The organism is Pseudomonas sp. P7779 (assembly GCF_013386315.1).
GTDB lineage: Bacteria > Pseudomonadota > Gammaproteobacteria > Pseudomonadales > Pseudomonadaceae > Aquipseudomonas.
In genome coordinates this window covers 1-57671 of sequence record NZ_JACARZ010000015.1, presented here as the reverse complement: position 1 = coordinate 57671, position 57671 = coordinate 1, and the positions used below count along the sequence as shown (strand labels likewise).

The 57671-nt window shown below is 61.1% G+C and carries 50 protein-coding genes, 1 tRNA gene and 1 pseudogene (1 of these 52 running past the window's edge); 23 read left to right on the top strand and 29 right to left on the bottom strand.

Annotation, left to right across the window (positions count from 1 at the left end; all coding sequences use genetic code 11):
- Window positions 1-390, top strand: partial view of a YkgJ family cysteine cluster protein gene (locus HX869_RS04970; protein WP_003217996.1) — the 3' portion only. It extends 45 nt beyond the left edge of the window; 390 of the gene's 435 nt are visible here — the last part of the coding sequence; the start codon falls outside the window, past its left edge; the stop codon is at window positions 388-390.
- A gap of 204 nt (window positions 391-594) precedes the next feature.
- Here the strand turns inward: HX869_RS04970 and typA are convergent, their stop codons facing one another.
- Together typA and thiI are read right to left on the bottom strand one after the other, a co-directional pair.
- On the bottom strand, window positions 595-2415 hold the full coding sequence (gene typA, locus HX869_RS04965) for a translational GTPase TypA (protein ID WP_003217997.1): 1821 nt from the start codon (window positions 2413-2415) through the stop codon (window positions 595-597).
- Window positions 2416-2554: 139 nt separating this feature from the next.
- The gene (gene thiI / locus HX869_RS04960) at window positions 2555-4009 is read right to left on the bottom strand and encodes a tRNA uracil 4-sulfurtransferase ThiI (protein WP_023659343.1); all 1455 of its coding nucleotides are present in this window, start codon (window positions 4007-4009) and stop codon (window positions 2555-2557) included.
- A gap of 333 nt (window positions 4010-4342) precedes the next feature.
- Here thiI and glnA point away from each other — a divergent pair, with 333 nt between their 5' ends.
- The 4 genes from glnA (at window position 4343) to ntrC (ending at window position 9386) form a co-directional block, all read left to right on the top strand.
- Window positions 4343-5749, top strand: a complete 1407-nt coding sequence (gene glnA / locus HX869_RS04955; RefSeq protein ID WP_003217999.1) for a glutamate--ammonia ligase — start codon at window positions 4343-4345, stop codon at window positions 5747-5749.
- 189 nt (window positions 5750-5938) lie between these two features.
- Window positions 5939-6475 (top strand): chorismate mutase, encoded by a 537-nt coding sequence (locus tag HX869_RS04950; RefSeq protein WP_178902819.1) that lies wholly within the window; start codon window positions 5939-5941, stop codon window positions 6473-6475.
- A gap of 392 nt (window positions 6476-6867) precedes the next feature.
- Window positions 6868-7953 carry a nitrogen regulation protein NR(II) gene (glnL, locus tag HX869_RS04945; RefSeq protein ID WP_003218001.1) on the top strand — a complete coding sequence of 362 codons (1086 nt, stop codon included), beginning with the start codon at window positions 6868-6870 and terminating at the stop codon, window positions 7951-7953.
- Window positions 7950-9386, top strand: a complete 1437-nt coding sequence (ntrC, locus tag HX869_RS04940; RefSeq protein ID WP_003218003.1) for a nitrogen regulation protein NR(I) — start codon at window positions 7950-7952, stop codon at window positions 9384-9386. The genes glnL and ntrC overlap by 4 nt, the downstream gene beginning before the upstream one ends.
- A 624-nt stretch (window positions 9387-10010) precedes the next feature.
- On the opposite strand, the gene HX869_RS04935 is transcribed toward ntrC, so the two are convergent.
- Window positions 10011-10451, bottom strand: coding sequence for a hypothetical protein (locus HX869_RS04935; RefSeq protein WP_003218005.1), 441 nt, complete (start codon window positions 10449-10451; stop codon window positions 10011-10013).
- Between HX869_RS04935 and HX869_RS04930 the strand changes: the two genes are divergently transcribed.
- Window positions 10450-10905 carry a tRNA (cytidine(34)-2'-O)-methyltransferase gene (locus HX869_RS04930; RefSeq protein WP_003218007.1) on the top strand — a complete coding sequence of 152 codons (456 nt, stop codon included), beginning with the start codon at window positions 10450-10452 and terminating at the stop codon, window positions 10903-10905. The two genes, HX869_RS04935 and HX869_RS04930, sit on opposite strands and share 2 nt — an antisense overlap.
- A gap of 132 nt (window positions 10906-11037) precedes the next feature.
- Here HX869_RS04930 and secB read toward each other — a convergent pair whose 3' ends face one another.
- From secB to HX869_RS04915, 3 genes are read right to left on the bottom strand one after another with little or no spacing between them, the layout of a single operon-like run.
- On the bottom strand, window positions 11038-11523 hold the full coding sequence (gene secB / locus HX869_RS04925) for a protein-export chaperone SecB (protein WP_003218009.1): 486 nt from the start codon (window positions 11521-11523) through the stop codon (window positions 11038-11040).
- A gap of 42 nt (window positions 11524-11565) precedes the next feature.
- A complete protein-coding gene (gene grxC, locus HX869_RS04920; RefSeq protein WP_177028519.1) occupies window positions 11566-11820 on the bottom strand; it encodes a glutaredoxin 3 in 255 nt (84 codons plus the stop codon).
- 1 nt (window position 11821) lies between these two features.
- Window positions 11822-12235: a rhodanese-like domain-containing protein gene (locus HX869_RS04915; protein ID WP_003218014.1), complete on the bottom strand. Its 414-nt coding sequence runs from the start codon at window positions 12233-12235 to the stop codon at window positions 11822-11824.
- A 151-nt stretch (window positions 12236-12386) separates the two neighbouring features.
- Between HX869_RS04915 and gpmI the strand changes: the two genes are divergently transcribed.
- A complete protein-coding gene (gene gpmI / locus HX869_RS04910) occupies window positions 12387-13913 on the top strand; it encodes a 2,3-bisphosphoglycerate-independent phosphoglycerate mutase (protein WP_003218015.1) in 1527 nt (508 codons plus the stop codon).
- Between the two features lie 216 nt (window positions 13914-14129).
- On the opposite strand, the gene HX869_RS04905 is transcribed toward gpmI, so the two are convergent.
- Window positions 14130-14561: a PBECR2 nuclease fold domain-containing protein gene (locus tag HX869_RS04905; protein WP_256736749.1), complete on the bottom strand. Its 432-nt coding sequence runs from the start codon at window positions 14559-14561 to the stop codon at window positions 14130-14132.
- Between the two features lie 377 nt (window positions 14562-14938).
- Here HX869_RS04905 and HX869_RS04900 point away from each other — a divergent pair, with 377 nt between their 5' ends.
- From HX869_RS04900 to HX869_RS04885, 4 genes are all read left to right on the top strand, one after another.
- On the top strand, window positions 14939-16243 hold the full coding sequence (locus HX869_RS04900; RefSeq protein WP_003218021.1) for a murein hydrolase activator EnvC: 1305 nt from the start codon (window positions 14939-14941) through the stop codon (window positions 16241-16243).
- A 31-nt stretch (window positions 16244-16274) separates the two neighbouring features.
- Window positions 16275-17582: a S41 family peptidase gene (locus HX869_RS04895; RefSeq protein WP_003218023.1), complete on the top strand. Its 1308-nt coding sequence runs from the start codon at window positions 16275-16277 to the stop codon at window positions 17580-17582.
- Window position 17583: 1 nt separating this feature from the next.
- Window positions 17584-18366, top strand: coding sequence for a divergent polysaccharide deacetylase family protein (locus HX869_RS04890; RefSeq protein ID WP_008435686.1), 783 nt, complete (start codon window positions 17584-17586; stop codon window positions 18364-18366).
- Between the two features lie 74 nt (window positions 18367-18440).
- A complete protein-coding gene (locus tag HX869_RS04885) occupies window positions 18441-19745 on the top strand; it encodes a Vps62-related protein (RefSeq protein WP_178902817.1) in 1305 nt (434 codons plus the stop codon).
- On the opposite strand, the gene HX869_RS04880 is transcribed toward HX869_RS04885, so the two are convergent.
- From HX869_RS04880 to HX869_RS04850, 7 genes are all read right to left on the bottom strand, one after another.
- Window positions 19698-20456 carry an ABC transporter substrate-binding protein gene (locus tag HX869_RS04880; RefSeq protein ID WP_003218028.1) on the bottom strand — a complete coding sequence of 253 codons (759 nt, stop codon included), beginning with the start codon at window positions 20454-20456 and terminating at the stop codon, window positions 19698-19700. The two genes, HX869_RS04885 and HX869_RS04880, sit on opposite strands and share 48 nt — an antisense overlap.
- Before the next feature lie 66 nt (window positions 20457-20522).
- Window positions 20523-21293, bottom strand: a complete 771-nt coding sequence (hisF, locus tag HX869_RS04875) for an imidazole glycerol phosphate synthase subunit HisF (RefSeq protein ID WP_003218030.1) — start codon at window positions 21291-21293, stop codon at window positions 20523-20525.
- A gap of 9 nt (window positions 21294-21302) precedes the next feature.
- Window positions 21303-22040 (bottom strand): 1-(5-phosphoribosyl)-5-[(5-phosphoribosylamino)methylideneamino]imidazole-4-carboxamide isomerase, encoded by a 738-nt coding sequence (gene hisA / locus HX869_RS04870; RefSeq protein WP_008435688.1) that lies wholly within the window; start codon window positions 22038-22040, stop codon window positions 21303-21305.
- A 39-nt stretch (window positions 22041-22079) separates the two neighbouring features.
- A complete protein-coding gene (locus tag HX869_RS04865) occupies window positions 22080-22337 on the bottom strand; it encodes a DUF2164 domain-containing protein (protein ID WP_003218033.1) in 258 nt (85 codons plus the stop codon).
- Window positions 22337-22975, bottom strand: a complete 639-nt coding sequence (gene hisH / locus HX869_RS04860) for an imidazole glycerol phosphate synthase subunit HisH (RefSeq protein WP_003218034.1) — start codon at window positions 22973-22975, stop codon at window positions 22337-22339. The genes HX869_RS04865 and hisH overlap by 1 nt, the downstream gene beginning before the upstream one ends.
- Entirely contained in the window at window positions 22975-23568 is a 594-nt protein-coding gene (hisB, locus tag HX869_RS04855; RefSeq protein WP_003218037.1) for an imidazoleglycerol-phosphate dehydratase HisB, read from the bottom strand. Before hisB ends, hisH begins: the two co-directional genes overlap by 1 nt.
- A gap of 256 nt (window positions 23569-23824) precedes the next feature.
- The gene (locus tag HX869_RS04850; RefSeq protein WP_178902816.1) at window positions 23825-25486 is read right to left on the bottom strand and encodes an OFA family MFS transporter; all 1662 of its coding nucleotides are present in this window, start codon (window positions 25484-25486) and stop codon (window positions 23825-23827) included.
- A 295-nt stretch (window positions 25487-25781) separates the two neighbouring features.
- Here HX869_RS04850 and HX869_RS04845 point away from each other — a divergent pair, with 295 nt between their 5' ends.
- From HX869_RS04845 to HX869_RS04830, 4 genes are all read left to right on the top strand, one after another.
- Window positions 25782-27998, top strand: coding sequence for an AsmA family protein (locus HX869_RS04845; protein ID WP_178902815.1), 2217 nt, complete (start codon window positions 25782-25784; stop codon window positions 27996-27998).
- Window positions 27995-29062 (top strand): A/G-specific adenine glycosylase, encoded by a 1068-nt coding sequence (mutY, locus tag HX869_RS04840; protein ID WP_087693328.1) that lies wholly within the window; start codon window positions 27995-27997, stop codon window positions 29060-29062. The genes HX869_RS04845 and mutY overlap by 4 nt, the downstream gene beginning before the upstream one ends.
- Window positions 29059-29331, top strand: a complete 273-nt coding sequence (locus HX869_RS04835; protein ID WP_087693327.1) for an oxidative damage protection protein — start codon at window positions 29059-29061, stop codon at window positions 29329-29331. The genes mutY and HX869_RS04835 overlap by 4 nt, the downstream gene beginning before the upstream one ends.
- Window positions 29332-29434: 103 nt before the next feature.
- Window positions 29435-29510: transfer RNA gene (locus HX869_RS04830), tRNA-Phe, on the top strand.
- 91 nt (window positions 29511-29601) lie between these two features.
- Here HX869_RS04830 and HX869_RS04825 read toward each other — a convergent pair.
- The 3 genes from HX869_RS04825 to HX869_RS04815 all read right to left on the bottom strand — a co-directional run bounded on the left by HX869_RS04825 (window position 29602) and on the right by HX869_RS04815 (window position 32823).
- Window positions 29602-29877 carry a hypothetical protein gene (locus HX869_RS04825; protein WP_008435692.1) on the bottom strand — a complete coding sequence of 92 codons (276 nt, stop codon included), beginning with the start codon at window positions 29875-29877 and terminating at the stop codon, window positions 29602-29604.
- A gap of 252 nt (window positions 29878-30129) precedes the next feature.
- Window positions 30130-31770 carry a glycosyltransferase family 39 protein gene (locus HX869_RS04820; RefSeq protein WP_177069300.1) on the bottom strand — a complete coding sequence of 547 codons (1641 nt, stop codon included), beginning with the start codon at window positions 31768-31770 and terminating at the stop codon, window positions 30130-30132.
- 87 nt (window positions 31771-31857) lie between these two features.
- Window positions 31858-32823, bottom strand: coding sequence for an arsenic resistance protein (locus HX869_RS04815; RefSeq protein ID WP_178902814.1), 966 nt, complete (start codon window positions 32821-32823; stop codon window positions 31858-31860).
- Window positions 32824-32995: 172 nt separating this feature from the next.
- Here HX869_RS04815 and HX869_RS04810 point away from each other — a divergent pair, with 172 nt between their 5' ends.
- Together HX869_RS04810 and HX869_RS04805 are read left to right on the top strand one after the other, a co-directional pair.
- Window positions 32996-33916 (top strand): alpha/beta fold hydrolase, encoded by a 921-nt coding sequence (locus tag HX869_RS04810; protein ID WP_178902813.1) that lies wholly within the window; start codon window positions 32996-32998, stop codon window positions 33914-33916.
- A gap of 73 nt (window positions 33917-33989) precedes the next feature.
- Window positions 33990-34403, top strand: coding sequence for a hypothetical protein (locus HX869_RS04805; protein WP_134325579.1), 414 nt, complete (start codon window positions 33990-33992; stop codon window positions 34401-34403).
- A gap of 135 nt (window positions 34404-34538) precedes the next feature.
- On the opposite strand, the gene gabP is transcribed toward HX869_RS04805, so the two are convergent.
- Window positions 34539-35930, bottom strand: coding sequence for a GABA permease (gene gabP, locus HX869_RS04800; protein ID WP_003218057.1), 1392 nt, complete (start codon window positions 35928-35930; stop codon window positions 34539-34541).
- 554 nt (window positions 35931-36484) lie between these two features.
- Here gabP and HX869_RS04795 point away from each other — a divergent pair.
- The 5 genes from HX869_RS04795 to HX869_RS04775 all read left to right on the top strand — a co-directional run bounded on the left by HX869_RS04795 (window position 36485) and on the right by HX869_RS04775 (window position 40716).
- On the top strand, window positions 36485-37258 hold the full coding sequence (locus tag HX869_RS04795) for an ABC transporter ATP-binding protein (RefSeq protein ID WP_003218059.1): 774 nt from the start codon (window positions 36485-36487) through the stop codon (window positions 37256-37258).
- 13 nt (window positions 37259-37271) lie between these two features.
- On the top strand, window positions 37272-38024 hold the full coding sequence (locus HX869_RS04790; RefSeq protein ID WP_178902812.1) for an ABC transporter substrate-binding protein: 753 nt from the start codon (window positions 37272-37274) through the stop codon (window positions 38022-38024).
- A 73-nt stretch (window positions 38025-38097) separates the two neighbouring features.
- Window positions 38098-38793, top strand: a complete 696-nt coding sequence (locus HX869_RS04785; protein WP_003218063.1) for an ABC transporter permease — start codon at window positions 38098-38100, stop codon at window positions 38791-38793.
- Window positions 38794-38831: 38 nt separating this feature from the next.
- On the top strand, window positions 38832-39521 hold the full coding sequence (locus HX869_RS04780; RefSeq protein WP_032899447.1) for an ABC transporter permease: 690 nt from the start codon (window positions 38832-38834) through the stop codon (window positions 39519-39521).
- On the top strand, window positions 39502-40716 hold the full coding sequence (locus tag HX869_RS04775; RefSeq protein ID WP_178902811.1) for a methyltransferase: 1215 nt from the start codon (window positions 39502-39504) through the stop codon (window positions 40714-40716). Before HX869_RS04780 ends, HX869_RS04775 begins: the two co-directional genes overlap by 20 nt.
- Window positions 40717-40958: 242 nt before the next feature.
- Here the strand turns inward: HX869_RS04775 and bcsQ (HX869_RS04770) are convergent, their stop codons facing one another.
- From bcsQ (HX869_RS04770) to bcsQ (HX869_RS04725), 10 genes are all read right to left on the bottom strand, one after another.
- Entirely contained in the window at window positions 40959-41900 is a 942-nt protein-coding gene (gene bcsQ / locus HX869_RS04770; protein ID WP_177122634.1) for a cellulose biosynthesis protein BcsQ, read from the bottom strand.
- 173 nt (window positions 41901-42073) lie between these two features.
- Window positions 42074-43201 (bottom strand): cell division protein FtsQ, encoded by a 1128-nt coding sequence (locus HX869_RS04765; RefSeq protein ID WP_178902810.1) that lies wholly within the window; start codon window positions 43199-43201, stop codon window positions 42074-42076.
- 12 nt (window positions 43202-43213) lie between these two features.
- A complete protein-coding gene (locus HX869_RS04760) occupies window positions 43214-44629 on the bottom strand; it encodes an MBOAT family protein (protein WP_003218070.1) in 1416 nt (471 codons plus the stop codon).
- A 17-nt stretch (window positions 44630-44646) separates the two neighbouring features.
- The gene (locus tag HX869_RS04755) at window positions 44647-45312 is read right to left on the bottom strand and encodes an alginate O-acetyltransferase AlgF (RefSeq protein WP_008435711.1); all 666 of its coding nucleotides are present in this window, start codon (window positions 45310-45312) and stop codon (window positions 44647-44649) included.
- On the bottom strand, window positions 45312-45983 hold the full coding sequence (locus HX869_RS04750) for an SGNH/GDSL hydrolase family protein (RefSeq protein WP_003218072.1): 672 nt from the start codon (window positions 45981-45983) through the stop codon (window positions 45312-45314). Before HX869_RS04750 ends, HX869_RS04755 begins: the two co-directional genes overlap by 1 nt.
- Window positions 45984-46000: 17 nt before the next feature.
- Window positions 46001-49852 carry a cellulose biosynthesis protein BcsC gene (locus tag HX869_RS04745; protein WP_178902809.1) on the bottom strand — a complete coding sequence of 1284 codons (3852 nt, stop codon included), beginning with the start codon at window positions 49850-49852 and terminating at the stop codon, window positions 46001-46003.
- Window positions 49834-51030, bottom strand: coding sequence for a cellulose synthase complex periplasmic endoglucanase BcsZ (bcsZ, locus tag HX869_RS04740; RefSeq protein ID WP_177009278.1), 1197 nt, complete (start codon window positions 51028-51030; stop codon window positions 49834-49836). The genes HX869_RS04745 and bcsZ overlap by 19 nt, the downstream gene beginning before the upstream one ends.
- Window positions 51027-53285 (bottom strand): cellulose biosynthesis cyclic di-GMP-binding regulatory protein BcsB, encoded by a 2259-nt coding sequence (gene bcsB, locus HX869_RS04735; protein ID WP_008435714.1) that lies wholly within the window; start codon window positions 53283-53285, stop codon window positions 51027-51029. Before bcsB ends, bcsZ begins: the two co-directional genes overlap by 4 nt.
- Window positions 53282-55501: a UDP-forming cellulose synthase catalytic subunit gene (bcsA, locus tag HX869_RS04730; protein WP_003218076.1), complete on the bottom strand. Its 2220-nt coding sequence runs from the start codon at window positions 55499-55501 to the stop codon at window positions 53282-53284. The genes bcsB and bcsA overlap by 4 nt, the downstream gene beginning before the upstream one ends.
- The gene (gene bcsQ, locus HX869_RS04725) at window positions 55498-56481 is read right to left on the bottom strand and encodes a cellulose biosynthesis protein BcsQ (protein WP_177067120.1); all 984 of its coding nucleotides are present in this window, start codon (window positions 56479-56481) and stop codon (window positions 55498-55500) included. Before bcsQ (HX869_RS04725) ends, bcsA begins: the two co-directional genes overlap by 4 nt.
- A 691-nt stretch (window positions 56482-57172) precedes the next feature.
- Here bcsQ (HX869_RS04725) and HX869_RS04720 point away from each other — a divergent pair.
- A complete protein-coding gene (locus HX869_RS04720; RefSeq protein ID WP_177036551.1) occupies window positions 57173-57403 on the top strand; it encodes a DUF2790 domain-containing protein in 231 nt (76 codons plus the stop codon).
- A gap of 123 nt (window positions 57404-57526) precedes the next feature.
- Here the strand turns inward: HX869_RS04720 and HX869_RS04715 are convergent.
- Window positions 57527-57671, bottom strand: a pseudogene (locus tag HX869_RS04715) (tRNA-specific adenosine deaminase); the annotation flags it as partial.

The following is a 57671-nucleotide window of genomic DNA, read 5'->3' as shown; positions in this document are numbered from 1 at the left end:
ACCTGGCAGAAATACTCAAGCCATATGTGTGGCGGCTGTGTGTCGAGCTGCTGCACCCTGCCGGTTGAGGTGAAGATCAAGGACCTGATCCGCATCGGCATCGTCGATGAGTTCGAGCGTGGCGACCCGCCGAAGAACATCGCCAAGCGCTTGCAGAAGGAAGGCATCGTCGAGCGCTTCAACGCCAAATCCGAGATCTTCACCCTGCAGCGCATGAGCAACAACGATTGCCTGTACCTGGATCGTAAGAGCCGCTTCTGCACTATTTATGACAAGCGCCCGGATACTTGCCGCAATCACCCGAAAATCGGGCCGCGCCCGGGGTATTGCGCGTACAAGCCGAAGGAAGTGGTGCGCGAGACCAGGTTCAAGACCCTCGACAAGTTCTGATCCAGATTCTTTATTGCTTGAACTACCGCTTTCGCGAGCAAGCCCGCTCCCACACTTGACCTCATTCATCCTGAAAAAACGCGGTCGAATGTGGGAGCGGGCTTGCTCGCGAAGGGGCCCGCACAGTCACTACAGATATTGCAGGCATAAAAAAACGCCCCCGGCCTTTCGACCGGGGGCGTTTTTCATTCAGCCTGAGTTAACTCAGTTCTTGGCTTTCTTGGCAGCGCGGGTACGCTCGCCTTCGTCCAGGATCTTCTTACGCAGGCGGATCGACTTAGGCGTAACTTCGCACAGCTCGTCGTCCTGGATGAATTCCAGAGCCTGTTCCAGGGTGAAGCGAACAGGTGGAACCAGAGCGATGGTTTCGTCTTTACCCGAAGCACGCATGTTGTCGAGCTTCTTGCCTTTGGTTGGGTTGACGCCCATGTCGTTGTCACGGCTGTTCAGGCCAACGATCTGACCGTTGTAGATCTCTTGACCGTGTTCAACGAACAGCTTGCCACGCGCCTGGAGGGTTTCCAGGGAGTAGGTCAGCGCCTTGCCGGTTTCTACCGATACCAGAACACCGTTCTGACGACCGGACATGTCGCCGGACTTCATGGTGTCGTAGCGATCGAAGATCGAGGTCAGGATGCCAGCACCGTTGGTCAGGGTCAGGAACTGGTTACGGAAACCGATCAGACCACGAGCAGGGATGTTGTATTCCAGACGCACACGGCCTTTGCCATCCGGCACCATGTTGGTCAGGTCGCCCTTACGCAGGCCCATCTCTTCCATGACCTTGCCCTGGGATTCTTCAGGGGTGTCGATGGTGACGTTTTCAAACGGTTCCTGCTTCACGCCGTCAACCTGACGGATGATCACTTCAGGACGACCAACGCCCATTTCGAAGCCTTCGCGACGCATGGTTTCGATCAGTACCGAGAGGTGCAGCTCACCACGGCCGGAAACCTTGAACTTGTCAGCCGAGTCGCCTTCTTCAACGCGCAGAGCAACGTTGTACAGCAGCTCTTTGTCCAGACGTTCCTTGATGTTACGGGAAGTCACGAACTTGCCTTCTTTACCGCAGAAAGGCGAGTCGTTTACCTGGAAGGTCATGGAAACGGTTGGCTCGTCAACGGTCAGAGGCTTCATCGCCTCGACGTTGTCCGGCTGGCACAGGGTGTCGGAGATGAACAGCGAGTCCATACCGCTCACACACACGATGTCACCGGCAAACGCTTCTTCAACGTCGATGCGGTGCAGGCCGTGGTGACCCATCAGCTTCAGGATACGACCGTTGCGCTTCTTGCCGTCGGCGCCGATGGCGACCACCGGAGTGTTCGGCTTGACGCTACCACGAGCGATACGGCCAACACCGATAACACCCAGGAAGCTGTTGTAGTCCAGTGCCGAGATTTGCATCTGGAACGGGCCTTCACGGTCAACTTTCGGAGCCGGTACGTTGTCGACGATCGACTGGTACAGCGGGGTCATGTCTTCAGCCATGTCGGTGTGTTCCAGACCGGCAATGCCGTTCAGGGCCGAGGCGTAAACGACTTTGAAGTCCAGCTGTTCTTCGGTGGCACCCAGGTTGTCGAACAGGTCGAAGATCTGGTCCAGAACCCAGTCCGGACGCGCGCCTGGACGGTCAACCTTGTTGATGCACACGATCGGACGCAGGCCGGCTTCGAAAGCCTTCTTGGTCACGAAACGGGTTTGCGGCATAGGGCCGTCTTGAGCGTCAACCAGCAGCAGAACGGAGTCAACCATCGACATTACGCGTTCAACTTCGCCGCCGAAGTCGGCGTGGCCCGGGGTATCCACGATGTTGATGTGGTAGCCGTTCCAGTTGATGGCGGTGTTTTTCGCCAGAATGGTAATACCGCGCTCTTTCTCCTGGTCGTTGGAGTCCATCACGCGCTCGTCGTTGAGCTCGTTGCGCTCCAGGGTGCCGGATTGACGCAAGAGTTTGTCTACCAGGGTGGTCTTACCATGGTCAACGTGAGCAATGATGGCGATGTTGCGTAGATTTTCGATCACTTGTGTATCTCGATCAGAGGATTCGGTGTGCTGACAGGTCGTGGCAGCGATTAACAGTAGAGTCAGGCCTTGCCGTTACAGCTTGACGGCAGAGTCGGGGGGCCGGTGACGCAGGCCACAGGCAAACAGCCCCGGGCTCTTAGCTCGGTCGATAAACGCGCACATTGGCATGCCCCTCACTGAGCAAATGGTGGGCATGCAGGCGACTCATCACGCCTTTGTCGCAATACAACAGGTACTGACGGCTGTCATCCAGTTCCTTGAAACGCGCATTCAATGCATAGAACGGCAGCGTTTGTACGTCGATGCCAGCAATTTCCAGCGGCTCGTCTTCAGCGGCATCCGGGTGACGGATGTCGATGATGATCTGACCGGCCAGAGCCTCGCTGACTTCTTCGATCTGCAAATCCTGGCCCAATTCGTCGATAACCCGATCGATCGGCACCAGCTTGGCGTTCTCAAGCGCACGCTCGAGCACCGCCATATCGAACTGTTGTTCTTCGTACTCCACGCGGTTGCGCTTGGCGTGGGTCTTGGGGTTCACCGAGATGACCCCGCAATATTCCGGCATGTGCTTGGCGAAATCCGCCGTGCCGATCTGGGTCGCCAGGTCGATGATGTCTTGCTTGTGACTGGCGATCAGCGGGCGCAGTACCAGCTTCTCGGTCACAGAGTCGATCAACGACAGGTTCGGCAGGGTCTGGCTGGACACCTGGGAAATCGCTTCACCGGTGACCAGTGCGTCGATTTCCAGCCGATCCGCGATTCGGGACGCAGCGCGTAACATCATACGCTTCAATACTACGCCCATATGACTGTTATCGACTTTCCCGAGAATTTCTCCCAGGACTTCCTCGAACGGTACGCTGACAAACAGCACCCGTTGCGAGCTGCCGTACTTCTTCCAGATGTAATGCGCGACTTCCATCACGCCCAATTCGTGTGCACGCCCGCCCAGGTTGAAGAAGCAGAAGTGGCTCATCAGCCCGCGGCGCATGATCTGGTAGGCCGCGACAGTGGAATCGAAACCGCCGGACATCAATACCAGGGTCTGTTCCAGGGCACCCAGCGGGTAGCCGCCGATGCTGTCGTGCTGGCTGTGGATCACAAACAACCGTTGGTCGCGAATTTCCATCCGCACTTCAATTTGCGGCTCTTTCAGGGAAATTCCGGCAGCGCCGCACTCGCGACGCAGCTTGCTGCCCACGTATTTCTCGACATCCATGGAGCTGAACGGGTGCTTGCCGGCGCGTTTGCAACGCACTGAAAACACCTTGCCTGCCAGCACATCGCCGTAGTGCTGCTTGCACTTTTCGGTGATGTCGTCGAAGTCGCCCAGCGGGTACTCGTCGACCTGCAGGAAATGCGCGATGCCTGGCACGCAGCTCAGGCGCTCGGTCATGTCCTTCAGGGCCTTGGGGTCTGTGAGGCGGGTTTCCAGCTCGAGATTGTCCCACACACCATTCACCACCACAGCCGGGTCCAGATCGCGGAGCACGGCACGGATGTTCTTGGCCAATTGACGGATGAAACGCATCCGTACCGGTCGGCTCTTGATGGTGATCTCGGGGAAGACTTTAACGATTAATTTCATGAAAACAGCGCGCGCAGGCCCAGCCGAAAAAGGGGGGCGCGGATTATAGCGGAAATCGCTCAAGGTTTAACCAGTTAATATGCAACTGACCTTTCGCGCACCAAAACGGGTCATAAACCAAAATAAGCGCTACATTGCGGTGCGCAATTTCTTCCGTTTCAGCGGATTGCACCTTTATAGGGGCGTTTTTGTGGCAAAAAACCCATGTCGGGGCACTGGCATGCAATTTGCTCTCTTGTGAGGCAGGTTGCCTTGGTCGAGTATTCGCGCCGGCATCACCCACATTCTAAGGGCTACTCCACTACCCCAGCCCGAAGCCACCCGGAGGACACTATGTCGAAGTCGGTTCAACTCATCAAAGATCATGACGTCAAATGGATTGATCTGCGCTTCACGGACACCAAAGGCACTCAGCACCACGTGACCATGCCGGCTCGCGACGCGCTGGATGACGCCTTCTTCGAAGAAGGTAAAATGTTCGACGGCTCCTCCATTGCCGGCTGGAAAGGCATCGAAGCTTCCGACATGATCCTGATGCCGGACGACAGCACTGCCGTACTCGACCCGTTCACCGAAGACCCAACCTTGATCATCGTCTGCGACGTGATCGAGCCTTCGACCATGCAGGGCTACGACCGTGACCCACGTGCGATCGCCAAGCGTGCCGAGGAATACCTGAAGTCGACCGGTATCGGCGACACCGTATTCGTAGGTCCAGAACCAGAATTCTTCATCTTTGATTCGGTCAAGTTCAAGTCCGACATCTCTGGCTCCATGTTCAAGATCTTCTCCGAACAAGGTTCGTGGATGTCCGACCAGGACGTGGAAGGCGGCAACAAAGGCCACCGTCCAGGTATCAAAGGCGGCTACTTCCCGGTTCCTCCGTTCGACCACGACCACGAAATCCGTACCTCCATGTGCAACGCCATGGAAGAGATGGGCCTGGTCATCGAAGTTCACCACCACGAAGTGGCGACTGCCGGCCAGAACGAAATCGGCGTGAAGTTCAACACCCTGGTTGCCAAGGCTGACGAAGTTCAGACCCTGAAGTACTGCGTACACAACGTGGCTGATGCCTACGGCCGTACCGCTACCTTCATGCCTAAGCCTCTGTACGGCGATAACGGCTCGGGTATGCACGTTCACCTGTCCATCGCCAAAGAAGGCAAGAACACCTTCGCTGGCGAAGGTTATGCCGGCCTGTCCGACACTGCCCTGTACTTCATCGGCGGTATCATCAAGCACGGTAAGGCCCTGAACGGCTTCACCAACCCATCGACCAACTCCTACAAGCGTCTGGTCCCAGGTTTCGAAGCTCCGGTAATGCTCGCCTACTCGGCTCGCAACCGTTCCGCTTCGATCCGTATTCCTTACGTGTCCAGCCCTCGCGCTCGCCGTATCGAAGCCCGTTTCCCGGATCCGGCAGCCAACCCGTACCTGGCCTTCGCTGCCCTGGTAATGGCCGGCCTGGACGGTATCCAGAACAAGATCCACCCTGGCGATGCCGCCGACAAAAACTTGTACGACCTGCCGCCTGAAGAGGCCAAAGAGATCCCACAAGTATGCGGCAGCCTGAAAGAAGCCCTGGAAGAGCTGGACAAGGGCCGTGCGTTCCTGACCAAAGGCGGCGTGTTCAGCGACGACTTTATCGATGCCTACATCGCCCTGAAAAGCGAAGAAGAAATCAAGGTCCGCACCTTCGTACACCCACTGGAATACGAGCTGTACTACAGCTGCTGATCCGGTAGCGCTGCTTAACGTGGCGTGATGAAAAAGGCCTCCTTCGGGAGGTCTTTTTTTTGCCCGCAAAACCCTGTGGGAGCCGGCTTGCCCGCGAAAAATTCAAAGGCGCCGCATTTCTTCAATACTTACGCGTTATCGTTAACGACCTTCGCGAGCAAGCTCGCGCCTACAGAAGAGGGTTCTGCCTTGAAACTCAAAACTGGGTTCATCTTGCTGGCCATCAGCGCCAATGTATTCGCAGCACCACCCACTCTCGCCCCGCTGCTCGACAGCATTGCCGAACGCCTGGCGATTGCCGACCAGGTGGCCCTGAGCAAATGGGACAGCCACAAGCCCGTCGAAGACCGCCCACGGGAGCAGGACGTGATCGCCAGCGTCGTCGCCCAGGCGCCGAGCTACAAACTGGCACCGGCACAGGCCGAGCAGTTTTTCTCGGCCCAGATCGAGGCGAACAAACTGGTGCAGTACGCCCACCTTTCCGACTGGCAGCTGCAAGGCAAGGCGCCGAATGACCCACGCCCGGATCTGGTCGGCCAGATCCGCCCTAAACTGGACCTGCTGCAAAAACGCCTGCTGCAACAGCTGGCGGACTTCACCCCGGAGCGCACCAACCCGCAATGCCCGCAATGGCTGGCCCAGGCCAATCGCGCACCCGCCAAAGACGCGCTGCACCAGCTGGCAATGATCCGCGCCACCGCCGAGCTGTGCCTCTATAAAATCTAAAATTGCGAACGCCATCAAAAATGTGGGAGCGGGCTTGCTCGCGAAGGCGGTGTGTCAGTTGATATATGCATGACTGACACGCAGCCTTCGCGAGCAAGCCCGCTCCCACAATTTAGATCCGACCCATTCAGCCAATCAGTCGCTGCCACCAGCTTCCTGAACAGACTTTTCAAAACCGCACTATATTGGTGCGATACGCTGCACCCTTCCCACTTACGCAACCCATTTTGGTTCGAAACTTCCCGTCCAAGCTGGCAGAACGCCACAGTTTCGCGCCTTAAGCCCCCATTTCAGGGCTTTAACGCTTCTTTTCGGAGCTTTGGTTTGGTTTTTGCATTTTCCTTGTATCAGCGTGTGCCTCAAGCCCGCGCCTTGCTCCAAAAGAGGTCCTAATGACCATCAGCGACGCACTGCACCGCCTGTTACTCGACAACCTGACCACCGCGACCATTCTGCTCAATGACGAACTGCGCCTTGAGTACATGAACCCGGCGGCGGAGATGCTGCTGGCCATCAGCGGGCAGCGCAGCCATGGGCAATTCATCAGTGAGCTGTTCACTGAGTCGGCCGAGGCCTTGAGCTCGTTGCGCCAGGCCGTGGAGCAGGCGCACCCGTTCACCAAGCGCGAAGCGATGCTCACCGCCCTCACCGGCCAGACCCTCACCGTCGACTACGCGGTAACACCGATCCTCAGCCACGGCGCCACCTTGTTGCTGCTGGAGGTGCATCCCCGCGATCGCCTGCTGCGCATCACCAAGGAAGAGGCGCAGCTGTCCAAGCAGGAAACCAGCAAGATGCTGGTGCGCGGCCTGGCCCATGAGATCAAGAACCCCCTGGGCGGGATTCGCGGTGCCGCACAGCTGCTGGCCCGCGAGCTGCCGGACGAAAACCTCAAGGACTACACCAACGTCATCATCGAGGAAGCCGACCGCCTGCGTAACCTGGTAGACCGCATGCTCGGCTCCAACAAGCTGCCGTCGCTGGCAATGACCAACGTGCACGAAGTGCTGGAGCGGGTTTGCCAGTTGGTAGAGGCCGAAAGCCAGGGCTGCATCACCTTGGTGCGCGACTACGACCCGAGCATTCCCGACGTATTGATCGACCGCGAGCAGATGATCCAGGCGGTGCTCAATATCGTGCGCAACGCCATGCAGGCCATCAGCAGCCAGAACGAGCTGCGCCTGGGCCGCATCAGCCTGCGCACCCGTGCCCTGCGCCAGTTCACCATTGGCCACGTGCGCCATCGCCTGGTGACCAAGGTCGAGATCATCGACAACGGCCCCGGCATCCCTGCAGAACTGCAGGAAACCATCTTTTTCCCAATGGTCAGCGGCCGCCCGGACGGTACCGGGCTCGGCCTGGCCATTACCCAGAACATCATCAGCCAGCACCAGGGTTTGATCGAATGTGAGAGCCATCCCGGTCACACCACCTTCTCGATCTTTCTGCCACTGGAACAAGGAGCCCCATCGACATGAGCCGTAGTGAAACTGTCTGGATCGTCGATGACGACCGTTCTATCCGCTGGGTCCTGGAGAAAGCCTTGCAACAGGAAGGCATGACCACCCAGAGCTTCGACAGCGCCGACGGGGTGATGAGCCGCCTGGCTCGCCAGCAGCCCGATGTGATCATCTCCGACATCCGCATGCCCGGCGCCAGTGGCCTGGACTTGCTGGCGCGGATTCGCGAGCAGCACCCGCGCCTGCCGGTGATCATCATGACCGCGCACTCGGACCTGGACAGCGCTGTCGCGTCCTATCAGGGCGGCGCCTTTGAATACCTGCCAAAACCGTTCGACGTGGACGAAGCGGTGGCGCTGGTAAAACGCGCCAACCAGCACGCCCAGGAACAGCAGAACCAGGAAGCCCCGCCGGCCCTGACCCGTACCCCGGAAATCATCGGCGAAGCGCCGGCGATGCAGGAAGTGTTTCGCGCCATCGGGCGCTTGAGCCACTCCAACATCACCGTGCTGATCAATGGCGAGTCGGGTACCGGTAAAGAGCTGGTGGCCCACGCCCTGCACCGTCACAGCCCACGGGCGGCGTCGCCGTTCATTGCGCTGAACATGGCGGCGATCCCGAAAGACTTGATGGAGTCGGAACTGTTCGGCCATGAAAAAGGCGCGTTCACCGGTGCGGCCAACCTGCGCCGTGGCCGTTTTGAACAGGCCGACGGCGGCACGCTGTTCCTCGATGAAATCGGCGACATGCCGGCCGACACCCAGACGCGCTTGCTGCGGGTCCTGGCCGACGGCGAGTTTTATCGGGTAGGCGGGCACACCCCGGTCAAGGTCGACGTACGTATCATCGCGGCGACGCACCAGAACCTGGAAACCCTGGTGCACGCCGGGAAATTCCGTGAAGACTTGTTCCACCGCCTGAACGTGATCCGCATCCACATCCCACGGATGTCGGACCGTCGCGAGGACATCCCGACCCTGGCCCGTCACTTCCTCAGCCGCGCCGCCCAGGAGCTGGCCGTCGAGCCGAAGCTGCTGAAAAGCGAGACCGAGGAATACCTGAAGAACCTGCCATGGCCGGGCAACGTGCGTCAGCTGGAGAACACCTGCCGCTGGATCACGGTGATGGCTTCGGGGCGCGAAGTGCATATCAGCGACCTGCCGCCTGAGCTGCTGAGCCTGCCGCAGGATTCGGCACCGGTGACCAACTGGGAGCAGGCGCTGCGCCAGTGGGCCGACCAGGCCCTGGCACGTGGCCAGTCGAACCTGCTGGACAGCGCTGTGCCGGCTTTCGAGCGGATCATGATCGAAACCGCCCTCAAGCATACCGCTGGACGTCGTCGCGACGCCGCCGTGCTGCTGGGCTGGGGCCGCAATACGCTGACACGCAAGATCAAGGAGCTGGGGATGAAGGTTGACGGTGGGGATGATGATGAGGGCGATGAAGGCTGATTGATCCCTCAAGTACACCGAAGATCCAGTGTGGGAGCGGGCTCGCTCGCGAAGGCGATGGTTCAGTCAACATACGTATCGACTGACGCGCCGCCTTCGCGAGCAAGCCCGCTCCCACATTTGGATCTCCACAAGGTTTCAGCACTGTGCACCGCTTCAATGCACCACGAACCGGCATCGCGCACTTATCCAACGCCTGAAACCCATGCCTTGTTAAGAAAATATTAAAACCCAAAAAAGCCAAAGCCCCGTATTCCGGGGCTTTGCGCTTTCTGAAGAAATTTTTTGGCGCCACTTCGCAATTCTGGCACGCGCCCTGCAATAACCCTGTCACTACCCAGTTTCGGGGACCTTGGTACAGGCAGGCCGAGAATCCCCTCTTTAACACCCGGGGTGCTTGATGCGGATTGCGTCGCGCCCCACACCCGTTTCGGGAACCTCGGTACAGGCAGGCCGGGGATTCCCTCTTTAACACCGAAGCCTTTGGCTTCACCCCGTTTTGGGAGCCCTGGTACAGGCAGGCCGGGAACTCCCTTCTTTACACCCGGGGCTTATGAGGCAACGCGCCCATAGCCCCAGCCCGTTTTGGGAACCTTGGTACAGGCAGGCCGGGGATTCCCTCTTTTATTGCTCCTGGAGATGGATCTCCACCCGCCAGCGTCCATCGGCCTTCTCTCCCGACCACTCCCCGCGCAACGGCCGAGCCGCCACCAGGTTCAGCAGCAAGCCGCCATCGGTCTTGCGTACGCGCCAGTTCACATCCTTGTCATTGACCTTCAATTGGCCGCCCTGGGCCTTGCCAAGCGCATCGAACAGCAGCGCCACGGTGCCGTCGATATGCTCGCCGTGCAGCTTGGGTTCGCTGTTGAACCACACCACCAGGCCATCGGCGGCGGGCTCTACCTGCTGCAGCTCAACCGGGTCTGGCGTGGTCAGCCGGCCGATCATCAGGCCTACCATCAAGCCGACAATCGCCAACGAGCCTAAAACCCGTGGCAATAGCTTCGGCCTGGGGTCTTCTTCAGGGGTAGAATGCAGCGCATCTTTGCCTTCGGAGCCGTGCATGTTTCACGTCATCCTTTTTCAACCAGAAATTCCGCCGAATACCGGCAACGTTATCAGGCTGTGCGCCAACAGTGGCTGCCACCTGCATTTGATCGAGCCCCTGGGTTTCGACATGGACGACAAGCGCCTGCGCCGCGCCGGGCTGGACTACCACGAGTACGCCACCCTGCAACGCCATGCCGACCTTGCCAGCTGCCTGGAAAGCCTGAACCACCCACGGTTGTTCGCGTTTACCACCAAGGGTTCGCGGCCGTTCCATGATGCCAGCTTTGCCGAAGGCGACGCCTTCCTGTTCGGCCCGGAAAGCCGCGGCCTGCCGGCAGACGTGCTGGACGCCCTGCCCGACGGCCACCGCCTGCGCCTGCCGATGCGCGAAGGCTGCCGCAGCCTGAACCTGTCCAACACCGTGGCCGTCGCGGTTTACGAAGGTTGGCGGCAACTGGGGTTCAAGTAACACTGCATAACGAATGTGGGAGCGGGCTTGCTCGCGAAAGCGGAGTGCCAGTCAACGAAGATATCGACTGAAGTACCGCATTCGCGAGCAAGCCCGCTCCCACATTGGATCGGCGTCGTTGCTCAGAACAGCTTACTGAACCGTTGGCGAGCCTTCCTGTTGCATGCGCTGCAGCTCTTGCGCATACAGGGCATCGAAGTTCACCGGGGCCAGCATCAGCGCCGGGAACGAGCCACGGGTGACCAGGCTGTCCAGGGTCTCACGGGCATACGGGAACAGGATGTTCGGGCAGAACGCGCCCAGGGTGTGGCTCATGGACGCTTCGTCCAGGCCCTGGATCAGGAAGATACCGGCCTGTTGCACTTCAGCGATGAAGGCCACTTCTTCGCCGTTCTTGACGGTGACCGACAGGGTCAGCACGACCTCGTGGAAGTCACCTTCCAGGGCCTTCTGACGGGTGTTCAGGTCCAGCGCAACGCTCGGGGTCCATTCCTGACGGAAGATGGCCGGGCTTTTCGGCGCTTCGAACGACAAGTCACGCACGTAAATACGCTGCAGGGAAAATTGTGGGCCTTGAGCTTCTTCTGCTGCCGCTTCGGTGTTCTGTTGGTCAGTCATCGCAGATCCTTCGTGATCTTGGGGTCTTTTAGGGGTTAGGAGTCAGACGTGAAGCAGCGCATCCAGTTTACCGGCGCGCTCGAGTGCGAACAGGTCATCGCAACCACCGACATGCTTGTCACCGATCCAGATCTGCGGCACGGACGTGCGTCCCGCTTTCTTGGTCATCTCGGCGCGCACCTGGGGCTTGCCATCAACCTTGATCTCTTCGAAGGCAATGCCCTTTTTCACAAGCAGGGCCTTGGCCCGCATGCAATAAGGGCAATAATCGCTGGAATAAACGACAACCTGGCTCATATCACTTCACCAGCGGCAGGTTATCGCCACGCCAGCTGGAAATACCACCCGACAGTTTGGCGGCGTTGAAGCCGGTTTTCAGCATCTCGCGGGCGTGGGTGCCGGAGTGCTGGCCCTGGGCGTCGACCAGGATAATGGTCTTGGCCTTGTGCTTTTCCAGCTCGGCCAGGCGCGAAATCAGTTTGTCCTGGGGAATGTTCAGCGCGCCGACAATGTGACCGGCGGCGAAATCCTTGGCGGGACGAATGTCCACCACTACGGCCTCATCCTTGTTGACCAGCGCGGTCAGCTCGGACGTGCTGAGGCTGCGGCCACCGCGGCTCAATTCGTGAGCGATCAGCAGCGCCAGCAGTACGACGAACGCACCAGCGAGCAAATAGTGGGTAGTGGCAAATGCAATCAGGTGATCAACCATCAAGGAGGTTCCAGGGCGTTAAAATGGCGGTAAGTATACACAGCCGCCATGGTCGGCCAACCCCCGTAAAGCGGTGACGTGGTCGGAACTTCGCTTTAAACTGCCACTCCCTTTTCTATTCCCTTCATTCATTACCGCCGCGAGAGGATCTATGACTACTACGCCTAAACCTTTGGTCCTGATAATTCTCGATGGCTTCGGACACAGTGAAAGCCACCACGACAACGCCGTGTACTCGGCCAGCAAGCCAGTACTGGACCGTCTGAGCGCTACCGTTCCGAACGGCCTGATCTCGGGCTCGGGCATGGATGTTGGCCTGCCGGACGGCCAAATGGGCAACTCGGAAGTCGGCCATATGAATCTCGGTGCCGGACGAGTGGTCTATCAAGACTTCACCCGCGTGACCAAAGCGATCCGCGACGGTGAGTTTTTCGAGAACCCAAACATCTGCGCGGCAGTGGATAAAGCGGTCAAGGCCGGCAAGGCCGTGCACTTCATGGGCCTGCTGTCGGACGGCGGCGTCCACAGCCACCAGGACCACCTGATCGCCATGGCCGAACTGGCCTTCAAGCGCGGCGCCGAGAAGATCTACCTGCACGCGTTCCTCGACGGCCGCGACACCCCGCCGAAAAGTGCCCAGTCCTCCATCGAACTGCTGGATGAAACCTTCAAGACCCTCGGCAAAGGCCGCATCGCCAGTCTGGTTGGCCGCTACTTCGCCATGGACCGCGACAACCGCTGGGACCGCGTGGCACAGGCCTACAACCTGATCGTCGACGGCCAGGCCGAATTCAACGCCGCCACCGCCCAGGAAGGCCTGGAAGCCGCCTACGCCCGTGGCGAGAGTGACGAATTCGTCAAGGCCACCACCATCGGCGAACCGGTCAAGGTCGAAGATGGCGACGCCGTGGTGTTCATGAACTTCCGCGCCGACCGTGCCCGCGAGCTGAGCCACGTATTCGTCGATGCCGGCTTCAAGGACTTCGAGCGCGCCCGCCAGCCGAAAGTCGAATTCGTGATGCTGACCCAATACGCCGCCAACATCCCGGCCCCGTCGGCATTCGCCCCGGGCAGCCTGGAAAACGTGCTGGGGGATTACCTGGCGAAAAACGGCAAGACCCAACTGCGCATTGCCGAAACCGAGAAATACGCCCACGTGACCTTCTTCTTCTCCGGCGGTCGTGAAGAACCGTTCCCGGGTGAAGAACGCATCCTGATTCCGTCGCCGAAAGTCGCCACCTACGACCTGCAGCCGGAGATGAGTGCCCCGGAAGTCACGGACAAGATCGTCGACGCTATCGAACACCAGCGCTACGACGTGATCGTGGTCAACTACGCCAACGGTGACATGGTGGGCCACAGCGGCAACCTGGAAGCGGCGGTAAAAGCCGTGGAATGCCTGGACCTGTGCGTCGGCCGCATCGTCGACGCCCTGGAAAAGGTGGGCGGCGAAGCGCTGATCACCGCTGACCACGGCAACTGCGAGCAAATGTCCGACGAATCCACCGGCCAGGCCCACACCGCCCACACCACCGAGCCGGTGCCATTCATCTACGTAGGCAAACGTGACTTTAAAGTACGTGATGGCGGCGTGCTGGCCGACGTGGCACCGACCATGTTGATGCTGATGGGGCTGGAGAAGCCGAAAGAGATGACTGGCACTTCGATTCTGGTCTGACACAGTTCAGGGGTTGCTCAAAACAGGCAGCCCGTCAATAATGGACTCGAGCGCGAAACCAGTTGCCTCCAGCGGCGATAACTGGCGTAGGAACCCCGCAGATGGCTGGATATCCGCGTAGGGTGAGACCTCCACACCCCTGCTTGAGGGTGTGTATATGAATATCAAGCAAGCACTACTTAGGGCAGTTCGAAAGAGCTGCCCTTTCTTTGGGCGTCACAAAAGCTCGTAACGCTTGTAGAGCAACTCACCATGACGATGCTTGTTCAAGGCCTTGGCGTCTGTCTGCATGAAGTTCCACAGCACATTGCCAGCCTGAATATTGACCACCACCAGCATCTGCCTCCTGGATTCATAAGCCCCAATGAATGCTAAACGAGCGGAGCAATCGCTATAAGCAACACGCCATATTTCCAGAGGCCCCGTCAATGCGTCCAAGGCGAACCTGACATAACGCTCTCTGGCGTCCTGCCGCTTTTCAACAATGTGCTGCAGACAGCTACGCCTGATCGCTATTTGCCCCAAAGGCGAGGCAACTTCCACTTCCGAACAGCTCGAATGGGCAATGCCAAAATGCATTGCGACTATATCGATGGCCGCTTCGACGTCATTGCCGGCGGCCACTTCCTCAAGTGGACGCGCTCGCAAGGCCCGATCCAGACTACGAAGGTCGGGAAGCCCATAATCAAGCCACGTTTGCTGGCCTTTTGACTCGTGAATACAAGGCATTAGTGACTATGCCGACCGTCGGATTAACAGGGCCGAAGAGTCTATTCCGAGCGCAAATGCACCTTCAGGGTGGAGCATTTCAAGGCATTTCGCGAAGCACACAAAACAACTGCAGAAGCACGACACGACGCTCTCTACCGCTCGTCGCCTTCAAAGGGCTATGGGACTTGCCCACAATTGCTTGCAGAATGCGGCCACTGGGCACCTAACTTGCCTGCCAAGCCGAATTGGGCGTTTTTTTTGCAGCGCTTGGCGGGCATACTAGGCCGTCCCTTTCCCTGGTGTCGCCCGCCTCTATGCTTCGCGCCTTGATTACCCTTGCTCTTGTCTGCCTGCTCCAACCGGCGTTTGCCGATGAGCGCGCACAAACCCAACAACAGTTGGACGCTACGCGTCAGGACATTACCGAGCTGAAGAAGCTGCTCGGCAAGCTCCAGGAAGAGAAGTCCGGCGTGCAGAAAGACCTGCGCGGCACGGAAACCGAGATGGGCAAGCTGGAGAAGCAGGTCCAGGAGCTGCAAAAAGAACTAAAGAAGAGCGAGTCGGAACTGGAGCGACTCGACGCTGAGAAAAAAAAACTCCAGAGCGCCCGCGTTGAACAGCAACGCCTGATCGCGATCCAGGCCCGCGCCGCTTACCAGAACGGCCGCCAGGAATACCTCAAGCTGCTGCTCAACCAGCAGAACCCGGAAAAATTCGCCCGCACCCTTACCTATTACGACTACCTGAGCAAGGCCCGCCTGGAGCAACTGAAAAGCTTCAACGAGACCCTGCGCCAGTTGGCCAACGTCGAGCAGGAAATCGCCAACCAGCAGTCGCAGCTGCTCGACCAGAAAACCGCCCTCGACAGCCAGCGCGACGAGCTGGACAAGGTCCGCAAGGAGCGCCAGCAGGCGCTGGCCAAGCTGAATGACGACGTGAAGGCCCGTGACGCCAAGCTCCAGGCCCGCGAGCAAGACCAGGCCGACCTGGGCAAAGTCCTGAAAACCATCGAGGAAACCCTGGCGCGCCAGGCCCGTGAGGCAGAGCAGGCGCGGCAAAAAGCGCTGCTGGCCCAGCAGGAAGCCGAAAAAAAGCGCGAGCGTGAAGCCGCCGAGGCAGTCGCCAGCGCCACTACCGACGCCCCGGCCCCGCGTAAACCGGCGCGTGCAGCGCCTGGCCCGCTGGTTTCCAGCGCCGGCGAATCCTTCGGCGGACCTTTTGCTTCAGCTCGGGGCAAACTTCCATGGCCAGTTGATGGTCGATTACTGGCACGCTTTGGTGAAACCCGTGGCGATGACACCCGCGCCAAGTGGGACGGTGTGATGATCAGTGCCGGTGCCGGCACCCAGGTCCACGCTATCCACGGCGGCCGTGTGGTATTCGCCGATTGGCTGCGTGGTGCAGGTTTGCTGGTGATTCTTGACCACGGTAATGGCTATTTGAGCCTTTACGGCCACAATCAAACTTTGCTTAAAGCGGCAGGTGATGTTGTAAAAGCCGGTGAATCCATCTCCACTGTCGGTAACAGTGGTGGCCAGGACACCCCGGCGCTGTACTTCGCTATTCGTCAGCAGGGCCGCCCGAGCGACCCGGCACAATGGTGCCGTACCCAAGGATAAGGGTCGCATCTACATTAGGAGTTCGTTCGACATGCTGCATTTGTCCCGCCTCACATCGCTGGCCCTGACGATCGCTCTGGTGATCGGCGCGCCTTTGGCATTCGCCGACCAGACCGCCCAGTCGGCCACGGCCGCGACCACCAAGGCCCCGCTGCCGCTGGACGAGTTGCGCACCTTTGCCGAGGTCATGGACCGGATCAAGGCCGCTTATGTCGAACCTGTGGACGACAAGACCCTGCTGGAAAATGCCATCAAGGGCATGCTCAGCAACCTTGACCCGCACTCCGCCTACCTGGGCCCGGAAGATTTCGCCGAGCTACAGGAGAGCACCAGCGGTGAATTCGGTGGCCTGGGCATTGAAGTCGGCGCCGACGACGGCAACATCAAGGTCGTTTCGCCGATCGATGACACCCCTGCGTCCAAGGCCGGCATCCAGGCCGGTGACTTTATCGTCAAGATCAACGGCCAGCCGACCCGCGGCCAGACCATGACCGAAGCCGTCGACAAGATGCGCGGCAAGATCGGCCAGAAAATCACCCTGACCCTGGTGCGCGACGGCGGCACGCCGTTCGACGTGACCCTGACCCGCGCTACCATCACGGTCAAGAGCGTGAAGAGCCAGCTGCTGGAGTCGGGCTACGGCTACATCCGTATCACCCAGTTCCAGGTCAAGACCGGCGACGAAGTGGCCAAGGCCCTCGCCAAGCTGCGCAAAGACAACGGCAAGAAACTCAGCGGCATCGTGCTCGACCTGCGTAACAACCCGGGCGGCGTGTTGCAGGCCGCTGTGGAGGTGGTCGACCACTTCATCACCAAGGGCCTGATCGTCTACACCAAGGGCCGTATCGCCAACTCCGAGCTGCGCTTCTCGGCCACCGGCAACGACCTCAGCGAAGGCGTGCCGATGGTTGTGCTGATCAACGGCGGCAGCGCCTCGGCTTCGGAAATCGTCGCCGGCGCCCTGCAAGACCAGAAACGCGGCGTGCTGATGGGCACCACCAGCTTCGGCAAAGGCTCGGTGCAAACCGTGCTGCCGCTGAACAACGAGCGTGCCTTGAAGATCACCACGGCGCTGTACTACACGCCGAACGGCCGCTCGATCCAGGCCCAGGGCATCGTGCCGGACATCGAAGTGCGCAAGGCCAAGATCACCAACGAAGCCGACAGCGAGTTCTACAAGGAAGCGGACCTGCAAGGCCACCTGGGCAATGGCAACGGCGGCGCCGACCAGCCGACCGGCAGCGGCTCGAAAGCCAAGCCGATGCCGCAGGACGACGATTATCAGTTGGCCCAGGCGCTGAGCCTGCTCAAGGGCCTGAGCATTACGCGCAGCCGTTGATATGCGCCGTGGACTGATCATCGCTTTGCTGTGCTGTCTGGCGGGTGTCGCCCAAGGCAACCCCGCCAGTGCAGCCCCCGCTGAACACAAAGCCTACCTGACCCTGATCATCGACGACCTCGGGCAAAACCTGCCCCGGGATCGTCGTGTGCTCGCCCTGCCCGGCCCGGTGACCACGGCGATCATGCCCGACACACCCCACGCCGCCGAATTCGCCCGCGAAGCCCACAAGGCCGGCAAGATCGTCATCCTGCACATGCCCATGGACCCGGCCACCGGCCCGTTCGCCTGGCACCCCGACCTGCCCATCGAAGAGCTGGGCAAACGCCTGGACGCGGCCTTCAAGGCCGTGCCCTACACCGCCGGCATCAACAACCACATGGGCAGCCGCATGACCGCCCAGCCGGAGGCCATGGCCTGGTTGATGGGTGAGCTGCAACGACGCCACAAGTTCTTCGTCGACAGCCGCACCAGCGCTAAAACCGTCGCCGCCGCCGAGGCGCAAAAGATTGGCCTGGCCAGCGTCTCGCGGGATGTGTTCCTCGACGACGAACGCACCGAAGCGGCCATCACCACCCAGCTGCAGACCGCGATCAAGCTGGCCCACAAACAGGGTTCGGCGGTGATGATCGGCCACCCTTATCCACAGACACTGGCGGTACTCGAACGTGAGCTGCCCAAGCTCAAGGCCCAGGGCGTCGAGTGGATCGATATCAAGTTGATGATCAGCCTGCGCAGCAACCAGGCCATGGCCGGCCACGGAAAAAACGGCACTTACCGCTAGTGCTATATAGCTACCGCGCCTGACCGAGCGGACTCTTCGATAGTGGATCTTCGTATCCACTGGAGAGTCTGTAGATGAACTCACTGCAATACAAAGACCTGCTGATCAACTTCACCACCGAGTTCGTTCCTGTATGGAACGACAAAGGCACTCGCGCCGAAAAAACCGTGACCTTCTGGCGCCCGAGCACATCCTCCGACGCGCTGGGCAACTTCGTCCCGCTGGGTGATGTGGCCGTGGCGGGTTACCACAACATCAATCAACTGAACATCGTCGCTGTTGTCAGCGAAGTTGACCGGGAGAATGGCACCGCCTTGCGGCCCCCCGTCGACTTCGAGAGAGTCTGGGAACACTCGGGACCAAGGGCACGCGCCAATTTCTCAATCTGGCGGCCCACCGCTCCAGAAGGTTATGTGGCGATGGGGCTGGTCTGTGGCCTCGGTAACGACAAACCACCACGCAATACCATCCGCTGTGTCAGAGAAGACCTGGTGACTCAGGCCTATGTCGACCAGTTGATCTGGAGCGACCAAGGCAGCGGCGCCCACCGGGACTTCAGCGCCTGGGGTGTCTCCCCGTCGCAAGCAGCTCCTGGCCAAGCCTACCTGGCACCGGGCACCTTTACCGGCGCCGAGGGCTATGCCAAGCCAACCAGGCAAAGCCCGGTGCACGCCCTGCGGCTGGACCTTGCGCTTCATTCCGAGGATTTGCCGCCACTTTCACCCGAAATGGCACCAGGACGCACGATGCCGGAGCAGGTAACAGAGGGCATTCATGTGTGCGAACTGCCCTGGTTTACCGTGAACGACCCGACCCTGACGCCCCTGGAAAAACTGCAAACGTGCCCGGTATATCGGTTGAAAAGAATCGACCAGTACAGCTTGGTGGCCAGCGGTCAAAACACCACGCCAGCAAGCCAAACCTTCAGTTGGGTATTCGCAAAAGGAGAGATCAGTGACTTCTCCATGGGCCTGCGCGCCTTGACCGGCGTCGATATAAAGGCTGCCTGGGCACCCCGGCATCCGTTGAGTATCAGTGCCAACCTCAATCGCGACTTCACGCATACGGGCTTGACCGCACAAGGCTGGGAACGGGAGGGCGTGGCGGATGTGATGGCTTACATCCCGGCGAATAAATCCATCGCTGCCTACCTGGTCAAAAGCCGATACGAGCTATTGCGGGCTGACGGCAGCCAGCTCGGGCCAACCCTGACCTATGCCAGCGGAGATAACGTCTACTTCAGCGAGCTGCTGCAACCTGAAGCGGCGGTTACTGCTGTTGAGGAGCCAGAGGAAGTACCAGCAGCGGTGCCCGAGCCCACAGAAAACAACCTAGAGATAACGCCCCATGATTTCATCGACGACACCCTCCTGCCGTAACTGATCGAGGGCCGCCTGGAGTTTCGCCACTACGTCATCCGGCACGTTTTTGTTCAGCGCCAGGTACAGCTCCGCGCTGTTGAAACGCAACACAGTCTTGAGCCCGGTCACCCCGACCTGGCGTGCCAGATAACGGCCCGCCGGGTCCCCGGTGGCCCACAGGTCGATCTGGCCATCCACCAGCTTTTTCGCGTTGTCCTGATCCCGCAACACGATCACCGGCTTGAGCCCCTGCTTCTCCAGGCTCTCGGCGATGGCGTCGCCCTTGTAGGCGCCGATCTTGTAGCGCCGCGCCTGCTCAAGGTCGCTCAGCTGGATCTTGCTGTCAGCCTTGGCCAGCAGCACCCAATCGTCCGGGCCGATGGGGCCGACCCATTTGAACAGCGCCTCACGGTCCGGCAAGCGCGCCATCACGAACACGCCGTAACCGGGTTTTTCCAGGGCGAGTTTGTAGATCCGGTCCCAAGGGAACCGCAGGGTCAGGTTGTAGGAAATACCGGCACGCTGGAACGTCTCGCGGACGATGTCCACGGCAATGCCTTCGATGTTCTCTTCCTTGGCGAAGTTCTTGCCGTTTTTCGCCATGTTGTACGGCGGGAAGTTTTCCGTCAGCAACACCAGGGAAGCGCCGTCGGACGGTTCATCAGCGTAAGCCGAACCCGTCAGCAGAACGGTGGTACTGGCGAGGGCGAGCAGCAGGTCTTTGAACATGAAAGTTACCGGAATCCATGGCAAGCCCAGAGAGTGCCGCGAGCCTGCCATGGTGTCCAGTGACGTTTAGCGTACGACGATACCGCGCGCCGCCATGTAGGCCTTGGCCTCAGGCACGGTGTATTCGCCAAAGTGGAAAATACTCGCCGCCAGCACTGCGCTGGCGTGGCCTTCGATCACGCCGTCGGCCAGGTGCTGCAGGTTGCCGACGCCGCCGGAAGCAATCACCGGGATGCCCAGTGCGTCGCTGATGGCGCGGGTCACGCCCAGGTCGAAGCCGTTTTTCATGCCGTCCTGGTCCATGCTGGTCAGCAGGATTTCACCGGCACCCAGGGCTTCCATCTTCATCGCCCACTGCACGGCATCCAGCCCGGTCGGCTTGCGCCCGCCGTGGGTGAAGATCTCCCAGCGCGGAGTTTCGCCCGGGCCGGAGACTTTCTTGGCGTCGATGGCAACCACGATGCATTGCGAACCGAAGTGCTGTGCGGCTTCGCCGACAAATTCCGGGTTGAACACCGCCGCAGTGTTGATCGAAACCTTGTCCGCGCCGGCATTCAGCAGGTTGCGAATGTCCTGCACGGTACGCACGCCACCACCCACGGTCAGCGGGATAAACACCTGGCTGGCCATGCGCTCCACGGTATGCAGCGTGGTGTCGCGACCATCGACGCTGGCGGTGATGTCGAGAAAGGTAATCTCGTCGGCGCCCTGTTCGTCGTAGCGACGGGCGATCTCCACCGGGTCGCCGGCGTCACGGATGTTCTCGAACTTGACGCCCTTGACCACGCGACCGTTGTCGACGTCCAGGCAAGGGATGATGCGTTTGGCCAGCGCCATGGTCAGTCCTCAGCCGTTGTAGGCGTCGCAGTAAGCCTGGGCTTCAGCGACATCCAGGGTGCCTTCATAGATCGCCCGGCCGGTGATGGCGCCGATGATCCCCGGCGCCTTCGCGTCCAGCAGCGACTTGATGTCGCCGAGGTTGTGGATACCGCCGGAAGCGATCACCGGGATCCTGGTGGCCGCAGCCAGCGCAGCGGTGAACGGTACGTTGCAGCCCTGCATCATGCCGTCTTTGGCGATGTCGGTATAAACGATGGCGGAGACGCCGTCGGCTTCAAACTGCTTGGCGAGGTCGATCACCTGGACGGTGCTGATCTCGGCCCAGCCGTCGGTGGCGACGAAACCGTCCTTGGCGTCCAGGCCCACGATCACTTTGCCGGGGAACGCACGGCAGGCTTCGGCGACGAAGGCCGGGTCTTTCACGGCCTTGGTGCCGATGATCACGTAGCTCACGCCCGCTTTCACGTAGTGCTCGATGGTTTCCAGGGAGCGGATACCGCCGCCGATCTGGATTGGCAGGTTCGGATAGCGCTTGGCGATCGCCGTGACGACTTCACCGTTGACCGGCTGGCCTTCGAACGCACCGTTCAAGTCCACCAGATGCAGACGACGGCAACCGCCTTCCACCCACTTGGCAGCCATGCTCACCGGGTCATCGGAGAACACCGTGGAATCTTCCATGCGGCCCTGGCGCAGACGTACGCAGGCGCCGTCCTTGAGATCGATTGCGGGAATAATCAGCATCTGGCAAACCTTATTCGATATTCAGCGTTGCTCGGGAAATCAGGGTTTCTCGAGCGCCCACAAGTCGCTTTCGATGCTTTCGAACCTTTCTTTAAGGTGCGTCTGCACATCGAAAATCGCCCTGTTGTAATAGTGCGGAGCAATTTCAGTGGTGAACAGTTCGAGGATTTCTGCAACCTCGAACGAGCCGAGCTTGAGCTCGAAGCGGTCTTCCATGAAACGCTTGATCTTGTCGGTGGCCTCACTCTCCTGCTGGGGAGTGAGGTTCAAGATCGGCGGCTTGACCTTCTTGGCCATTACCAGCGCCCGTCCCACGCGGCGAAGTTCTGCAGCAGTTGCAGGCCATGGGTATGGCTCTTCTCCGGGTGGAATTGCACGGCAAAGCGCGAACCGTCGGCCAGGGCCGCGGCGAAGTCGACGCCATAGTGCCCGCCACCCACCACCTGGCGCGGGTTACCGGCGGCGATGTAATAGCTGTGTACGAAATAGAAACGCGCCAAGTCCGGCACTTCGTGCCACAGCGGGTGATCCACGGTCTGGCGCACTTCGTTCCAGCCCATGTGTGGCACCTTCAGGTGCTCGCCGTCTTCGTGCAGGTCCTTGCCGAAAAACTTCACCTGGCCCGGAAACAGACCGATGCAGTCGACGCCGTCGTTCTCTTCACTGCTGTCGAGCAAGGCTTGCATGCCCACGCAGATGCCGAGGAACGGCCGGTCCTGGCTGACTTCACGCACCAGGCTGTCGAAGCCCAGGCGGCGAATCTCGGCCATGCAGTCGCGAATCGCGCCAACCCCCGGGAACACTACCCGGTCGGCTTCGCGAATCACGTCGGCATCGCTGGTGATCAGCACCTTGCCGGCACCTACGTGCTCGAGGGCCTTGGCCACCGAGTGCAGGTTACCCATGCCGTAGTCGATAACCGCGACCGTCTGCATTACAGGACGCCCTTGGTCGACGGCATTTGCCCGGCCATGCGGTCATCCAGCTCCACGGCCATGCGCAGGGCACGGCCGAAAGCCTTGAACACGGTCTCGATCTGGTGGTGGGTGTTGGTGCCACGCAGGTTGTCGATGTGCAGGCTGACCAGGGCGTGGTTGACGAAACCCTGGAAGAATTCCTGGAACAGGTCGACGTCGAAGCCGCCCACGGTGGCGCGGGTGTACGGCACGTGCATCTGCAGGCCCGGGCGGCCGGAGAAGTCGATGACCACACGCGACAGCGCTTCATCCAGCGGGACATAGGCGTGGCCGTAGCGACGGATGCCTTTCTTGTCGCCGATGGCTTTGGCAAATGCCTGGCCCAACGTGATACCGACGTCTTCCACCGTGTGGTGGTCGTCGATATGCAGGTCGCCCTTGCTGACGATATCCAGGTCGATCAGCCCGTGACGGGCGATCTGGTCCAGCATGTGCTCAAGAAAAGGTACACCGATATCAAATCGGGCCTTTCCGGTGCCATCCAGGTTGATCGAGGCTTTGATCTGGGTTTCCAGAGTGTCGCGCTCGACGGACGCCTTACGTTCGGCCATCACCAGCTCCGCAAAATCATTGGGCGAAAAAGGCAGCCATTATAGGGGCGCGGGCGCTAAACAGAAACATCGGAGGGGATAAGACTGATGGAGTGTCGGGGATAGACATGTCAGTACAAGTGTGGGAGCAGCTTTGTGTGTGAGCGGGCTTGCTCGCGAAGGCGGTGGGTCAGCCAATACATGTGCTGACTGATCCATCGCATTCGCGAGCAAGCCCGCTCCCACACAAGCCCGCTCCCACAAGGGTTACGCGGTGTTAGTGGAACAGTACTGCGGTTTTCTGCAGGGTGACCCACACGCCCCACGCCAACGGAATGCCCACCACCAGCCAGGCAGCCACCGCCAATGGCACGCTGCCGGAGGAGGCTTTCCACTCCAGCACGGTGCTGGAATCGGCGCCCTTGTCATGGCCCAGCGCCTGCTCGGCAGCCAGTTCGGCGTCGGTCATGAAGTACTTGTCTGCCACCGGCCGTACCAGCAGGTTGCAGATAAAGCCCAGCACCAGCAGGCCGGCGAGGATGTACAAGGTGATGTCGTAGGCGGCAGCGCGTTCAACGCCGATGCTCAACTGGTACTCACGCAGGTAGTTCACCAGCACCGGGCCCAATACGCCCGCCGCTGCCCAAGCGGTCAGCAGGCGACCGTGGATCGCGCCCACCATTTGCGTACCGAACAGGTCCGCCAGGTAAGCCGGGACGGTCGCAAAGCCACCGCCGTACATCGACAGGATGATGCAGAACGCCGCCACGAACAGCGCGACGTTGCCCAGGTGACCCAGGTTCGGGATCAACGCGTACAGGGCAAAGCCCAATGCGAAGAACACGAAGTAGGTGTTTTTACGGCCCAGGTAGTCGGAGAACGATGCCCAGAAGAACCGGCCACCGATGTTGAACAGGCTCAACAGGCCGGTAAAGCCGGCGGCGATGGCCGCGATGGAAGCCAGTTGGCCGGCATCCAGCTGGCCAAATGCCAGGCCGTTACCCAGCAACTTGCCGCCGAACACTTCCTGCAGCAGCGGCGAAGCCATGCCGAGGATGCCGATGCCGGCAGACACGTTCAGGCACAGCACCAGCCACACCAGGCGGAATTGCGGGGTTTTCCAGGCCACGTTCACGTGCACGTGACGGTGGGTGATCATCGCGTTGCTGGCTTTTTTCGCCGGGGCAGTCCAGCCCTCAGGCTTCCAGCCGGTAGGCGGAACACGGTAGGACAAGGCGCCGCCGATCATGAACACGAAGTAGATCACGGCCATGACCACGAAGCTCTGCCACACGCCAACGCTGGTCGGCGAGGCAAAGTGGCCCATCAAGGCGGCTGCCAGCGGGGCACCCACCATCGCGCCGCCGCCGAAGCCCATGATCGCCATGCCGGTGGCCATGCCGCGCTTGTCCGGGAACCACTTGATCAGGGTCGAGACCGGCGAGATATAGCCCAGGCCCAGGCCGATACCGCCAATGACCCCGGAGCCGATCCACATCAGCCAGATCTGGTGGGTATAGATCCCCAGCGCGGAGATCAGCAGGCCGCCACACCAGCACAAGGCCGAAACGACACCAGCCTTGCGTGGCCCGGCGTGTTCCAGCCAGCCGCCCCAGATCGCTGCGGAGCAGCCGAGGAAGATGAAGAACAGGGTGTAGATCCAGCCCAGCATGGAGATGGGCCAGTCGCATTGCGACGAGAAGACCTGGCTGATGAAGCTCATGTCCGGCGCGCAGGCGACCGGTGCGGTGATCCCCAGCGCCTTGGACAACGGCAGCCAGAACACCGAAAAACCGTAGGCCATGCCGATACACAGGTGGATCGCCAGGGCGGCCGGTGGTACCAGCCAACGGTTGAACCCGGGCTTGGCGATAATGCGTTCCTTGGACAGGAACGCAAGCTGTGCAGCAGTATTACCCGCCGCAGTGCTAGTGCTCATTGATGTTTCCCCCAGTTATTAGTATGTGTCCGTCGGGCGCTCTCTCCCTCGGCCTTACACGCAAGGCGTGGCCGTTTTGTTGAGTAAAGCTCCTTTTAAACGCGACGTTTAGTCGCAGACGGCAGACGAACATGCGCAGATTAGCATCTGTGGATGACAGAAAAACCAAACTGATATCACCTTTCTGGAGTTATCTGATTTGTTTGACGCCATGTAACGATCCCTAAACAGCCATAGGGCTACGAGCGTTATACTCTTCGGCTAAATTTTAAAATCGACATACAAGGACTCGCCCATGAAAGCGTTCGGCAAAATCCTGGGTCTGGTACTTCTCGGGCTGTTGCTGATCATTGTGGCTCTAGGCTTTGCCCTGACCCATCTCTTCGATCCCAACGACTACAAAGACGAGATTCGCCAGATTGCCCGCGACAAGGCCCACATCGAGCTGACGCTCAATGGCGACATCGGCTGGAGCCTGTTCCCCTGGCTCGGTCTTGAATTGCACGAGGCCAGCGTTGCGACCCTGACCAATCCGAGCCAACCGTTTGCCGACCTGCAGATGCTCGGCCTGTCGGTGCGCGTGCTGCCGCTGCTGCGCCGTGAAGTGCAGATGAGCGATGTACGTGTCGAAGGCCTGAACCTGCGCCTGAACAAAGACGTGCATGGCCACGGCAACTGGGAAGACATCGGCAAGAATGTGCCGGACCCGGCTACCGCCGCCACCACGCCTGCCGTGGCTGAAGCGGCCACACCGCCCAAGCCTGAAAAGCCGCCGCAGCCGATCCGCCTGGACATCGACAGCCTGACCATCAACAACGCCCGCGTCGAATACAACGACGAGCAGACCGGCAAGCAGTTCAGCGCCGAAAGCATCCAGCTGAGCGCCGGCGCCGTGCACGAAGGTGCAAGCATCCCGGTCAAACTCACCGCATTCTTCGGCACCAACCAGCCGCTGATGCGCGTCAAGACCGAGGTCAATGGCAACCTGCGCATTCAGCGCGCCCTCAAGCGCTACCAGTTCGAAGACATGAAGGTCACTGGTGAAGCCACCGGCGAGCCGCTGCAAGGCAAGACCGTGACCTTTTCGACCCAGGGCCAATTGCTGGTGGACCAGTCTGCGAATATCGCCGAATGGACCGGCATGAAGCTGTCGCTGAACCAACTGCGCGCCCTGGGCGAGTTGAAGGTCAACGACCTGGACAAGACTCCACAGCTCAGCGGCGCCCTGTCGATTGCCCAGTTTGACCTGGCCAAGTTCCTCGACAGCGTCGGCAACCCGCTGCCACCGATGGCCGCCGGCAGCCTGAGCAAGGTCGAACTGGTCAGCCGCCTCAAGGGCACGCCGACCAGCCTGGCGCTTGAAGACCTCAACCTGAAACTCGACGACAGCACCTTCACCGGTCGCGTGGCCGTGGATGATTTCGCCAGGCAATCCCTGCGGGTGCAGCTCAAGGCCGATACGTTCAACGCCGACAACTACCTGCCGGCCAAGTCCGAAGCCGCCAAGGGCGCTGCGGCCGCGCGCCAGGCTGAAGTGCAGAACAGCGAAGCCGGCGCCATGGCGGCCGGTGGCACCACACCGCTGCCGGACGCCCCGACCAAAGCCGCCTGGAGTACCGACAAGCTGCTGCCGCTGACCCGCCTGCGCACCCTGGACGTAAACGCCGACCTGTCCTTTGGCCAACTGACCCTGAGCAAGCTGCCGATCCAGAATGCCGCCCTGAAAGCCTCCGGCCTCGATGGCCAGCTCAAGCTCGACACCTTGAGCGGCGGCCTCTACAACGGCACCTTCCAGGCCAACGGCAACCTTGACGTGCGCCAGGACATCCCGCTGCTGGCGCTGCAAACCCGCATCAAGCAGGTACCGGTCGAACGCATCCTGCAAGCCCAGGGGCAGAACCCGCCGGTGAAGGGCCAGCTCACCCTCGACAGCAACCTCAACGGCCGCGGCAATAGCCAGAAAGCCCTGATCGACAGCCTCAACGGTACCGCCAGCTTCGCGATCAACAATGGCGTGCTGCTTAACGCCAACATCGAGCAACAGCTGTGCACCGGCATCGCCCTGCTCAACCGCAAGACCCTCAGCGGCGACCAGCGCGGCAAGGACACCCCGTTCCAGGAACTCAAGGGCAACCTGATCTTCCGCAATGGTGTGGCCAGCAACCCCGACCTGAAAGTGCGCATCCCGGGCCTGACCGTCAACGGCGACGGCGACGTCGACCTGCGCGTGCTGGGCATGGACTACCGCGTCGGCATTATCGTCGAAGGCGACCAGCGCGACGTGCCGGACCCGGCCTGCCAGGTGGGCTCCAATTTCCAGAACATCGAAGTCCCGCTGCGCTGCCGTGGCCCGCTGGAACTGGGCGCCAAGGCCTGCCGCCTGGACAAGGACGGCTTGAGCCAGGTCGCCATCAAGGCGGCGGGCAACAAGCTCAGCGAGAAGCTTGAACAGAAGCTCGACAAGGTCAATCCACAGCTGAAAGACGCGCTTAAAGGCCTGTTCAAACGATGAGAAACGAGCAGTTTTCAACGGCGGTGCTCGACTGGTACGACCGCCACGGTCGCCATGACCTGCCCTGGCAACAGGGCATCACGCCTTACCGGGTGTGGGTCTCGGAGATCATGTTGCAGCAGACCCAGGTCAGCACCGTGCTGAACTACTTCGACCGGTTCATGGCGTCCTTGCCAACGGTCGAAGCCCTGGCTGCCGCGCCGGAAGACGAAGTGCTGCACCTGTGGACCGGGCTGGGTTACTACACCCGGGCGCGCAACCTGCAAAAGACCGCGAAGATCGTCGTTGCCGAATATGGCGGCGAGTTTCCCCGTGACGTCGAAAAACTCACCGAACTGCCCGGCATTGGCCTGTCCACCGCGGGTGCGATTGCCAGCCTGAGCATGGGCCTGCGAGCGCCGATCCTCGATGGCAACGTCAAACGCGTGCTGGCGCGCTTTACCGCGCAAGAGGGTTACCCGGGCGAGCCGAAGGTCGCCAAACAGCTGTGGGCCACCGCAGAGCGCTTTACGCCCCATGACCGCGTCAACGCCTACACCCAGGCCATGATGGACATGGGCGCCACCCTCTGCACCCGCAGCAAGCCCAGCTGCCTGCTGTGCCCGCTGGAAAAGGGCTGCGAAGCGCACCTGCTCGGCCTGGAAACCCGCTACCCGATCCCCAAGCCACGCAAGACCGTGCCCCAGAAGCGCACGCTGATGCCGTTGCTGGCCAATGACGAGGGCGCGATCCTGCTTTACCGTCGCCCTTCCACGGGCCTGTGGGGCGGTTTGTGGAGCCTGCCGGAGCTGGATGACCTGGCCGACCTGGAACACCTGGCCAACCAGCACTCGCTGGCGCTGGGCAAACACCAGGAGCTGCCGAGCCTGATCCACACCTTCAGCCACTTCCAACTGGCTATCGAACCCTGGCTGGTCCAGGTCCAGGAGTCTGCCCATCACGTGGCCGAGGCTGACTGGCTCTGGTATAACCTCGCCACCCCGCCGCGCCTGGGCCTTGCCGCCCCGGTGAAAAAACTGCTGAAGCGCGCGGCTGAAGTATTGAACGCAGGAGTTCCGTCATGACCCGCACCATCATCTGCCGCAAGTACCACGAAGAACTGCCCGCCCTGGAGCGCGCCCCGTTCCCTGGCGCCAAGGGCCAGGACATTTTCGACAACGTCTCCGCCAAGGCCTGGGCTGACTGGCAAAAGCACCAGACCCTGTTGATCAACGAAAAGCGCCTGAACATGATGAACGCCGAAGACCGCAAATACCTGCAGGGCGAGATGGACAAGTACTTTTCCGGCGAGGATTACGCCAAGGCCGACGGCTACGTGCCACCTGCTGAATAATTGATCAAATTTGGGGGTTGGCCCGTAAGCGACGGTAATAATTAAATATTTTTTGAAAACTTGCTTGACGACCCCCTGAAAAACCCGTTTAATGCGCCCCGTTGCCCAGATAGCTCAGTCGGTAGAGCAGGGGATTGAAAATCCCCGTGTCGGCGGTTCGATTCCGTCTCTGGGCACCACTAATTAGTTTCAGGTGGTGCAAACGTCATCTGAAACACACAAAAAACCCGCCTGGTGCGGGTTTTTTGTTGCCTGGCGTTTTTGGCTCCTTCAGCCCCCGCCCCGCATCAACGTCAACACCGCAACCCGCTCCTGCTCGGAGATGTGAAAACCACTCTCCTCCACGCGCGCAATCCAATCCTGCGCCGAGAGCGACTCGCCAAAACGCACCAGGCGTCCGTAGCGCCTGAACACAGCCTCCAGCACGCTGATCATCGAGGGGTAGCTGCAGCCTCCGTCAAAACAGATGCTGAGGCCGCCAAGCCAGGAACGGCCGATCACGTGGGCACTACCGACGCTCTCGGCACCGGCATACTCAAAATCCATTTTTACTGCTTCCATGTCGCACCCAAACTCATCACCACGAAAGTACCCAAGCCTAGCAGGCGCCTGTTTTGCGGCAGGCTGCAAAGCGCTCCAATCAGACCAACCGGTCATCCAGGCGGCGACCATACAGTAAGACGATCCAAAGCGCCGGTTATCAACACCTCATTCCGACCCTATTGATCCATCCTTAATTCCCCAGTGATCGCCACTCTTGTCGGCGTTACCACCGACAAGGATGTCAAGGCGACTGAGTCACTTCACCAGGAACACCAGCAGCGGGTTGTCATTCAACCGCCCATTGAACACCGGCGCCATATGCTCCAGCGGCGTGCCGCTGAGCAATGCGGTTTGCTTGCGCTCCACAATCACCCAGGCGGGGCGCGGCAGTGTATCCACCAGCAAGGGTTGGTTGCGCCCGATGAACAGCGGCTGCTCGTCGTGATCCAGGTTCATGATGTAGCGAATCGCCCAGGTGTCCTTGGCCAGATCGACGAACACCAGGGTCCCGGGGTTATCGGCACGCAGCTTTTCCACCGCGCTTACGAAGTTCCTGGTGTCGAATTGCAGATCCTTGGCCGGCTCCACAACCTTCACCAGCACCAGCCATTGGGTGGCCAGCGCAATCAGGCTGAGCACCACCAGGCGCTGGCCGAGATTGCCCTGCAAACGGCGCCAGGCAATCACGGCTGCGAGTTGCAGCACGATCAGCACACCCACCAGCGCCGGCACTGAAACGTCCGGCCAGTAGCCGTGCTTGTGCCACAGATGCCGACAGACAAACACCACGACAATGCCCAGCACCGGCAGGACCGCCACCAGCCACTCATAGCCACGCCGCACGCCGAGCAACCAGCCCTGGGCCTGGAGCAAGCCATAGGCGGCCACCGCGGCAAACATCGGGACCATGGGGACGATGTAATAGGCGCGCTTGAAGTGCGGCACCGACAAGCCCAGCAAAATCATCAGGCCGCAGGCGGCCAAGCGCAGCATCAACTGCACATCGGCATCGTCGTGGCGGGCCGACCATTTGTGGCGCAGGGCAATCATCGTCGCCAGGGCCAGCGGCACCACCGGGAAATAGCGGTACAGGCTCAGCTTGAAGTAGAAGTAGAACGCCTCACCGGTTTCATCAAGGCGCCCGGTGAATTGCATCCGCAGCACATCATCGACGAAAGCATCGCCACCGCTGATCCGTGCCAGTTTCAACAGCGCCCACCAACAGCCGGCCAGCAGGATCAAACCGACCACTCCGTGGGCAATCACCTTTTTCAGCAGCGCAATCCGCTCTTGCCGCGTACGAGCGGTGCCCAGCGCCCAGTAGACACAGGCCACCCCGCACACCTCGATCAACCCCAGCGGCCCGCGAATGGCAAACGCCACCACGAACAACGGAAAGATCGCATATTGGCGCAGCCGCGAGCCCAGGCGCTCACCGGTATGCAGCAGGTAGAAACACCCCAGGCACAACAACGAGATCATCTGGTCCAGGCACACCGAGCGCGACTTCTCCAGCAACTGGGCAGTCAATGCGGTGAGCAGCACCGTCAGCAATGCCCACGCCCGGCCGGACGGCACCAGCAAGCGATAGATCAGCGCCATGACCCCGGCAGACGCCAGGGCGGTGGGCATCACGTTAGCCAGGTCGTTGGGCGCGCCGAATAAACGGGCAAAGAGGTAGCTGAGGTAGGTCGCGGTGCCCGGATAGTCAGGGTAAGGCTCACCGTAGGTGGTAGGAAACAGGCTCGCACCGTGGCGAAACATCTCTTGCATGAACACGGCCCAGCGGCCGTCGAAGCCCTGTGGCTGCTGGTCCCAGATGCCCAGGGTGAACAGCAGCAGGGCGATGAGGAAAATACCCAGCGATTCCATTCGAAAGCGATTGTGTTGATCCATTATTCAGCCTGTCAGGTGGGGTAAACCGGCTCATGTTGCCGAACGCCACCCTGAATAAGCCCTGAACGGAATCAAACATTCATCCGCCTAACGACGAGCGGGCCAGATCAGCAGCGGCAGCAGCCGGATGTAGAGTAGCTCCCCTACCAATTCCACCAGGGTTTGCGTGATCACTGCGGCAGCAGCGAGCCCACGGATCTCTTCGGGTAACGCCAGCGCCAGCGGCAGCACCACCAGGGAATTACGCGTGGAGGCGCTGAAGGTGACCGCCCGCGCCGTGGGCGCCGATAGCTTGAACAGGCGCGAAGCCAGCGCCCCCATCAGCGGGGCCAGCAACAGGAAGCCGATATACACCGGGATCACCGGCGCCAGCAGGCCGATATCGCGGACCACGGCGGTGATCTGCGAACCGATCACCACCATCAGCACCAGCGCCATGGCCGGCACGGGCAGCCAGGCCCAGGCATCGTTCCAGGCACTGACGACCGGTGAGCGCCGGGACTGGGAAGTGGTCAACACCGCCAGAATCATGGGGGCAACGATCAGCAGCAGGAAGGCCTCGACAAACGGCCCCACTGCAACCGCCACCTGCGACTGCGCCCCCAGCATCAACCCCAGGTAGACCGGCAACAGCAGCAGTTGCAGCAACAACAAAATCGGGGTCGCCGCCAGCATCAACCGCGAGTCACCCTTGCCGATATGGGTAAACACCACCACGTAGTCGATGCACGGCGTCAACAGCACCAGCAACGCACCCACCAGGATCGCCGGGTGTTCCACCAGGCCCCGAGTCAGCGCCCACACCAGCAGCGGAATCAGGATGAAGTTGGCCAGCAGCAACGCGCCCATGAAGTGTTTGTTGCCCAGCCCCTGGCGCAGGTCCAGAAACGGGATTTGTAGGAACATCGCGTACATCAGCACGGCGATGGCGGGCGTAACCAGGGCGGCCACACCTTGAGCCATGGAGGGCGCCAGCAGGCCGACAACGGCAGCCAGCAACACGCTGGCGAAGTAGATCGGGATCTGGTTTTGTTCGAGGGTGTCGCGGGTCATGGGCCGGCTCTGGTGGGCGAAAGGGTCTAAGCCTAGGCATCTGTGCCGCTCAGGTCGAGCCTCAGAAAAATCCCCGGGGTCTTCATAGCAGAAATTTGTTAGTTTCGACTTCTCATAAAACTGCGCACGGGCCTTTGACACCCCATCGAAAGCGCAATGATCGAGCCTGTTCATGAACCTGCCAGTCCGACCTCAAGCCGAAGCATTCCGCGAGCCCACAGCCGATGGGCATTTCATCGGCGGCTTCACGTGGCGCCATCCGCGCACAGACGTTGAACGCCCGGTCGTCATCATCAACGCCGCCACCTCCGTACGCTGCCGTCACTACTCACGGTTTGCCGATTACCTGTTTGCCAATGGCTTCGACGTCATCACCTACGACTACCGCGGCATCGGCGAATCCCGCAGCGGCTCGCTGAAAGGGTTCAAGGCCTCGTGGTCGGATTGGGGCGTGCTGGACTTCGAAGCGATCCTGCAGCGGGCCCAGCGGGAGTTTGCCGGCCAACCGATTGATGTGGTCGGGCACAGTTTTGGCGGATGTGCGGCGGGACTCGGGGCTTCCGGCGCAGTGATTCGGCGCCTGGTGACGGTAGGCGCGCAGTTTGCCTACTGGCGCGACTACGAGGCGAGCGGGCGCTGGCGGATGCTTGCCAAATGGCATGTGGTGATGCCGCTGGTGACAGCGTTTTTTGGCTACTTCCCGGGCAAACGCATAGGCTGGCTGGAGGATACCCCGGCGGGCGTGGTACGCGACTGGAGTACGCCGACGCCGAGTTATGAAAAACGTCCGAGTGGGCGAGCCTTGCCCGAGCTGCCGTTTTCGCGGGTGAAGGCACAGATATTGGCCATCAGCATTACCGACGATCCGTTTGGTACCGTCGCAGCAATCGAACGCCTGCTGGGTTACTTCGACGGCAGCGAGCGCACGCATCTGCGAATCGCGCCTGAAGATATCGGCGAAAAAGAGGTCGGACACTTCGCATTCTTTCGCAGCCAGTATCAAGATCGGTTGTGGCCGATTGCATTGGCTTGGCTGCAAAGGGGAGAGTTGGCCAACGGCACGCCGGGGCGCCAAGTGACGGATCGCACCTAGAAAGCCTTGGGATTTCTCCAGACCTGCGCTTCAATACCCCACCCCCAGATCCTGACACCAAGGACGTGAGCCCATGGCTTCGCCGAACAAGCAGCAAAAACGCGCCCACCGGGCAAAAGCCAAGGCCAAGCAGAATCGCACCCAACGCGCCGTCGCCACCAAGCCGGATGCCTTTGCCGGCGATGACAGCCGCATTGATCTTGAATCGGTGGATTTGACCGAGCTGTTCCTGGAGATGCGCACCGCTGGCGAAACCAGCCAGCAGGCGCTGTGTGCCGTGTTCCTGGCGCACCCGCTGCTGGCAGTGGTACTGGAGCAGGAAGGCGAAGAAGAAGCGACGGACTTTATCCTCGCGGCGCTGATCGAGTATCGCCAGTGGGCCACGGATACCGAGGATGAAGCGGCAGCGCTGGCGTGGATTGAATCGCCGGAATTCCAGGCCGATTACGTCGCGGCGTCACAGGCGCTTGTTAGCTCCGAAGGCTGATACAAAACGAAATGTGGGAGCGGGCTTGCTCGCGAAGGCAGTGTGTCAGTCAGCTCAAATGTCGACTGATCCAGCGCATTCGCGAGCAAGCCCGCTCCCACATTTGATCAACGGTATTGCGACGAAAGCACTCCGTCAGTTAAGCACCGCCGCCCCAACCTTCCGGCCCTTGCGCCGACGCGACACCATCAGCCCCGCCGCAACTACCAGCAAGCTCAGGATCCCGGTGGCAATGATCTCCACCTGATGCGCTTCCTGGAACAACATGATCGTCAGCACGCCCACGATGAACACGATCACCGCATACGTCAGGCCCGGGAACAGCCACATCTTGAAGGCAATCTTCTCGCCCGCTTCCGTGCGTTTCTGGCGCATGCGCAGTTGCGACACGGCGATCACCAGGTACACCAGCAGCGCGATGGCGCCGGAGCTGGCCAGCAGGAATTCAAACACCGCCGCCGGTGCCACGTAGTTGGCGAATACCGCCAGGAACGCCGCGCCGGTAGACAGCAACACCGCCCAGTAAGGCGTGCCGCTCTTGTTGGTGATCTTGGACACCGCCGGTGCATCACCGCGACGGCCCAGGGAGAACATCATGCGCGAAGCGGTGTACAGCGCCGAGTTCAGGCAACTGGTCACGGCCACCAGCACCACCAGGTCAACGATCAGCTTGGCATTCGGGATGCCCATGCGTTCCAGCACGGTCTGGTAGGAACCGACCGCTGCCAGCGCAGGATCATTCCACGGCACCAGGGCCACGACGATGAAGATCGACACCAGGTAGAACAAGCCGATCCGCCAGATCACCGAGTTGGTGGCCTTGGAAATCTGCTGGCCCGGGTTCTTCGATTCAGCGGCCGCGATGGTCACGATCTCGGTGCCCATGAACGAGAACATGGTGGTCAGGATCGCCGCCAATACCGCGCCCATGCCGTTGGGCAGGAAGCCCTGGGTGTCGAACAGGTGCGAAACGCCGCTGACCTGACTGCCCGGCAGGAAGCCGAAGATCGCCAGGATGCCGAGGATCACAAACCCGATGATCGCCACCACTTTGATCAGCGCAAACCAGAACTCGAACTCGCCGTAGTTCTTCACACTGAACAGGTTGGTCGCGGTCAGCAGCAAGGTAATGATCAGGGTGAAGGCCCAGATCGCCACGCCGGGGAACCAGGCGTGCAGGATGGTCGCGGCAGCGTTGGCTTCCAGCGGAATCACCAGCACCCAGAACCACCAGTACAACCAGCCGATGGTGAAACCGGCCCAGTGCCCGATCGCACGGTCGGCATAAGTAGAGAACGAACCCGTGTCCGGCGATGCCACGGCCATCTCGGCCAGCATGCGCATCACCAACACCACCAGCGTACCGGCGGCGGCATAAGCCAGCAGCACGGCCGGGCCCGCCGCAGCAATCGCGTGGCCGGAGCCCACAAACAACCCGGCACCGATAACGCCGGCAATCGACAGCATGGTGACGTGACGCGGTTTGAGCCCCTGTTCGAGGTCATTGGAGCTTTGCGTACTACTCATTGACACACCTTTGCGAGGAATTGCGAATACGGTCCACCCGGTCTGGCGTCTTTCTCGTGAAAAGAAACCAACGGGGCGTTCTTTATTTTTTACGCAAGATTTGCGCCAAAATGTTACAGAGCCGCGATTGACGCGGGCTGTAGGGAAACTCAATAGCTCTCGTAAGTCACTGACACTAATGGCATTCCGCTATAGCGTTACTGTGCGACTCACTTGAAAGACGAATCAGCGCACCAAAAACACACACAATTTGTGCGTGACGCCCCATAAAAGGGCTGATAAGGACCGTTCGCCGGTTTAACCCTTCCAACACCCGGCCAAAGCTGGCACCATCGCGCCCTTTTTTACGCAAAACCTGTAGGAATACTGGTTCAAACGGCTGTTCGGTTGTTGATGGCGCGACACACTGCTGTGCCGATGCGACACCCTGCCGCAGACCGTCTGTTTACCGCCTGCAGGGCTGTTGGCTGTCATCCGGACGCTATGCTAGCTTGGCGCCTCGCCAGGAAGGCGGGCCAACAGCAGGAGCGCAATGAACACAATGAGGACCGCACATGGCTGAGGCCACGCCCGCGCTTGAAATCCGCAACTTGCATAAACGCTATGGTGAGCTGGAGGTGCTTAAAGGTATCTCGCTGACCGCCCGCGACGGCGATGTGATCTCGATCCTGGGTTCCTCCGGTTCCGGCAAGTCCACGTTCCTGCGCTGCATCAACCTGCTGGAAAACCCGCACCAGGGGCAAATCCTGGTGGCCGGTGAAGAGCTCAAGCTCAAGGCTGCGAAAAACGGCGAACTGGTGGCCGCCGACGGCAAACAGATCAACCGCCTGCGCAGCGAAATCGGTTTTGTGTTTCAAAACTTTAACCTGTGGCCGCACATGAGCGTCCTCGACAACATCATCGAGGCCCCGCGCCGCGTGCTCGGCCAGAGCAAGGCCGAAGCCACTGAAATCGCCGAAGCCTTGCTGGCCAAGGTCGGCATCAGTGACAAGCGTCATGCCTACCCCGCGCAACTGTCCGGCGGCCAGCAACAACGCGCCGCGATCGCACGCACCCTGGCCATGCAGCCCAAAGTCATCCTGTTCGACGAGCCCACATCGGCCCTTGACCCGGAAATGGTTCAGGAAGTACTTAATGTGATCCGCGCCCTGGCCGAAGAAGGCCGCACCATGCTGCTGGTCACCCATGAAATGGGCTTTGCCCGCCAGGTGTCCAGTGAAGTGGTGTTCCTGCACCAGGGCCTGGTCGAAGAGCAAGGATCGCCACAGCAGGTATTTGAAAACCCGCTTTCGGCGCGCTGCAAACAATTCATGTCCAGCAACCGCTAACGGAGCAACATGCATGCAGAACTATAAAAAACTCCTCTTGGCCGCCGCTGTTTCGATGGCGTTCAGCGCCACGGCGATGGCTGAAACCTTGAAAATGGGGATCGAAGCGGCCTACCCGCCGTTCAACAATAAAGATGCCAGCGGCAACGTCGTCGGCTTCGACAAGGACATCGGCGACGCCCTGTGCGCCAAGATGAAAGTCGAGAAGTGCGAAGTGTATGTCTCCGACTGGGACGGCATCATCCCGGCCCTGAATGCCAAGAAGTTCGACTTCCTGGTCTCCTCGCTGTCCATCACCGATGAACGCAAGCAGGCCGTCGACTTCACCGACCCGTACTACTCCAACAAGCTGCAGTTCATCGCGCCCAAAGCCAACAAAGACTTCAAGACCGACGCGGACTACCTGAAGGGCAAGATCATCGGTGCACAGCGCGCAACGCTGGCCGGTACCTACCTGGAAGACAAGCTGCCGGACACCACCGCCAAGCTCTACGACACCCAGGAAAACGCCTACCTCGACCTGACTTCCGGCCGCCTGGACGGGATGCTCGCCGACAAGTACGTGCAGTACGAGTGGCTGAAAAGCAAAGACGGCTCCGCCTACGAATTCAAGGGCGACCCGGTGGTCGAGAGCGACAAGATCGGTATCGCCGTACGCAAAGGCGACCCGCTGCGCGAGCGCTTGAACAAAGCCCTGGCTGAAATCAAGGCCGACGGCACCTACAAGAAGATCAACGACAAGTACTTCCCTTTCAGTATCGAGTGATCCTGAATGGCCTGCCCGGCGTGCTCGCTTGAGTGCGCCGGTCCTGAGCTTTGCCTTGCGAAACGACTAAACCATGAATTTCGACCTCTACGGATTCGGCCCGGCGCTTGCCGCCGGTGCGCTGATGACCGTCAAGCTGGCGCTCACCGCCCTGTGCCTCGGACTGGTGCTCGGGCTGGCCGGCGCCCTGGCCAAGACTTCCCCGTACAAGCCGCTGCAATGGCTTGGCGGCAGCTACTCCACCCTGGTTCGCGGCATCCCGGAACTGCTGTGGGTCCTGCTGATCTACTTCGGCACGGTCAACCTGATGCGCTCCCTCGGGGAGTTTTTCGGCAACCCCGACCTTTCCCTCAGCGCTTTCGCCGCCGGGGTGATCGCCCTGGGCCTGTGCTTTGGCGCCTACGCCACGGAAGTCTTCCGCGGCGCGATCCTGGCCATTCCCAAGGGCCACCGTGAAGCCGGTGTCGCACTGGGCTTGTCGAAGGTCCGGATCTTCACCCGCTTGATCATGCCGCAGATGTGGCGCATCGCGCTGCCGGGCCTGGGCAACCTGTTCATGATTCTGATGAAGGACACCGCGCTGGTCTCGGTGATCGGCCTGGAAGAAATCATGCGCCACGCGCAGATCGGCGTGACCGTCACCAAGCAGCCCTTCACCTTCTTTATGGTCGCGGCCTTCATGTACCTGGGCCTCACTGTCCTGGCGATGACCGGCATGCACTTCCTGGAAAAACGTGCCGCGCGCGGCTTTGCGAGGAGCACGCAATGAGTGGCGACTACAGCTGGCTGTCGCATTTCGACCTGGGCCTGAACTGGGCCGTGATCATCAAATGGCTGCCGAAACTGGCCCAGGGCGCAACCCTGACCCTGGAGCTGGTGGCCATCGCCGTGATCGCCGGCCTGCTGCTGGCAATCCCTCTGGGCATCGCCCGCTCGTCACGCCTGTGGTACGTGCGCACCCTGCCCTACTGCTACATTTTCTTCTTCCGCGGCACGCCGCTGCTGGTGCAGCTGTTCCTGGTGTACTACGGCCTGGCACAGTTCGACGCCGTGCGTGAAAGCTTCATGTGGCCGTACCTGCGGGACCCGTTCTGGTGCGCCACCGCCACCATGACCCTGCACACCGCCGCCTATATCGCCGAGATCCTGCGTGGCGCGATCCAGGCCATCCCGCCGGGTGAAATCGAAGCCGCGCGGGCGCTGGGCATGTCCAGGCCCAAGGCGCTGTTCTACATCATCCTGCCGCGTGCCGCGCGCATCGGCCTGCCGGCCTACAGCAACGAAGTGATCCTGATGCTAAAGGCCAGCGCCCTGGCCAGTACCGTGACCCTGCTGGAACTGACCGGCATGGCCCGCACGATCATTGCCCGCACCTACCTGCCGGTGGAGATCTTCTTCGCTGCGGGGTTGTTCTACCTGCTGATGTCCTACGTTTTGGTGCGCTTCTTCAAGCTGCTGGAGCGCTGGTTGCGGGTCGATGCCTGCCAGGGCCGCTGACGCCTTGTTGACGGGTGAGCAACTGCTCGCCCGCTTCCAGGCGCTGGATGCGTTCCTCACCGAACATCAAGGGCTGTGGCGACCACGGCCCTTTACTCACCTGCAATTGCCGTGGGAAACCCAGCATCCCGAACTGGCCCATTGGCTACGCCAGCGCTCGCTGGCCGAAGCGGAAACCAGCCATAACCAGCCTCACCACCTGCCGGCGCCTGCGCCTTTCCCTGAGCTGGCCATGCAGTCGCTGAATCTCAGTGCTGTGGATAACTTACCGTCCCGCCCGCTACCGGCCGCCCGTCATCGCTTAAACGTCGATGTACCCGGCCGCAAATGGCAGCAGATCGAAGCCTTCGGCGCCGCACTGCAATTTCGCCAAACCCCCGAACACTGGCTCGACTGGTGTGCCGGCAAGGGCCACCTCGGCCGCCGCCTGTTGCAACCCGAGCAGCAACTGACCTGCCTGGAATACGACCCGGCCCTCATCGCCTCAGGGCAAGCCCTCAGCGAACACCATCAATTGCCCGTCACCCATCGCCTGCAAGATGTGATGGCCGACGTACAGATCAGCCGCGACCAAACCCCGGTGGCACTGCACGCCTGCGGCGACCTGCATGTGCGCCTGCTCCAGCTGGCCAGCGCCGCCGGCTGCCAGCAGTTGGCCGTGGCGCCCTGCTGCTACAACCGCATCCGCGCCGAGCAGTACCAGCCGCTGTCGATTGCCGCCCAGGCGTCGTCACTGCATTTATCGGTGGAAGACCTCGGCCTGCCGCTGAGCGAAACCGTTACCGCAGGCGCGCGGGTGCGTCAGCAGCGCGATACGTCGATGGCCAGGCGCCTGGGTTTTGATGTTCTGCAGCGGCAACTGCGCGGGAGCGATGCTTACCTGCCCACTCCGTCCCTGCCCGCGAGTTGGCTGGCCAAGCCGTTCGCCGACTACTGCCGCGAACTGGCGGCCCTCAAGGGATTATCCACAGGGGAACAGCATTGGTCGGCACTAGAGGCCCAAGGCTGGCAGCGCTTGGCGCAGGTGCGAAACCTGGAATTAGTGCGTGGTCTGTTTCGGCGCCCGCTGGAAATGTGGCTGGTGCTGGACCGGGCATTGTTTCTCGAAGAAAACGGTTACAGGGTTCAAGTCGGCAGCTTTTGCGAAACACCGCTCACCCCGCGCAACCTGATGCTGCTCGCCGAGCGCAATTAAAGGGCATTTTGTCGCAGCGCGCCCTGTGGATAACTCTGTTGATGGAATTCTGGCAGAGGCCCTGCCGGCAAGCTTCGCGGGGCAAAATGCTGACTGGTCATTTTTTGTTCACAAAATAAAACGCACGCAAAACAGGCAGTTGCAGCGTGATGAGAACCGCTCCGCAAAATTGCGGTTTGATGACAGGTCGAACCAACCGATTGTGCATAAGCATCTGAGGTTAGCGGCATAACCCGGGCTTTTCAGCGGGCAACCAGCAGGCGACAAAGCGCATTGATATCGTCACAGGCCATGCTTGCGGCTTGGTTATCCAGCGGATCGCTGCCAAAAGCCAGGGCCTCGCTGATCGCCGGATCCCGATGCACCACCTCCAACAGGCTGTCACCCAGGCGCTTCCTGAACACCTCGACCATGTCCAGGCTAAAGCCCGAGGTCTCGTCGAGTTGGTTGATCACGAAGTGGCAACGCAGCGCCGGCCGATCATCAAGGTGTGGCGCCAGCAACTGCTCCATCTGCTCCAGGGTGCCAAGGGAAGCCGCATCCGCCTGGGCGATGACCAGCACCACATCGGCCACGTTCAGTGCCTGATGCAGGTAGACGTTATTACCCGCCGGGGTGTCGATGATCACCGTGTCCTGCTCACCCAAGCCCAGGGCCGACAAATGTTGCGCCAGCCAATGCGGCTCCTGTTTCAGCCAGCGCTGGAGGTCTTCCTGCTGACGGATATCGGTTTCGCCAAACGTGATCACCTGGCAACCGGCAAAGCCTGAATGAAGGATCTGGCTCCAGCGCTCGTTATGCAGGCTGGTGCGCCCGATGCCGGGCAAGGTATGGCCCAGGCCGAAGTGGTGATAGAGCGCGTTTTGCGGGTCCAGGTCCAGCGCCACCACTGGCTGCCCCAGGCGCTGCAAACCGCTGCTCAGCGCCGTGGCCAGGGTGCTGCGGCCGACGCCGCCATTGACCGAAACCAGCGCTACCACCTTCGCCCGGATGTTCGCGGCTTCGCGGGACTGCTCGTTGGCACAAGGGGAATGTCGGGAGAACGACGCGCCACTGCCCATATTGAGGCTGGCACTGTCGTCGACCGGCATGTCTTCGAAGAACTGCAGCATCGAATCCATCCCTTGAACATCACTGGCAGTCGTCTTATCGAACAACGAAAAAAGATCATCGGTACGGCTCATCGCCAACACTCCCTCACGACGCATCTTAAAGACGTGAAAGGTCAGCTGTACTGATGCTTACCGCAGGTCTTTTTGTGGGCGCCTTTGTGTACGCATTCTGTGACAAAGGAATGAAAGTGTCATTATTTTGGTGTTTCTGAAGAAATTTTTAAGACGAGCGGTAAATGGTCAATTTACTGACTAATCTTTATCGGGTCGTAAGGTGTTTGCAAATCCCGCTCCGGGATCTCCCAGATCACCAGCTTGGGCGGCGTCTGCTTGAACGCCGGGCTGTCGAAATAAGCCTTGGCGGCGCCTGAAAATTCGCCGCCGTCCTTGCTGAAGTTACCCACCGGAGCGTTCAGGGCTTTTTGCAGGAAACCCACGAAATTAGAATTGCGCGAAAACGAGGTACCGATCAGCGCCACGTTCGGCAGGCCGGCGTCACCAAACAAATCGTCAGGGTTACTCAACGCCGCCGGGCCGTTCTCATGCGCGGTGCTGGCCGCAACCTGCTCGCCCACCGGCTGTAACTTCGGCGGCAACCAGTCGAGACCGGCCAGGCGCACCAGGTCACCCGGACGCGGTGCGAGCGGTGCCTGGGTAATGTCGAAGGCTTGCTCCGGCGTGGCCTGGATACCGCGCTGCTGGATGCGCAGGGCCACGGCGCGGGCGCCGGCATTCGAGCCGATTTCGCTCCAGTGCGTGTCGGTACGCAGGTAGGCATCCGGGCCGAGGGGTTTCAGGGTGTCGGTCAAATCCAGCACTTCAACGCCCGCCGCTTGCAACAGCGTGCTCCATTGCTGAATCCGACCATCCAGCACGGCCGGACGATACAAGCCGCAACGCTGGGCAGCGGCGATGCGGGTTTTATCCGGCACCACCATCACTTGCAGATCAATACCGCGCTGGCCCAGCTGCTTTTTCAGGTCGATCACCGCGTCGGCCTTGGTGCGCGCATTGTCTTCGGCGTGGCGGTTGAGCTTCAGTTCATCGCTGATAAACAGCCAGCCCGGGCACCCCTGGCGCACCCGCGGCCCGGTGTCGCCGAACGCCAGCCAACTGGCGCCGCGCTCCAGGTTCGCCGCTTCGATGGCCATCGGTGCCTTGGACAATTCCTTGGCAAACCGATGGGTCACTTCACCGTGCAGCAGCATGTCGCTGTCGACCTTGGGCGGCAGGAAACTCACCGGCCCCTTGACCATCAGCCAGATGCAAGACAACAGCCCCGCCGCCAGGAAAGGCACCAACACCCAGCCCGCCAGGGGGCTGGTGCGGACGGCCAATTCACTCGGTGGGGTCGGCGCGGTAGGGGCGGGCATCGTCAGGCTTCCTTAGAACTGAAAGTACAGAAACGGTACGGCATCGCGGCTGGCAATCAGCGCGAACGACAACACAAACCCGGCCACCGGCCACAGGGACGCGGCCACCACAAACCAGGGCTGCGTACCAAAACGCTGCTCGCAGCGGGTCTGCCAGATCGGCGCGATGATGCACACCAAACCGAGCAACGCGGCCATGCCATGGGCCGGGCGCATGGCCACGGCCAACGCATCACCCAAGGCCATGCCATGCATGCCGAATTGGCCGGCGTACATGGTCAGTGCCGAATGGAAGTCCGGTGCGCGGAACAGCGTCCAGGCCAGGCACACAAACAGCAGCGTCAAGATGTGCGACAGCACCGGCGGAATGCTCGGCAGGCTCGAGCGCGACCACGCCCGGTCAATGCACAACGCGATACCATGGGCCGAACCCCACAACAGGTAGTTCCAACTGTCGCCGCCATGCCACAACCCGGCAATCGCCATGGTCAGGAACAGGTTGCGGTAGGTACGCCATACGCCATCGCGGTTACCGCCGAGGGCGATGTACAGGTAGTCCCGCAGCCAGCTGGACAACGACAAATGCCAGCGCCGCCAGAAGTCCTGGATGCTGCTGGCGAGGTACGGCCGGTTGAAGTTTTCCGGGAAGTGGAAGCCCAGCATCAAGCCCAGGCCGATGGCCATGGCACTGTAGCCGGCGAAGTCGAAAAACAGTTGCAACGAGTACGCCAGGCAGCCGATCCAGGCATCCACCAGGCTCGGGTTTTCCAGGTGGAAGGCGATGTCCACCAACGGCGACAAGGTGTCGGCCACCAGCACTTTCATGCCCATGCCGATCATGAAACGCCGGGCGCCAAGGCTGAAATTCGGCCAGTTGAAATAACGCTGGTTCAGCTCGCGCCGCACCCAGTCATAACGAATGATCGGGCCCGCAATCGAGTGGCCGAACATCGAGATATAGGTCGCGTAATTGATGAAGCTGCGCTCCACCGGCACGGTGTGCCGGTGCACATCCACCAGGTACGAAATCGCCTGCAGCACAATGAACGACAACCCGGCCGGCAATGCCACGCGCTGCCAATCCAGCGGCATCGCGCCGTACCAGGTGATTACCTCACTCACGGTGCCCGCGACGATGTTGGCGTACTTGTACCAACACAGCACCGCGGTGTTGAACACGATCAACGCGATCAACAGCCGCACCCGGCCCTTGCCGTCTTCACGGGAACGGTCCACCAGCAAACCGCCGACCCACGCCACCACGGTCAACACCATGTGCAGGAACAGGAACAGCGGGCTCAACCAGCCGTAGAACAGCCAGCTGCCGATCAACAGGATGACGTTGCGCCAGCCCGGACGGGCCAGCGCATAAATCAACAGGAAGGCCGGCAGGAACAGCGTGAGGAATTCCAGTGAGGCAAAGACCATGGTGGTGTCGGGCCCGATCAGTTAGCGAGCGTGTCGGAGGTAAACAGCAACCTCGAACCGGCGGCCGATGGCAGTGCGAGCACGCTGTAGCGTTCGCCGGCCTTGAGGGTGAAGGTCAGCGGCTGGCCCACCGGCGCGTTGGCGCACTTGAGCTGCACCGACAGTTCCACCGGGTTGATCATGCGGCGCGAAATCGCGCCTTCGGCGACCTTCTTGAACAGTTCGGCTTTTTGCGCCACGGCTTCCAGGCTCGCGTCGGCGCAGGCGGCGTCGGCGTTGATAAAGGCCAGCGAGGCCTTCAGTGCGTTGAAGTCATCCGGCTGTTCGTGGATCACCAACTGGCGCGTGCCGCCCTTGGCGTCCGGCACGGCCACTACGGTGGCGAACTCGCCCGGCGCGACGGTCACGGCCAGCTCGGAATCCTTGCCGCCCTGGCTCAACACACCCTTGATCGGGGTCTTGCCGCCCGACACCGGCAGGTAGTCAGACACCAGTTTGTCGCCACCCAACACCAGACTGGCCTTGGAGCCCTGGGGCAGCAATTTCAGCTCGCCGTCGGTGCCGTTGGCCAGGCGCAGGAAGGCCGAATCCTTCTCCGGGCCGGTGGGGTAAAGCGGGATGTCGGCGCTGTAGGCGCTGACGCTGGCGAGCAAGGTCGCCAGGCCCAGGGTGATCCGTTTCATTATTGCGCTCCTTTGCCCACGGCGGCCGGTGGCAACTTCGCCAGGGAGTCGCCGATCGCCTTGGCCCACTTCTGGTAGCCGTCGATGGTGAAGTGCTGGCCGTCGGTGGTGATCCACTGGCCCGGCTTGGAGAAGGTCAGCGAGTCAACGTAGGTGCACGGCGCCACGTTGGTGGCGAGGAACTGCGACATCACCTTGGTGCGCGCATCATCCTTCTTGTACTGCGAACCGACCTTGCCCCACGCCGGCCCGACCCACACGCACTTGGTGCCGGTTTCGGTGATGGCCTTGGTCAGGGAAGTCACGCTTTTCCAGGCCCAGACTTTCGGGAACTGCGGCTCCGGGTACGAGGCCATGGTGTCGGCGATGATGATCACCACCAGGTCCGGCTTGTCCTTGGCGATCAGGTCTTTGATCGGGGTGGTGCTCATGGCGTTCTTGCCGAAAATCTCGGCCTTGCCAACCGGCAGGCGCTCGGCACCGCACTCGACTTTCTTCGGCACGATCCAGTCGGCTGCACCGGCGCCGCACGCGCCGATGGAGTGAACCTTGGCGCCCTGGGCGGTGAGGTTGTCCTGCAGCGGGTTGAGCAGTGAATCAGGAAAGCTCATGTGACTTTCGCCCAATACCAGCAGGGTCAGGCCGGCAATAGCAGAAGCGGAAACAGGCATGGATGACTCCTATCAAATCAATTCGAATAAGGGGAACGGTACGGACTGACCGGCAAGGGCATAGGCCCGCTCAGGTCTTCAAACAAGTAGCGCAGGTAAGCGTTACCGACGTACTGGCGATAGTCCTGGGCGTTGTCGAGACCGACTTCGCCACCCAGGTAAAAGCGCGAGCTGAGGCGGTATTCGGCGGCGGCATTGAAGCTGTAGCCGATGCCGGTCTTGCTGTCCTTGGCGTATTTCGGATCGCCCCGGTCACTCTGGAGCTGGTCATGCCCCGGGAAATAATCGACCGCATCTTGCTCGATATGCTGGATGCCCACCGAACTTTTTATCTGGTAGCTGAACCGATCAAAACTCTGCGCCCAGCGCACCGGCACACCCAGGGAGAAGAAGCGCTGCGGACTGAAGTAACCGCCCTGGCCGTAGGTGTAGTAACCCTGGTTTTCCTTGAAGCCCATGACCGAACCGCTGATGCCGAGGGTCAGGGTGTCGGTCGGGGTATTGCGCAGGTACCAGTAGATGCCGCTGCCCAGCTCCAGGCGGGTGTTGTCTTCGACGTTGTTGCCCAACAGCTCGTGCAACGAGGCGTAGCCATACACACCGAGCTTCTGGTTGTCGTAGCTCAGGTCGCCACGCCCGCCGTTGGCGGTCACGCCGCCCCATTTCTCGCCGGTACGCTTGTCTTCGGAACCGGCAAAGGAGGTCACACTGTCGGTGACCGGGCGCCGCGAAACGTTGACCCCGTAACGGAAGTTGGAGCCCTGGGAGAACGGCCGCGAGACGCTGGCGCCACCGACGATGGTGTCGTACAGAAAGCCCAGCGGGCTTACACCAATGTCGGCCTTGAGGCCTTCATCCGGGTTCTCCACGGCAACGGCCAGACCGACGCCCGTGTCGCTCTGGGAGCCCGCCGGGTTGGCCGTGCCACCGCCAAAGCGTGTGGCAGAGTCGCTCTTCACGCTGCCGGAACTCACATGCACCGGCGTCACGCGCAGCGCAACGTTCAGATCACCCACCGGCATCCGCGCTTCGAATGGCGCCTCGACGTCAGTGATTTTGCTCAAGCCGCTTTCGCCATTGTTGCTGCGAACGCTCAAGCCCTGCACCAGGTAACCGGTGCGATCCCGCAGGATCGTATCCAGCGCACGACGTGCCGGGCTGAGGTTGGCGGTGTCGAGTGCAGCAATGCTCGACGGTGGCTCGAACGGCTCGTTCCAGTTGTTCGACGCCGGACGCGCAGAGGCTGCCAGGGCATTGTCCGGCACGACATTGGTCGGTGCATCAATCGGCGGCGGCACGGCGCCGGCAACGGTCAGGTCGGTGACCTGGCGACGCTGGCCCGGCAAGCCGACGAAGGGGTTGTAAGGCGCGCCCTGGGAGCCGGCCTGAGCCAATTGCGTCTGGCTCTTCTGGCTGTTCTCAATCGCCAACGCCTTGCGCAGCAGCGCAGCGGCTTCGTTGTTTTTGCCCAGCCCCTGATAGATGCGCGCAGCCGAGGTGAGGATCTCGGGGTTGCCCGGTTCCAGGGACAGCGCCTTTTCACTGGCGCTTTCCGCCAGGCCACGATCACGGCCCTGCAAGGCGATATCCGCCAGGCCCAGTTGCAGGCGAGCGTTGTTCGGGTTCTGCTGAATCAGCGGCGCATAAAGCTCCATGGCCTTTTTGCTATTGCCGCTGGCCGCGTACATCCGCGCCAGGGCACCTACCGCCATAGCGTCGTTGGGACGCTGGGCAAGGGCCGGCGACAGCATGTCGTAGGCCGCGACCAGGTCGTTTTTCTCACGCAGGGCATCAGCCTGCTTGACCCGGTACAGGTAGATCAAATCGTCGTAACGCTGGCGACCGGTTTCACTCAGCGGCTTGCCCTGCACTTCACGCAGGATGTCGCCCGCCTCGGTGTAGTGGTTGGCCTTGAGCAGCACATTGGCGTACAGCAGTTTCTGGTCGACAGTCGGGTTCGGATTGTTATCCAGAACCTTCTGCATGATATCCAGGCCCTGCTGCGTCGCGCCGACTTCCACATAAGCGGCCGCCAGCACCGCCAGGCGCTCAGGCTTCTGCCGGGTCATGGCTTCACTGCGGCCCAGCAGCGCGAGGGCTTCCGGGCGTTGGCCACGGCGGGCGGTCTCGATGGCGATGTCGGTCTGCTTGTGCAGCGCGATATCGATACCCAGCTCGTTCATGTCAGCGGTACGTTGCCCCGCAGGGATACGCGCCAGGGTCTCTTCAGCCTTTTTCCACTCACCCAGCTCCGCCGACAGCAGCGTGCTGGTGTACAGCGCGTCTGGCTGGTTCGGCTGCTTGGCCAGCAAGCCGTCGATCAAGGCACGGGCGTTGCGAATCTGGCCGTCGCGCAGGTAAATGCGCGCCAGGGCGAAGCGTGTCCACGGGTTTTCCGGGTCGGCATCAAGGGCTTGTTTGTAGGCGGCTTGCGCGGCTTTCAAATCGCCCCGCTGCTCGGCCAGCTTGCCCACCTGGGTAGCGCGCAACGCGGTGATTTTCACACTTGGCGCGAACTTCGCGCGCTCGGCGGGCGACACCGAGTCGATCAGCTTCAAGGCTTCTTCCGGCTGCCCGGATTGGGACAGCACGTTGATCAAGCCGCTCAGCGCGTCCGGGTCGCCAGGATGACGGGCGAGCACTTTGCGGTAGCCGGCTTCGGCGGTGTCGAACTGATTGTCCTGGGCCTGGAAACCCGCCAGTGCCACGGCAGCGCCGGGCTGGCCAGGGTTCAAGCGTTCGGCCTGGGCCACCAGGTCGCGGGCCTGGCTGCCGCGCCCGCCACGCTGGGCGTCACGGGCCTGGTTGAGCAGGTTCCAGTAGCGCACATCATTGAGCGCCGACTGCCATGCCGCGCCACCCGGCAAACGGGTGGCCTGAACCAGGTAGCTTTCAGCCTCGCTGAAGCGCTGCTGCTGTTGACGCAGCACGCCCATGCCGCCGAGGGCATCGACGTCATTGGATTTTTCATTGAGGCGCGCCGCCAATAGCGGCTCGGCGGTTTTCAGGTCGCCGTCATCCAGCGCCTTGAACGCCTTGGTCATCTGCGGATCACGCTGCCAACCGGCGCCGGTCTTGCCTTGGGCAATGCCCTTGTTCATCAGCGCACGGATTTCGCTGTCGTCCGGATGCGCCGCCAGAAACTGCTGGAACAACGGCACCTGGTCGCTCTTCGGCGGGCCGAGCCAGATCAGCGCAAAGCGCCAGGTTTCATCGGCGTTGCCGCCCACGTCGTTGTTCGGGGCCAGCTTGGCCAGGGCGCGGATGCCGTCGGCGCGGGTGGCCGGGTTACGCGCCAGATGCTTGGCCAGGAACAGCGCCACAATCGGGTCGTTCGGCCGCTCGCGAGACAAACGCTGCAAGCCGGCGATGGCCTCGTTCGTGCCCTTGGGCGTGAAGCCCAGGGTGTTGTAATACTCGCGGGCAAGCAGGCCCTGGGGCTGGCGCCCCTGGAAGATCCGGCGATACAGCGCCACCGCTTGTTCGCGCTCTTCTTCAGGCTCGCCGAGTTCACGGGCCTGTTCCAGCAACTTGGCGTTGGCCGGGATGTTGACGGTGATGTCCTGCTCCAGCAGCAAGGCCTGGCGCGGTACCGGGCTCAGCGCCTGCAGGCGGGCCAGGTACTTTTGCGCTTCGGCCGGACGCTGTTGTTGCACCTGGATCAAGCCAATGCCGTACAGCGCATCCGGCTGTTCGGGGCTCAGGCGCAGCAGTTTCTGCCAGGTCTCGAGGGCGCGTTCCGGGTTCTTTTTCGACTGCCAGTAATAGCCCTGCTCGATCAGCAGGCTTTGCGGGTCAGTGGTTTCGGCAAAGCTGGCGCTGGAAGCCAGGGCCGCCAGAATCGCAATGGCTAGCGTGTGACGGCGCATGCAGACTCCCAGGATAATTTCACCGTGCCGTCTTGTTCGAAACGGTACTTTTGATCAGCGAAGCCCTGGCCGAACAGGCTGAGCATGTAGTCGTAGTAAATCGGCTGGGCGCTGTCCGGGGCCGAAGGCGCGAGCGCCTTGGCAAGGGCGTCGTCGACTTTCTGCTTTTGCAATTGCGCCAGGGCGGTTTCGCCCCGGGCCTGGAAGAAGGCCATGGTGGAGGCCGAGAACCCCGTCGGCGTGTAGCCGTTGTTTTTCTCGACTTCACCGGTCAGCACGTGGACTTTCTCCGGCGGCAAACCGCTGACCGACGCAGCGGTGGCACGGGAAATCCCGCCCAAGGCCTTGAGCATCGGCGCGGCCAGCGGGTCGCTCTTGGCGGTCATGCCGGCCCAGAGGTAAGTGCGGATCGCGTCGTAGCTGCCCAGGTCATCGGAAAACGGGTCGACGATAAACAGCCCGGTGTTTGCGCTGGTGGCGCGATAACCGACCCAGTTGGCCGCCAGGCCATGGGGATTGCTCGGCAGGTCGGCGAGCATCTTCGCGTTGCTCTCGGCCACTTCGTTCCAGCCGGCGTTCGGGCGCTCTTTTGCAAAACGGCGCAGTTGCGGCAGTACTTGATAGCTGGGGTTGAAGCGCCACAGGCCACCCGCGTGTGCATAGCCTACCGGCCCCGGCAACAGCATCTTGCCCAGGCCCGGTACGCGCACGATCAGGTTGCGTTCAACGTTGGCCAACACCAGTTGCGCGTCGCTGCGGTACTGCGGTGCGTTCCACACGCGCGCGGCTTCGAGCAACGCATAGGCCATCCACAAATCGGCGTCGCTGGCGGAGTTGCTGTCGATCGCGCCCCACTTGCCATCGTCACGCTTGCCCCACAGCCAGGCCGGCAGGTTCTGGCCGATGTCGGCGCCCGCCATGTTGGACTTGGTCCAGGTCCAGAGCTTGTCGAAGGTCGCCCGGTCGTTGCCCACCAGGGCAAAGAACATCGCGTACGACTGCCCTTCCGAGCTGCTTTCCGTCGGCTTCATGGACGAGTTCAACACCCGGCCATCGTCCTGGATAAAGCGCTTGGCATAGTTCTGCCACAGCGGCCAATCGCAGGTCTGTGCCTGGGCGGCACCGGCAAGCAATGTGCTGCCAATCACCGCCAGGATCGCGCTACGCAAAGGGTTCATGCCAACCGCCGTTTTGCACGGGCACGCAGTGCCAGGTAGATCAGGCAGGTCAGCACCAGCAGCCCCAGGAAGGTAATCGCCAGCATCCAGCCCAGGTTCTGGGACAGCTGCCATTGCATGAATTTGAAGTAGTTCAGGTCGCCGACGTAGTACTGCTGGTCCGCGACCAACGAGCTGATCTGCGTGCCCTGCACCACCGCCAGGCTGCCCTGGATCGAGTCTTTGTAGTCGTCACCGCCAATCAGCGCCGAGGTCGCTTCAAGCAGGCCCTGAGGCTGGTTGCTGGCGATCAGCACCACGCTGCGCCCGGCCTTGAGCGGCGATTGGAAGCCGGCGAACCAGGTGCTGTTGCTCAGGCCGCTGAAGGTGATGCCGGCATTGGCCGTATGCTGGTTGGCCGCGGCGTCCGGGCTGATCCAGCTGCGCACATAACGTGGCAGGTCAGACAACAGGAAGTGGTGCTGCAGGCCGTCACTGGTGGCCGGCAGGTATTGCTGCCATTGCTGCAGCAGCGGCTGGTTGCCGCCGGTGGCGAGCACCAGCAGGTCTTTGTCGGCAACGCTTTGCACGTCTTTGGCCTGCACCACTTTGACGGCGGTGGCCGGGTAGCCGGTGGACTCGCCGAAGCGGCCCATCACAGTCAGGTAGGCGCTCAACTCATCGGTGCCGACGTTGTCCGGCATCACCACCGCCGACTCCGAAAGGTCAGCCAGGCGGGTGAACGGGAAGCCGGAATCGTTGAACACGCCGAGGTTCGGCATGGCGATAAAGTGCTGGTAGCTGCTCAGGTCCAGGCTCGAGTCCGGGTCAATCGCACCGCGCATGTTGTCGACGATGATGTCCCGGCATTCGCCTTCCTTGATGTAGTCGTACATGAAGCGCAGTTGCAGCTTGGACTTGGGCGAAGCCGAGCTGATCGGCAACAGGGTCGTCACTTCACGGGGCAGGGTTTCGTCTTTCTTCAGCTGGTCCAGCAGGCTCTGCCCGCCGCCCAGGTTGCTCACCGACGGCAACGCGACAGACTTCATGAACTGGTCATTCAGGCCGATCAGCAAGGAGGAGTTGGTGGACACCTGCTGCGGCGTGTAGCGGTATTTGACGTTGAGCGGCACGCCCTCTTCACGCCAGTTGAACAGGTCGGGCGGCAGGCGCAGGTCGACGCTGATCGGGCCCGGGTTGTAGCCGGAGACGTTGAGCTTTTTCAGTTCTACCAGCTCGCCAAGGCGTACCGGACGGTTGCTGGGCAGCCAGTTCGGCGCGTCGTAAGGGCTGCGCGGGGCCAGGGTGTCGAGCCTGGTGATGACCACGCTGTTGCCGGTCAACACCGGGTTGCCCAGCACCACGGCGGTGGCGGCACGCTTGAGTTCGGCGCCATCCCGGCCGGAGACGATCAGCAGCTTGCCATTCGGGTCGTTGGGGTTGGTGATCAGGGTCAGGGTGGGCCCTTTAGGCTCAGGGACCGCCACACCGTGTACGTCCACGGCCTGGGTACTTTGCACCAGCACGATGGCGTTGCCCTTGGCCGGAATCTCGCCAAGGGTCGTCGGGAACGTCGCACCCCGGTAGCTGGCCAAGCCGCCTACCCACGACGACAGCGCGCCGGCAGCTTCCAGCGCGGCGTTGTCCGGCGCGCTGGCAAACACGAACGGCAGGCTGACCTGGCGCGCATCGCGCTTGTCGAAGAACGGCAGCGGCAGCACCGACAGGTCGTCTTTCAAGACGATCGGCTGCACCTGCACTTTCAGCTCACTGCTGTTGCTGATCTTGGCCCACAGGCTGCTGTGCAGCGGGTCTTCACAGGACATGGTGTAGTGGCCGATGAACTGCAGGCTCAAGCGGTTGAATTCGGTGATCAGGTGCGCCGGAATCTGCACCAGTTTTTCCTGCTGGATGCCCGCGCCTTCCTTGGGCAGCGGCAGGCTGGCGGCGACTTCGTCGTTGACCAGCACGTTGATCTGCGACAGGTCCGCCAGCAGCGCCGGCGAGTAGCTGTACTTGAGCAACAGTTGCGCGCCCTTCACCACTTCATCGGCACGGATGTCGAAGTTGACGCTGTCGGACGCTTCCACGCCTTGCAGGTTCATGGTGTCGCGACGGCCCAGTTGCTTGAGGGTCAGGCTGTAGCCGTCGTCAGTGCTCTGCACCGCAACAGCGGGTGCAGCTGCCTGTGCCTGCGAGCCCAGGCCCAGCAGCGAAGCGATCATCAGCGCGAGCACGCCGCGCGACTGCGGGCGGGCAAATAGTGTGGAAGTCATGGCTTGTCCATCAGCGTATCGAGCGGTTGTGAGGGAGTGCGGCGCAGGGCCAGACGCAATTCATGCAGCGTGGCGCGACCCAGGGTAAACAGGCCGCCGATGCCGATGGCACCGACTTCACGCAGGGCTGACAACGGTGTATCGGGCTGGCCGGCGCCCCAACTCGCGGCCCAGGTGTCGGCGCGGGAAAACGTCAGGCGTACCAGTTCGCTTTGTTGGCGCAGGGACAGTGCATCGAATTGCGCGCCAATCTGCGCACCCTTGCTGAACACCACCCGCGCCTGGAACAGGCTGTCTTGTCCGTTGCGCGACAGCACCAACTGCAACTGTTCGCCCCGGGCAATCTGGTGCCCGTCGGCGAGGATCAGGCCGAAGCCGTTCTGCGAGAAATCCTGGGTCGTACCTTTGAGCACACGACCGTCGGCGCAGATCACACTGACCGGCAATTTCGCGCTGACCCGCGGCTCGGAGCGCACTTGCCGCGCTTCGGAAGCCACCGCCACTGCCGCGCTGGTGATGATCAGGTTGTAGAGGGTCCAGGTCAGGTTGATCGCCACGGTGACCGCGGTGGACTCGTCGCCCCAGATCAATTGATACAGACCGAAGCAAAGCCCGACCAGGTTCACCGCCAGCAGTACCAGGTACGGCCGGGCGAGTTTCCAGTCGAAGAATTGCTTGTCGATGATCCCGCCCTTGTCGGTGACGTTGAAGCCGCCCGCCTTGGGGTTGACCAGCGCCACCAATACCGGCGGCAGGATGTACCAGGCCAGTACGGTCTCGTAGACCTCGTTCCAGAACGAGTGGCGGAAGCGCCCCTGGATCCGCGAGTTGGTCAGGCTCGAATGCACGAGGTGGGGCAACACATAGGCGACAATCATCAGCGCCGAGGCGTGGAAAATCTGCGCGCCGAAAATCAGGTAGGCCAGCGGCGCGGTGAGGAACACCAGCCGCGGCAAGCCATAGAAGAAGTGCAGCATCGCGTTGGCGTAGCAGATGCGCTGGCCCCACTTCAGGCCTTTGCCCAGCAGCGGATTGTCGGTGCGGAAAATCTGCGCCATGCCCCGCGCCCAACGGATGCGCTGGTTGATGTGGCGTGACAGGCTTTCGGTGGCCAGGCCCGCGGCTTGCGGGATCGCCAGGTAAGCGGTGTTGTAGCCCAGGCGGTTGAGCTTGAGCGCGGTGTGGGCGTCTTCGGTGACGGTCTCGACGGCCACGCCGCCGATTTCCAGCAAGGGCTTGCGGCGGATCACCGCACACGAGCCGCAGAAGAACGTCGCGTTCCACAGGTCGTTGCCGTCCTGCACCAGGCCGTAGAACAACTCGCCCTCGTTGGGCACGGCGCGGAAGGTGTCGAGGTTCTTTTCAAACGGGTCGGGTGAAAAGAAGAAGTGCGGCGTTTGCAGCATCGCCAGCTTGGGGTCCTTGAGGAACCAGCCGAGGCTGACTTGCAGGAAGGAACGGGTCGGCACGTGGTCGGCGTCGAACAGCGCGATGTACTCGCCGTCGGTGACCTTCAACGCTTCATTGAGGTTGCCGGCCTTGGCGTGGAAATTGTTGTCGCGCCGGATGTAGTTCACGCCGATCTTGCGGCAGAAATCGCGGAAGTCGTCGCGACGGCCATCGTCGAGCACGTGGACGCGCAACTTGTCCTTGGGCCAGTCCATCGCCTGGGCGGCGAAGATGGTCAGTTTGACGATGCTCAACGCCTCGTTGTAGGTCGGGATGAACACGTCGACCGTGGGCCACTCCGACGGCTCGGTCTTGAGCCACACCGGCTCGCGGCGCAGCGGCCAGGCGGTTTGCACGTAGCCGAAGATCAGCACCACCAGCGCGTACAGCTCGGCGAGCACCAGGCCGTAGCCGAACAGCATGTCGAGCCAGGTTTCAAAACCCAGGGTGGAAGTCAGCCGCCAGTACATGTAGCGCAGCGACGCCACAAGCGACAACACCACCAGCGCGAGGATCGCCATGCGCCCGGGAATCTTGCGCAGCAGCAGCACCGCAAGGAAGCACACGGCGGCAAACAGGCATTGGCTATAGAGGTCCAGCGGGGCGCTGACAATGCTCACCAACAGCAAGGTGCCGACCACACAACTGATCACCACCAGCACTTTGCGCAGCGTATCGGGCCAGCGATTGAAGCGCGAAATCGCGGCGTCCAGCCGCTGCTCGGCGCGCCCCGGAGTGTGGGGCGTAGAGGACGTAGTGTCGGTCATGGAAGGTCCGAATCGATGCGTTCGAGCAGCGTGCGGCACAGGGCGTGAATGTCCTGGCAGCCGAGACTGTTGACGGTAGGGTCGAGGGGATCGCGGCCGCAGGCCTGGGCTTCACTGAACACCGGGTCACGGTGGACCGTGCCGAGCAGTGCATCGCCGAGGCGGGCCTTGAACACTTCGGCCATGTCCAGGCTGAAGCGGTGGGCGCCGTCGAGTTGGTTGATCACGTAGTAACGCTGTGGTGGTTTTTCGCACTCAAGGTACGGCGCCAGCACGCTGTCCATCTGGGCCAGGGTGCTGAATGAGGAAACATCCGCCTGCACCGCCACCAACACCACGTCTGCCAGGGCCATGGCCTGGTGCAAGTACACCGTGTTGCCGGCGGGCACGTCGATCACCAACGTGTCCTGGCCATTCAACTGCAAACCGGCCAGGTGCCGGGGCAGCCATTGGGCGTCTTCGCCGAGCCAGCGATTGAGGTTTTTTTGCTGGTCGTTGTTGGTCTCACCGAAGGCCACCAGGCGGCAACCGGCAAAGCCGCGCTCAGCCAGGCCTTCCCAGGACTCATTGCTCAAGCTCGTCGCGCCGATGCCGGGCAAATTCAGGCCCAGGCACAAGTGATGACGCAGGGCGTTTTGCGGGTCCAGGTCCAGCGCCACGGCCGGGTGGCCTTGACGCTGCAAACCGCTGGCAATGGCCGCGGTCAGCGTGCTGCGACCGACACCGCCCTTGAGCGAGACCACCACGATCACCTTGGGTGAGGATTGATCCGAGTACACCTCACCGGTCGGCCCTTCGACCACTTCGGGAGGTTGCAGGTGATCGGCTTCGCCCTGGGTCAGCTCTTCGAGCAAGCGCAGCAATGGCGCCGACGGCGGCTCATCCAGCGCGACGGTGCAAGCGGTTTGGGCCGGGATGGGCACGGCGTCGAAACGCTCGACCACCACGTCATCCTCAAGATAATCATGGACGGCGTACATCTCCCGGTAGCCATTTGGATTGGCGCCCAGCTTATTGAATAGTTTTGAAATATCGTCTGCGCGACTCACCCACGGCCCTCCCCGGTTATTACGCTTTAAAGGCGTTAAAAAGGTCAGCCCGTTGAGCTGACCTTGGTTTTTCTAGTTATGTGTTGGCTGGCGGCATTCTGTGATATCAGATTGATGGTGTCAGTATTTTGATGCTTTTGTATGAATTCTTTCCGACGAGCGGCTGAGTGCCGTATTTTTGACTTATTTGGCGAATTTTTATCAATTTCTTTCAGATCAGAAGCTTGCGGAGGCTTCTAACAATTTTTCTGGCCGCCTGGTCAGGAAAAATTGCTTAGCTGACGAATCAAATTACAACTTAGTCATTAACCGCCAACGTTCCGTAAACCGGGTTAAACGATTCCGCTATTTATATGACGTTTAATATTTCGAAACAGAATACGGTAAGACTCACCTTATTCAAGGGAAAAACGATGACCGTTATGTCGAAAACATCTAAGAGAAAGACCCTGAGGCACTAATACCTCTAATGGATATGTTTCTGTATCAAGTTGTATGCAATCCCCTTCTCAACACATGCCGAGGCAAAACGCCGGGGTGCATGACACAGGCCGGATACCTCCCGGGCGCTCAATAGGCTCCAACGCAACACACACCCTATTGAACCTCAGAGGACACCACCATGAACCGCAACACCCTCATCGCCAGCAGCCTGTTTGCCTTGCTCAACGTTGCCGTCTTTTCGGCCCAGGCCAGCCCCAAGCTGGATGTACAGCAAGTACTGTCGACCGTGGACGATGGAGGCGCGGCGTGTGGCGTGGTGAATGCGCGGATGACCTACCTGGATTCCCATGGGCAGAAGCGGGTGTTTGAGTACAAGAAATTTGCCGACTCGTGCAACGAAGGCAGCTAAAAAGCTGAACGACAAAACCTGTGGCGAGGGAGCTTGCTCCCGCTGGAGTGCGCAGCGCTCCCACTGTTTTGGGCCTGCTGCGCAGCCCAGCGGGAGCAAGCTCCCTCGCCACAGGGTATCGCGTCAGCCTTTGGCTCTTCGCGCCTTGAAGAACTCGCTCAACACCGTCCCGCACTCCTCGGCCAACACCCCGCCCTCATACAGCACCCGATGGTTGAGAAAGCCCTGGGTAAAAACCTGCCCCTGGCTTTGCACAATCCCGGCTTTC

Coding starts and splice junctions, on each gene's coding strand:
- thiI (WP_023659343.1), bottom strand. CDS start 4,009: ATGAAATTAATCGTTAAAGTCTTCCCCGAGATCACCATCAAGAGCCGA.
- glnA (WP_003217999.1), top strand. CDS start 4,343: ATGTCGAAGTCGGTTCAACTCATCAAAGATCATGACGTCAAATGGATT.
- glnL (WP_003218001.1), top strand. CDS start 6,868: ATGACCATCAGCGACGCACTGCACCGCCTGTTACTCGACAACCTGACC.
- ntrC (WP_003218003.1), top strand. CDS start 7,950: ATGAGCCGTAGTGAAACTGTCTGGATCGTCGATGACGACCGTTCTATC.
- HX869_RS04930 (WP_003218007.1), top strand. CDS start 10,450: ATGTTTCACGTCATCCTTTTTCAACCAGAAATTCCGCCGAATACCGGC.
- HX869_RS04935 (WP_003218005.1), bottom strand. CDS start 10,451: ATGCACGGCTCCGAAGGCAAAGATGCGCTGCATTCTACCCCTGAAGAA.
- secB (WP_003218009.1), bottom strand. CDS start 11,523: ATGACTGACCAACAGAACACCGAAGCGGCAGCAGAAGAAGCTCAAGGC.
- grxC (WP_177028519.1), bottom strand. CDS start 11,820: ATGAGCCAGGTTGTCGTTTATTCCAGCGATTATTGCCCTTATTGCATG.
- HX869_RS04915 (WP_003218014.1), bottom strand. CDS start 12,235: ATGGTTGATCACCTGATTGCATTTGCCACTACCCACTATTTGCTCGCT.
- gpmI (WP_003218015.1), top strand. CDS start 12,387: ATGACTACTACGCCTAAACCTTTGGTCCTGATAATTCTCGATGGCTTC.
- HX869_RS04900 (WP_003218021.1), top strand. CDS start 14,939: ATGCTTCGCGCCTTGATTACCCTTGCTCTTGTCTGCCTGCTCCAACCG.
- HX869_RS04895 (WP_003218023.1), top strand. CDS start 16,275: ATGCTGCATTTGTCCCGCCTCACATCGCTGGCCCTGACGATCGCTCTG.
- HX869_RS04890 (WP_008435686.1), top strand. CDS start 17,584: ATGCGCCGTGGACTGATCATCGCTTTGCTGTGCTGTCTGGCGGGTGTC.
- HX869_RS04885 (WP_178902817.1), top strand. CDS start 18,441: ATGAACTCACTGCAATACAAAGACCTGCTGATCAACTTCACCACCGAG.
- HX869_RS04880 (WP_003218028.1), bottom strand. CDS start 20,456: ATGTTCAAAGACCTGCTGCTCGCCCTCGCCAGTACCACCGTTCTGCTG.
- hisF (WP_003218030.1), bottom strand. CDS start 21,293: ATGGCGCTGGCCAAACGCATCATCCCTTGCCTGGACGTCGACAACGGT.
- hisA (WP_008435688.1), bottom strand. CDS start 22,040: ATGCTGATTATTCCCGCAATCGATCTCAAGGACGGCGCCTGCGTACGT.
- HX869_RS04865 (WP_003218033.1), bottom strand. CDS start 22,337: ATGGCCAAGAAGGTCAAGCCGCCGATCTTGAACCTCACTCCCCAGCAG.
- hisH (WP_003218034.1), bottom strand. CDS start 22,975: ATGCAGACGGTCGCGGTTATCGACTACGGCATGGGTAACCTGCACTCG.
- hisB (WP_003218037.1), bottom strand. CDS start 23,568: ATGGCCGAACGTAAGGCGTCCGTCGAGCGCGACACTCTGGAAACCCAG.
- HX869_RS04850 (WP_178902816.1), bottom strand. CDS start 25,486: ATGAGCACTAGCACTGCGGCGGGTAATACTGCTGCACAGCTTGCGTTC.
- HX869_RS04845 (WP_178902815.1), top strand. CDS start 25,782: ATGAAAGCGTTCGGCAAAATCCTGGGTCTGGTACTTCTCGGGCTGTTG.
- mutY (WP_087693328.1), top strand. CDS start 27,995: ATGAGAAACGAGCAGTTTTCAACGGCGGTGCTCGACTGGTACGACCGC.
- HX869_RS04835 (WP_087693327.1), top strand. CDS start 29,059: ATGACCCGCACCATCATCTGCCGCAAGTACCACGAAGAACTGCCCGCC.
- HX869_RS04825 (WP_008435692.1), bottom strand. CDS start 29,877: ATGGATTTTGAGTATGCCGGTGCCGAGAGCGTCGGTAGTGCCCACGTG.
- HX869_RS04820 (WP_177069300.1), bottom strand. CDS start 31,770: ATGGATCAACACAATCGCTTTCGAATGGAATCGCTGGGTATTTTCCTC.
- HX869_RS04815 (WP_178902814.1), bottom strand. CDS start 32,823: ATGACCCGCGACACCCTCGAACAAAACCAGATCCCGATCTACTTCGCC.
- HX869_RS04810 (WP_178902813.1), top strand. CDS start 32,996: ATGAACCTGCCAGTCCGACCTCAAGCCGAAGCATTCCGCGAGCCCACA.
- HX869_RS04805 (WP_134325579.1), top strand. CDS start 33,990: ATGGCTTCGCCGAACAAGCAGCAAAAACGCGCCCACCGGGCAAAAGCC.
- gabP (WP_003218057.1), bottom strand. CDS start 35,930: ATGAGTAGTACGCAAAGCTCCAATGACCTCGAACAGGGGCTCAAACCG.
- HX869_RS04795 (WP_003218059.1), top strand. CDS start 36,485: ATGGCTGAGGCCACGCCCGCGCTTGAAATCCGCAACTTGCATAAACGC.
- HX869_RS04790 (WP_178902812.1), top strand. CDS start 37,272: ATGCAGAACTATAAAAAACTCCTCTTGGCCGCCGCTGTTTCGATGGCG.
- HX869_RS04785 (WP_003218063.1), top strand. CDS start 38,098: ATGAATTTCGACCTCTACGGATTCGGCCCGGCGCTTGCCGCCGGTGCG.
- HX869_RS04775 (WP_178902811.1), top strand. CDS start 39,502: ATGCCTGCCAGGGCCGCTGACGCCTTGTTGACGGGTGAGCAACTGCTC.
- bcsQ (WP_177122634.1), bottom strand. CDS start 41,900: ATGAGCCGTACCGATGATCTTTTTTCGTTGTTCGATAAGACGACTGCC.
- HX869_RS04765 (WP_178902810.1), bottom strand. CDS start 43,201: ATGCCCGCCCCTACCGCGCCGACCCCACCGAGTGAATTGGCCGTCCGC.
- HX869_RS04760 (WP_003218070.1), bottom strand. CDS start 44,629: ATGGTCTTTGCCTCACTGGAATTCCTCACGCTGTTCCTGCCGGCCTTC.
- HX869_RS04755 (WP_008435711.1), bottom strand. CDS start 45,312: ATGAAACGGATCACCCTGGGCCTGGCGACCTTGCTCGCCAGCGTCAGC.
- HX869_RS04750 (WP_003218072.1), bottom strand. CDS start 45,983: ATGCCTGTTTCCGCTTCTGCTATTGCCGGCCTGACCCTGCTGGTATTG.
- HX869_RS04745 (WP_178902809.1), bottom strand. CDS start 49,852: ATGCGCCGTCACACGCTAGCCATTGCGATTCTGGCGGCCCTGGCTTCC.
- bcsZ (WP_177009278.1), bottom strand. CDS start 51,030: ATGAACCCTTTGCGTAGCGCGATCCTGGCGGTGATTGGCAGCACATTG.
- bcsB (WP_008435714.1), bottom strand. CDS start 53,285: ATGACTTCCACACTATTTGCCCGCCCGCAGTCGCGCGGCGTGCTCGCG.
- bcsA (WP_003218076.1), bottom strand. CDS start 55,501: ATGACCGACACTACGTCCTCTACGCCCCACACTCCGGGGCGCGCCGAG.
- bcsQ (WP_177067120.1), bottom strand. CDS start 56,481: ATGTACGCCGTCCATGATTATCTTGAGGATGACGTGGTGGTCGAGCGT.
- HX869_RS04720 (WP_177036551.1), top strand. CDS start 57,173: ATGAACCGCAACACCCTCATCGCCAGCAGCCTGTTTGCCTTGCTCAAC.